Raw genomic sequence first — 44,446 nt, 5'->3', positions numbered from 1 at the left:
TCACCAGGACCAGTGAATCAGACAAGCCCGACCGCGTGAATCATCAATCCGACTCCGCGTTCATCGAAGACGCTCTAAGGCATTCGCGCCGCTAACATGCGGGGCAAGCTCCGGGTCGTCCCGCAGTTCGTCCAACACCCGCGGCAGTATCTCGAGGAAGCGGTCAACACCGACGCGGTCAGCCAGGGCGCAGATCTGTCGAGCCAGCGCCTTGCCCGTGCCGGAGATTCCACGGGTATTGACCGCCAGCGGCACGTCGGCGGCGGTGACCACCTTGTACCCGAGAGTGCGGACGACACCGTCGTCGTCGTAACCGGCGCCGTCGGTGAGCATGAATGCCGCGTCAGGGCCGGCAATTGAGATCACTGCGCTCAATGAGAAAACTCCTCGATTCTGAGAGAAAACGACCCGCCGATCAGAGCGTCGGCCAGTGCACGACCGAAGGATTTTCCCGAGATCAGCGCTTTCGTCGCGGATGAGAAAATGCCCGAAATTGACTCCTCCATCTCTTTCGCCGAATCCCGCGCCGCCTGCTGTTGTTCGGCCAACTTCTCCGCCGCCGACGTGGCGCGGGCGTATGCTTCCGCGGCGGCATCGATTTGCGCGGTGAGTTCAGGCGTCACAGCCTTCCCGTCACGTTGCGCTGCTGCGAGAAGCTCATGAGCGGTCGCGGCTTTGTCGACCGAGTACCCGTAGTCGTCGACGAGTGGGTTCAAGGCCGCCTGTGCCGCATAGGCCGCGTTCAGGGAGGCGGTTCGGTCCTTTAAGGACGCCAGTTCGCGGGCGAAGTCGTCGGGCGCCGCTGCCTTGGCCGGCTTCTCGCCCTTGGCCTCGGCGTCACCGGCAATGGGATAGTCGGCAATACTAACCGTCTTCACCGTCCGCGCCGGATCCAGCGGAGGCAACCTGCCGCCCTTTGTAACGTCCGCGGCCGGGAACGGCGTGCGGGCCGGGCCTTCGAATGCGCCGTCGATACGCCCTTGGATGCGGTCCGCTTCAAGCGAAGAGCCCAGGGGCCTGCCGTTAAATAGATCGCTGTTCAGTTTGGACATCTTCTCAAGGATACCGGGAATACCGCCCATCACCTTGCGGAATTCCGCGGCCTTGTCGACGCCCTCGGCGAGCCAGCCAACAAAGCGTCCGAGCTCGGAGTCCGATGCGGCGACGACTATTTCGCCAAACTGCTGAATCGTTGTTCCGAGATCCTCGATTGCCTCTCCGAACTTGCCGGAAGCGCCCGTCGCTGTGTCGATCTTGCCGGCAGTGTCGACAAGGACGTTGCTCAGCTGGACGAACCTTTGGGAGGTTGTCAGGGCCGCGCCGGCCACCTTGGATTCGAGCGTTTCCGAGCCCACGAGGAAGGCCCGGAAAAACGCCTCAGAGGACACCTTTCCGTCCACGACCAGCGTCCGGAGCTTGGCGACACTGCCACCCGCTTCCGCCAAGCCCGCGGCCGCCGCCTGGGCAATCGTCGGCGCACCCTCGAGGACAGAATTGAATTCTTCGGCTCTAACGACGCCGCCCCCTAGGGCCTGGCTCAACTGGAGGAGCGCACCGGATGCGGATTCCGCCGACGTCCCGCCGACCCGGAGTGCAAGCGCGATTTTGTCCGAGAATTGGAGCAGCTCGGCTTGGGTGACGCCGAGTTCCTTCGAGGTCAACGACAAGCGACCATACAGTGTCACCAGGGATTCGATCGGCGCCGCGTTCCGGTTGGCAGACTCGTACAGTGCGTCGTAAACCTCGGTGAGGGCGACGCCCTGGAGGCCGGCGACCTTCAACGAATTCGTGATCGCTGTCGCCGCATCGACCAACTTTCCGGCGGCCTGCAGCGAAATACCAGCCGCGAAGGCACCGGCCAACTGTGTGGCGGTACGGCCAGCGACGGCGCCAAGGCGGGATGTCAGGGCCTCGGTCCGCTTTAGGCTTTGCCCCATGGACCGCTCGATTCCGGCACCGAGACGGTCGAACTTCTTCTGGGCATTGCCGGTCGACTCGCCGATGGAAGCTTCCAGCTTCTTCAACCCGCGCAAGATGGCGCGGGTGTCTGTCGATACCGAGATAATCAGATCATCTGCATCTGCCATCGGCTACTCCTCGTCCGTGAAGGCTGCGACATCGGCCGGCAATCCCCAGAGCGCAGCCCCCAAGATGCCGGCGGCCAGGGGAGCATAGTGGCCGGCGCCGCGCGCATTGATCGCATCAATCGCCACGCCCGATGTCGGCGCTCGATATCGAAGCTGGAGAGCGATAGGGTCCGTACCTGCGGCCGGGGGATTGAGCGCGAAATCGATGACGGCGACGATCTCGGCCGACGTCCATTGTCCGGCGCGGATCCTGCCGAACATGGCGTTCGCGGAGCCGCTAAGGCCCTCGAATAGATGCAACCGGTCGCGCGGGATGCCGACTGTGTGGTCGGCCCCGTTGATCCTGGCGGCAATGGTGGTCTGAAGAACAGGCACGGCTTCGCCGGCCGCGGGGGCGGTTTTTTTAGGCATGGGGAGTCCTCGAGGTGGCAGGGATCGGGCGGCTCCAGCCGCCCCGATAATCGATCAGGCGGCCGTCCACGCCACCTTGTCGCCCGGTTGCACATAGACATCATAGTCCACTCCGGCGCGCGCCAGGGTGCGCGGCCCGGTCGACGCGTTCGGCGCGGCGCCGATCGCAACCCAGGAATCCGCCGCCGCCTGAATGCGGAAGATCGGCATTCCCTGCCCCTCGTGGACCGGCGGCGCCACGATCGTAGTGGAGCCTGCGGATGCCAGGGTTTCAGAGGAAATGATGCGGCCGAAGATGTTCGCGATCGTTTTGTCGCGACGTTCGGATGGGCCAGAATAACCGGCAGTAACATGAAGACCGGAAAAAGCCATGTGTTGGTTCCTTTGAATGTTGAAGAGGTTGCCGTTATGCGAGATTGCGCAACGCAGCTTTGAGTTTGTCGTAGGCGCCATCCAGCGCAGGCGCGGGCGCCGCCCGGCCAGCCTCGGCCAGAGCAGCCCTCAGGCGATCCGCGGCCGCATCGTAGGCAGATAGCGGCGCAACGCGGGCCGCGTCGTTCGATGGGTCATCCACGAGGGAAATCTCGGTCAACTCGACTTCGACCAGCCGGCGTTTTACGCGACCGCCTCCGGCCGCCGTGCGCTTCGTGCGATAACCGATCGAAAGCCCGTCAAAGACGTTCGCCGCCATCAGCGCATGAAGGCGCCGGCCGAGATCGGTATCGAGGGCGAGCAGGCGGCCCTCGACATGGAGGCCCCGCGCATCCTCGCGGATTACAGTCCATTTCCCGACTGGCAGATCATCATATTGGAAGGGGTTCCCCGATGTCCCATGCATCAAACGAAGTGGCGGCATCCGACCCTTGGCCTGCCAGGCCTGCAGACTCGCAGCAAACGCGCCGCGTTCGATCACGTCCCCGTGGCTGTCGACGTTGCCAAAGACAGCTGCATAACCGGTGAAACGGCCAGCAGCATCGATCAGCGTTGGCGAGAAATCAGTCCGAAGCTGGTCGGTCATAGACTGCCTTCCATTTCCTGATTGCCTTCGTCGCCTCGGCCACAATCGACGGCGCCGTGTCTGCAATCGGGATTTTCACCTCGACGTCGCCCGGTTTTTGGCGCGTGTTCTCAGTCGTCATCTGTAACCCTCCGGAATGTCCGCCTTTTTTACGAGGCCGGCGTCGGCCGCGCGCCGAAGTTCGATCCACGCGTCATTGTTGCGGTAAGCCGCGGCACCGAAAAACGCCTGGCCAGGATCGCCGAAGTTGCCGACATCGACGCCTGCGATACGGAGTGATTGCTGCAGCTCCCCGATCCGGTTCTGCGCCTTGGCGGCGGCAAGCAATGCGGCATAGAATTCAACGAGAATGGCGCGGTAGTCGCCTTCCAAGCCTTTCCGGATCGCCCGGCCAGCCCTCTCCCGTTCGTCACGGATGCGAACTGCCAGTTCGTGTTGGGCATCGCCGATGTCGCGGCGCTCATCGGCGAGGGCGGCAATCTGGCGCTGGTGATCTGGCGGCGCCTCGTATGTCAGGCCGTCGAGCATGGCGGCGACGCGGTCCTTGCGGCGGTCGATGGGCATTTTTGCGGTGAGTTCGGCGTGGAGCCGGGCCTTTTCGGCATCGATCGCCGCGAGCCGCGCGTTCAAATTGGCCTGCTGCGCCAGAAGGCGAACAAGTTCAGCGGACACGTCCTCGGGACGTTGGACATTGTAGCTGGTCATCACGCCTCCAGAAGCTGAACCGCAATGCGTCGGATAGTAGGAAGCGGAATTCGCGCGATGCGCTGAAGGCCATGGAACTCGCCAACCTTGTGGCGGTAGAGGCGCGTGAACGTCGCCCCATCGAGGCGCTTGGCGGCGACCATCAACCATCCAAAACCCTCGGCAGAGATAAGGACGTCGCCGTTCCGGAAATCGATGTCGCCGCTAACGAAGCCCGCCGCCTCTTCGAGAAGATCGACGATCTCCGTCTCAGCATTGACCGCACCGTCGCCGCTGGCCCGCGGAAGAGCGCCGACTTTCTCTTCGACCGTCGGGGCGTCGACCGGGAGCGTCGCGCATGCGCCGAGGATCATCTTCGCCAGGCCACGCGACGTGACCAGAGGCGCGACAGGCCGAGACGAAGCGATGCGTCCGGCCTCGCGGAGGCGCCTGACGGCGTTGTGTACGGTCGCAATAGTCAGTTTGAGTTCGCGGGCGATGATAGCCTCACGCTCTGCCATTCCAATGGGTTTTGGCATTGGGGATTTCCTGCATTTATAGTGAGAAAAAAAAGCCGAACCCGAAGGTTCGGCCAGGGTTCGCGTGCGCTCAGCCGGCGTCGCGAAGGCGCCAGGCGAGGATGCGCCGAGCGATGGCCTGAAAAAGGCCTTCAATTATATACGGTTTCGCAAACCGCTTTAGGGACGGCTAAGCCGCCACTTTTTGCAGTTTCGCGATCGCCGCATTGATCCTCGCGATGCCTTGGCGTTCGGCTGTCTTTCCTGTGTAGCCAAGGGCCTCACCGATCTCACGCGCCGTCGCATCAGTGATCGCGAGATCGAGCACGGCGACATCCGCGCCCAATGCGGTCCGAATCGCCTCGCGTCGGCGTGCCCGATGCATTTCATCTGCGGTGACGGAATCGATATCAGGCCGACTTGTGTTGCCTCGCGGTCGAGTCACTCCTCCGAGCCATCCGCTGCCGTCAGCGATGGGGGCATTGTCGTTGGCCGGCAAAAGGTATCGGATTGACGCCTCGGATCGCGGCCCCTGCTTTCGGCCTTTCGGCTGTCGCGTGCGCTCTGCCGGCGTTTTCGTGGCCCCTTTGGCTGTCGAGCCGTAGGACACAAGCCGCCCTTCTCGGAATAGCAGCCCGCCGAGGCGGAAGCCTTCTTCGGTCAAGCCGATGGCCGCGGTCCGCCGAGAGACGACCTGCCACCGCCCTTCGACCTTCGTCGACACGACCGCACAACGCGTGCCGTCCTCGGCTGCCCGCATCATCTCTTCGACGCCAGGCCGAGTCTCATGGACCATGTCGAGATCGCCCACTGGTGCGGCAACGTCCGGATCGTTGTCATTGGCGACCGGGAACCGCATCGGCTCCATCAGCGCAGCATATCGATAGAGAGCCTGCGCGGCGGTGGGACTATCGAGCCTGGCAAGGCGCTCTGCTGTCGGCCACGCCAGTACGGGCTTTGTCTTGGTGGGCAGGGTGGCCAGCCAGGCACGGCGCTCGGCAAGATCCGAGAAGTTATCGGCACGCAAAGGCACCGCATCAGAGATGCGTTCAACTGCAGACATGAAATGTTCCTGATTTGAGAGCCGGGCGGTTCGCTTCAGCGACGCATTGCTATTCTTGAATAGTAGACGCTTTTAACAAAAAAGTCAATATTGCTTGAAATCTGGAATTATTTTTGAGATATACTTGCGTTTTACGCCTGCGGTCCATACGCGCGCGTTGCGCACGCGTGAACCTCCTAGCAAAAACCTGTATTAGCGCGCTTTGTCTGTGGGGCCGGCGGTAGTCGGTCGGAAGACGCCAGACATTTTGGGTGGGGGTGGGGGCGCCACGCCGTCCGAACTCCGCTAAGACATGTGATCTGCCCGGAAGGACTGCGCAAGAACAGAGAATGTCCAATGAGGAGTGAGGCGATGGACGAAGATCACACGAAGCATATGATCCTTGAATTTCTGAGGAAGCACACATTAGCGGTCATTGCCACATGCCATCGCAACGGAACGCCCGCGGCCGCTGCGATTGACTTCTCTGTGCGCGATGATTTTGAGATCGTATTCGACACTTTCAAGGACACACGGAAATTTTCCAATCTTGCGGAGCGCTCGAGCGTCGCGTTCGTGGTAGGATGGGACGACAACATCACGGTTCAGTACGAGGGTGAGGCAACAAGAGTTCCTGCCGTAGATATTGCACAATATCAGGAAGCTCATCTCAATTGCGTTCCCGCCGAAAGGGAGTTCCTCGAGCGGGGAGCAGTGATGTTCAAAGCAACGCCGCGTTGGCTTCGATATTCCGATTTCAACAAGGAGCCCCCGGAACTGGTCGAGATCCACTTTTGAACCGCGATGCGGGACCAGCCGCACTCCTCTCCTCATGATGGAACAATGGTTGATGATGCACATTTATCAGTAGCTGTGCTGAAGATCGTTCGGCGGCACTGATTGTCAGCATCCCCTTCACCCGGCGCAGTCCTCCCGGCGCCGGGTTTTTCGTTGTCATTCCCCGCCACTGGCGCGGGCCGCCCTGTCAAGCGGGTGAACTCTTGCCAGGATAAGCGGCGGCCTTTGTAGGGGCGATTGGGGTCGATGGTGGACATAGGGTTCCCTAAGCTGCTGAAGGAAGATAGGCGCGCCGTGCTACTTCATGCGCGGGCAGATAAGTAAAATCGATGCCGTCGAGGACATCGAGCTTGAGACCTATGAGATCACTGGCGTCATCGATATCGTCGATGTCAGCAGCATGGCGCAGAGCCTCGAACCGCCGCTGCCCCTCGACCTGCCGCCGCTCGCTGGCGCTCTCAATTATGAAATTGTCCTCATGCTCGATGCCGTCGCTGACGTCACGCAATATGACGGTCAGTGTTGTATCGCCATCGGCAGTCGCGACCTCCGCAGCGACGATCACCATAGACAAGACTTTCTGAACACCGCACTGCGCCGGGCCGGCCGCAAGGCCGTGCCCGGGCGCGGGTGCGTGTGTTCCTTTTATTTCCCCTAAGGGGAATAAAAGGGTTTGGTCCCCCACCTGGGGGACGCTAGCAACCTTAGCGTCCCCCAGGGCGTCACCCTTCTGAGGTGACATTTTGGGGGACGCTAGAGGTGACGTTCTGGGGGACTCCGATGTTAGGTCTCGGCAGTCCAAAATCGGCTTTCCGCCATTGGCGGCACGCACCCATCCGGAGCCCCGAAACCACCAGAACACGTCCCAGAGCGTCGGCGCTGTGCCGGCACCTTTCTGCAGAATGGACACGCGGCCGCTGCGCACGATCGCGGGCAGATACTTGCTGACAACCTTCTTGGTGGTGCCCGTCGCGTTCGCCATGAACGTTAGCGAGCATGCCGAACTGCCTTTCTGGTTGTCGAAGTTCTTGGCGATCGTGCCGATCAGGCCCTTCTGGACACTGGACAGTGTTGGGTCGGATTCGAGATCCTGGGCGAAGGCCAGCTTCTCGTGAGCATAAGGACGTGGCCGCTTCGCCCCCTTCCGCTTAAACGATCGACGGGAACTCACGCCGCGCACCCTCCCGCCATTCGGTCTTCCAGGCGGTCCAGGCGGCATGATGACGCTCGCCAAGTTCGAGTGCGGGTTCGTACACGTTACCACCCTTCTCTCCGACACCGACAAGTCGGATCGCGCCAGCCGCCAAGAGCCGGCCGATGCAGCGAATGGCATTGCGCTTGGTGCAGGAGGCGCGGGCTGCAAGTTGCGCATATGTGAAGCAGGCGGCGCCCTTCTCGAAGTGGGCGCCTGCAATAGCTGCGGATATGGCGATCTGTGCCGATGACGGCTTGCCGGTCATAGCCGCCGCATACAGGTAGTTCAGATAAGGACGGACGCGTTCGTCCGGAGCGGCAGGAGCCGCTGCAGATGGATGCCTTTGTGGCAACGTCATTCTCCTAAGATGGGGGGGCTGCGCAGCCGCCGGCATGGCCGGCGACGTGGTTGATGTGGGATTGTGGGGGTTATGCGGTCCGCGTGGCGGCGGATTCTTGCTGCACGATCCAGGCGGACAGCGTGGACTTGCGGGCAAACACGCTTGTCCCGATGCGGAAAGTCGGCAGGCGTCCTTTGGAAACGGCGAAGTAGATGGCACGACGGTCCATGCCGAGGAAGCGCGCGATTTCCTCCGCTCCCTTAAGTATGTCGTCGGCCAGGGCATTGTCGTTCGCGTGGTTCAATCGATCCTCCAAAAGAAAATGAAAAATTGGCTTGACGGGTTTTCGGAATTTGTGTTAAATTCCATTTTGGAATATTATGCCTTTTTAACAAAAAAGTCAATATTATTGCGACACATTACGCGTGTTGCAAAATTTCCGTGTGTCGGATACCGTTTGGTATGGCCACGATCCGCAAGCGAACCCTTCCATCCGGCAAGTCAGTTTGGCAGTGCGACTATCGCGATGGTTCAGGTGCGCGGCGGTCCAAGCAATTTGGGCTCAAGAAGGATGCCGACGCGTTCCTGTCAAAGGCACGTCACGAAGTGGGGCAGGGCACCCATGTTGCGGACAGTCAGTCAGTGACTGTCAATGAGGCCTGCAAGCTCTGGATCGAGCGCGCTACGAATGAAGGGCTGGAGCGTTCGACGCTCGATCAGTACCGACAGCACTCGGACCTTCACATAAAACCGATGCTTGGCGCACAGAAGCTATCGCGGCTGAACGGGCCCGCAGTTCAAAAATTTGCCGACGACCTCGCCAAGACCCTGTCGAAGGCGATGGTTAAGAAGGTGCTCAGCTCGCTATCCAGCATCTTCGCGGAAGCGCAGCGGCATGGATATTCAGCAATAAATCCCGTCAAAACCGTCAAGATGCGGACAAATAAGCGGGATGTGAAGAAGATCGAGATGCCGACGAAGGCCGAACTCTCGGCGATCTTGAAGGCGACACCGGAGCAACATAAGCCGCTAATATGGACCGCCGCATTTACTGGAATGCGCGCATCGGAGTTGCGGGGTCTGTCATGGGATGACGTTGACCTTGATGCTGCGGTTATCCACGTGAAGCGGCGTGCCGACAAATACAACAATATCAGCTTTCCGAAGTCAGCGGCAGGGACGCGCGACATTCCGATTGCGCCTTCTGTCGTCGCTCTACTGAAAGCTTGGAAGCCGCAATGTCCAAAGGGAGAATTGAACCTCGTTTTCCCGACGGGCGCGGGAAATGTCGAGAACCATGGAAACCTTCTTTCTCGGATCTTCTGGCCAATCCAGATCGCAGCCGGCGTAAGCGTGAAAACGAAGGAGGTTGACCAGAACGGCGATCCCGTCATGGATGCCAAGTACAGCCTGCATGCTCTCAGACACGCGGCCGCCTCTCTGTTTATCGAACAAGGAATGAAGCCAAAGCGGATCCAGGTGCTAATGGGGCACAGCTCGATTCAGATGACCTTCGACACATACGGAAAACTTTTTCCTGACGAAGACGATGATGCATCAGCTGTGCTGGCGATCGAAAATCGACTGCTTTCAACAAGTTGACATAAGGTACTGTCAATTACATGCAACATTAATGTAACGTATTCTGCAATAATATAATAAAATCAATGTTTATTAGCGGAATCATAATCCGCGTGTCGGGGGTTCGAGTCCCTCTCCCGCTACCAAAAACCATTAATCTTCTCCTGTTTTGCCTCTCGCCGCAACAAATCTTGCCTCAGATTTTTCCTGTGCCGACAAGGCTGGCGGGGGCGGGCTCCGCTGTCCTAGCGTTCTTCCGGACAATCGGAGAGGGCGTCAGGATGGATCTGCTGGGATATTTCGAGGAATGGTCGGTGCGGCCGGGGGACACGGTGCGCATGGCGGTGAGCACGCGCAAGGCGCGCTATCGTGCCGTGCTGGAGCGGCTTGTGACGGGGCCGGGGGCGCAAGGCGAATCGACGGTCGGCAGTGTCGAGCGGGCGGACGTGCTCGACCGCGTGCTCGAGGGCCGCTGGCAGGAGACGGTCGTCGGTTCGTTTGCGGATCTGCCGCTGCCGGCGGCACCCGCGCCCTTGTCCGGCCTGAGCCTGCATGCCTGGATCTGGCCGACCGTGCCCGCCGGGAAGAGCAAGCAGGTGGTCTGGTCCCTTGCCGACGGGGCGCTCGCCCTCGTCCTTGACGGCGGCAGGTTCTCCATCGAGGCGGAGGGAAGGACGGTGGCGCACTGTCCGGCCGTCGTGATCGCGCGGCGGTGGTATTCAGTCGCGCTCACCGTCGACGGAACGCGCCTGACGCTCGATGTGGCGGAGGCCGGCGGCCTCGTTGCCGAAACGAGCGCGACGGCGGACGGCGCGGTCGCCGCCCTTGCCGCCCCGGAACGGCTGCTCCTCGCCGCCCGGTCGATGGACGCGATCGGCGCGCCGGTCGATCCCTACAACGGCAAGATCGAACGGCCGGTTCTCTACTGGCGGCCTCTCGACGCGGATAGCATCGCAGCCCTGCGCCGGGGCGAGGGCCCGGCTGCGGATGCATCGTGGGTGGCGGAGCAGGACTTTGCCAGCACGGTGCTGAAGAGCGCCGGCGGCTTTCCCGACGGCCGCCTCGTCAACGGCGTCGAGCGCGCCGTCACCGGCCATGGCTGGGACGGCCACAGCGATTCCTTCATCGAAACCCCCGGGGAGTACGGCGCGCTGCAGTTCCATGAGGACGACATGGTCGATGCCGGGTGGGACTACGATCTCGTCTTCGACCTGCCGGGCGACCTGCCGAGCGGCGTCTATGCCGTGCGGCTCGAAGCGGACGAAAGCGTCGAGCACTGGCCGCTCTTCGTCATGGGCCGCAGGGACGAGACGGTCGATACGCTGTTCCTGCTGCCGACCAACACCTATCTCGCCTATGCCAACGAGCAGCTTGCCAAGCTCGACTTCTCCACCGTCATGGAACACGAGCAGCGCCCCCATGCCGACGACATCTACCTGTCTCAGCATCCGGAGCTTGGCCGATCCTGCTACGACACGCATACGGACGGAAGCGTCTGCCGCTACTCCTCGCGCCGGAGGCCGATCATTCAGGTACGGCCCGGCTTTCCGAACTGGCTGACCGGCTCGTACCGCCATTTCCCGGTCGATCTCTACGCCATCGAATGGCTGGAGCGCCGGGGTGAACCCTATCATGTCGCGACCGACGAGGATCTCGAGCGGGAGGGGCGCGCGCTGCTCGACCGCTACAAGGTGGTGATCACCGGCTCCCATCCGGAATACTGGACGCGGCACGGGCGCGGCATCCTCGACGGCTATCTGCGCGACGGCGGCCATCTGATGTATCTCGGCGGCAACGGCTTCTACTGGGTCACCTCGCGCGATCCGGCACGCCCCTGGCTGATCGAGGTGCGCCGCGACAATTCCGGCACCCGCTGCTGGGATGCGCCGGCGGGCGAGCGCGGCCATGTCTACAGCAACGAGCAGGGCGGCATCTGGAAGAACCGCGGTCTCGGCCCGCATGGCTTCGTCGGCATCGGCTTCTGCGCCGAGGGCTGGTCGAAGGGCTGCGGCTACCGCCGGCGGCCGGAGAGCCGGGAAGGGATCGGCGCCACGCTCTTTGCCGGCATCGAGGACGAGATCGTCGGCGACTACGGCTATGTGCTCGGCGGCGCCGTCGGCGACGAGATCGACCGCTACGACATCGCGCTCGGCAGCCCGCCGCATGCGATCCACCTGGCGAGTTCCACCGGGGTCGGCCGCGAATACATCCATGTGGTCGAGGAGCAGAATGTCGGCCTGCCGGACCAGGGCGGCGATGCCCAGCCCGAGCTGGTGCGCAGCGACATCGTCTATTTCACCATCGGCAAGGGCGCCGTCTTCTCCGTCGGCTCGATGACGGTCGCAGGCGCGATCGCCTGGAACGGCTTCGACAATGCGATGGCAAGGCTCGTCGACAACGCACTCGATCACCTGCGCGGCCGCTGAGCCGGGGTGCGCCCTCGGAACCCGTGCCCAGCGCGACGAGAAGAGCCGGGAATGCTGAGCCATTCCCGGCTCTTCTCGTGTTCTCCCTTTCTTGTTTTTGCCGGATCGTGCGACGCCGAAGCGATCCCGCTTCGGTTGCAAATGCCCTCGCCGTATCGCGATCCGTGAGGTTCGCCGGTACGCTCGAGGTCGTTGTTTCCAGGCCCGAACCGCCGCGCGTTCCCGCCAAGGCATGCCTTCGCGAAACCCATCCCGGGTGATGGCGGGCACCATCCGGGATGCTCTTCCGTCGCATCGTCATGGCGAGGGCCGCCGAAGCGCTGCCGCCTCGGCGGCAGCGCCTCACAGGAAGAAGGACGAGCGTGCGAGATCGAGGGCATCGTCGAAGCGGATGGCGAAATCCGCCTTGCCGTCGCCGTTGACGTCGCCATAGACATAGGTGTCGCTGTCGAGCTTCTCGTAGCGCAGTTCGCCGGCCGTGTTGGTGAAGGCGTCGGTGCCGATGAAGGCGAAGGCCTGGTTGCCGGCGATCTTGGTGCTGGCGTCGATCGTCCTCAGGTCGACGCGGTCGCCGATGGCGAAGTCGTAGATGATGTCCTGCCCGACGGGATTGAGCGTCGATTCCCGCACCGACTTGTAGAGGAAGACATCCTTGTCGGCGCCACCGAAGAGCTGGTCCGCACCGAGCCCGCCATACAGCTTGTCGGCCCCGGCATCGCCATAGAGCTTGTCATTGCCCTTCTGGCCTTCGAGGATGTCCTTGCCGGCGCCGCCGCGCAGCAGGTCGTTGCCGTTGCCGCCATAGAGCTTGTCGTTGCCGGCCTCGCCATGGAGCTTGTCGTCGCCGGACAGGCCGTAAAGCCTGTCATTGCCGGCACCGCCCTTCAGCGTGTTCTTGCCGGCATTGCCGGTCAGGTCGTTCGCCGCCGCGTTGCCGGTGCCGTTGATGTTGCCGCGGCCGGTCAGGATCAGGTCCTCGACATTGGCGCCGAGCTTGTAGGTGACGCTCGCCCGGACCAGGTCGTTGCCGGCGCGCGCCGTCTCGATCACCTTGTCGGCGCGGCTGTCGACGATATAGGTGTCGTTGCCGGCACCGCCGATCATGCGGTCGGCGCCGGTGCCGCCGTCGAGCCGGTCGTTGCCGCCGAAGCCGTACAGCGTGTCGTTTCCAGCAAGGCCGGATAGGCGGTCGGCGCGGGCGGTGCCGAACAGGGTTTCGTTGACCGTGTCGTCGTTGACGATCCGCGTCTCGATCGGGCCGCTTCCGACGATGCCGTTCGTCACCGCGCCGAGCACGAGGCTGAAGCTCTCGTCGGGCTCGAGGCGGCCGTCGGCCATGACGTTGACGATGAAGGTCTGCTCGGTCTGGCCCGGCGCGAAGGTGACGGTCCCCGTCGGCAGGCGGCCGCCGGCGAAGTCGGTGCCGGTGGCGGGGGATGCTCCGCTGCCGACCACGGAGACGGCAAGCGTGGTTTCGAGCGTCGTGTCGCCCGTCCGCGTAAAGGTGTAGACGACCTGCGTCGTGCCGTTGAACGTCCCTTCGCTGACCGTCGCCGGGCCGCTGACGGCGACGCGCGGCGGCGGCACGCCGTCGTCGTTGACGATGGTGAGCTGCACCTGCGGCGCGGCGACGAGCGTGCCGGCCGGCGCATTGGTGATGCGGACGCGGAAGGCCTCGTTGTATTCGGCGATCGTGTCGCCCGCGACGTTGATCGTGACCGTCGCCTCCGTCTGCCCGGCGGTGAAGCTGACCGTCCCGCCCGGCATCACGCCGTTCTCGAAATCGGCCGCGTCCGTGTCGATGTTCTCGACGACATAGGTCACGTCGGCGGCGGCCGAGGCGTCCGAGCGGAAGAAGGTGACCGTGAAGGGCGTCGAGCCGCTGTCGCGTTCGCCGCGCTCGAAGACGGTGGCGCCGACACCGACGATCGCGACGACCGGCGCGTCGCTGGCCGTCGTCGTGGTGGTCGGCTCGGGCGCGATCGTCGGGCCGGTGAGATAGGCGGAATTGCCGGTCAGGAGGAAGTCGAGGGCGGCGGCGCGCTGCAGCGACGGATTGGTGATGCCGGCCGCCGCGGCCTCGGCGATCGCCGCCGCCACGAGCGCGGCCGGGAACTGGTCGAGCGTCACCTGCTGCGCCGGGAAGGCGGGATTGGTGAAGGTTCCGGTCGACTGTCCGGCGCCATAGGTGAAGAGCGACTCGGAGTCCGAGATCCGCCAGCTGTTGGCATAGTTGCCATACATGGTTTCGAAGGTCAGCGTGCCGCCGAGCACCGTTCCGTCGCGCAGCGCGAAATCATTGCCGGTGCTGCCGTTGAAATCGCCCACAAGGCCGCGGAACTGGCCGGCGCGGGCGGGATCGAGCGCCAGGTTCAGGTCGAGGAAATCGCCGCGGTCGACGAAGATCAGCGCGGTCTGCCGGTCCGGATATTCGACCTGATAGACGCCGTCGGCACTGAGGTAGATCCGTCCCTCGCCGACCTGGATCGAACCGACGGACGGATCGATCGTGGTGGCGGCGCCGTTGACCAGCAGCGTGTTCGTGTGCACGTCATAGCTGATGCGGTTCGCGCCGATCGCCGTTGCCAGCGCGGTCGTGGAACTGACGGCGGGGCCGGCGGCCTCGGTGCGGATCTGCACCATCAGCGGCGCGCCGGCGACGCTTTCGGCGAAGACGAACTCGCCGACCGCCTGGAAATCGTATTGCAGGCCGTCCAGCGTGACGAGGTGGGGGTCGCCGAAGGTCGTGGTGTTGCGCCAGGTCTCGGGGATGGTGGGCGCAAGGCCGTCATCGTTGAGGATCGTGGCGGTCGCCTGGCGCTGGCCGAAGCTGACGGCCGGGTTGCTGATGTTTGTCAGCGTCACGACGAAGCTCTCGTTGCTCTCGACGGCGCCGTCGCCGACCGCGAGCAGTTCGATCGTCGCCTCGCGCTGGCCCGCCTCGAAGGTGATGCGCCCGCCGCGGAAGCCGCCGGTCAGCGGCAGGCCGCCGACGAGGTCGTCCGGATCGGCGCCGTTCGGGCCGCCGGTGGAGTTGACCACGTAGTCGACCGTCAGCGCCTGCGTCGCATCGCCGGACCGGGTCACGGTGAAGATGAAGGGCTGGTTGACGCCGGTGCCCTCGCGTGCCGAGCCGGTGGTCGATTCGATCGAGACGACCGGGCGGACGCCGCCCGCCGAGACGTCGAAGCGCCAGAGGCCGTCGGTGCCGGTGTTGCCGGGCGTCGCCTCGAGCGTCAGGATCTGGTCCTGGTCGCCCGACTGCGGCAGTTCGAAGAAGCTGTCCGGCGTGCCGCGGCCGGCCGAGAAACCGGCACGCGCCACCGTGCCGCCGAGACCGCCGGAGCCGCTGCTGGCATCGCCCGTCGTCCAGTTGACATCCTCGTAGCGGAATTCGATGCGGAAGTCGCCGGCCGCACCCCCTTGTGTGGAAAGATCGGTCAGGACGAGTTGGAACGCGTTCAACCGGTTGATGTGGCTGCCAAAGTAGCCGACGTCGTCCCAGGTGATGATCACGGTGTTGTTGGCGGCGTCGAGGTCCCAGTAGACGAGGTTGCTGCCGGTGGACGTGCCGCCCGGCGAGGCCGTCGTCGGGCCGCCGCGCGTGTCGACGTCGGCGAAGAAGGGGGTGATCTCCGGATTGGCCGTTGCCGAAACGATCGACTGGGGCGTGAACGCGCCGCGCGGGCTGGCAAAGGTTATGCCGCCATTGTTGTTGATGTAAAAACCCGTATAGGTCTGGCCGAAATAGTTCATGCCGCTTTCGAATACGGAAGAAACGTCGATGAAGGACGTCGATCCGTCGTCGTTCCGCTCAAGAAAATTCTCGCCGAAGCCCGCGCTTCCGCCAAGACCATTGATGAGACTGACCATGATGAAGCTCCCTTTGTTTCCGACGATCGTTCTCGCGATTTCGACCCGTCAATGAATGAAATACGTATGTCTATACAATAGGTCGTTGACGCTTCTCTTTATGAGCATTTAACGCTCCCTTCGCCATGTTGACAAGTTCCGCCGACGGCCATTGCCGGGCGAAAATGGGGCGGATCCGGATGTCGCACGCGATCCGTGCCGCTGCAGACCTGGCGTGGCCGAGCCGCGACGCGCGTGAAGGCCTCGTTTGTTGACAGGAAAAGGCGATGGCGATATCCCGGCTGGACCTTCGGGCTCGCGCCTTCTCCGAGACCTGTCAATCGTGTGGTGATGAATGAGCGGTCGTTCGGTTCTGGCAGGTCTTGCGAATGTCGTCGAGGAGCGCTTGCCGCAGCTTCTCGATCTTCGCTTCAAGACCCGATGGAAACCCGACGGCAGCCCGGTGACGGAAGCGGACATCCTGCTCGAAGCGGAGATTCGCGGCTATCTCGAAGGCATGCTGCCCGGCATCGCCGTGATCGGCGAGGAAACCTTCACCCCCGAGACGAGGGCGCCCGCCTCCGGCTGGCTCGCCGTCGTCGATCCGGTCGACGGAACCGAGAATTTCTGCTCGGGCCTGAAGGAGTGGGGCGTTTCGGTCACGCTCTGGAAGGATGGCGGCCACGCGGCCAGCCTGCTGATGCTGCCGGAGCTCGGCGAGCGGCTGATGACCGGCGACGCGATCCCGCTGCTCGCCTCGCGCATCGTCGGCCTGTCCTCGACGCTGACGCCGGAAACGGCGGAGGCACTCAGCCAGCTCGACGAGGCCCGCATCATCGGCTGCTCGGTCTATAACCTCTTCAATGTCGTGCGCGGCAGTTTCTGCCGCTTCTTCAATCCCCGGGGCGCCCATTCCTGGGACCTTCTTGCCGGCGCGATGCTGGCGCTCGAACATCGTTGCGACGTGATCATTGATGGAGTTCCCTATGACGGAAGATTTCTCGAGGCTGGCCGAAGACATCGCGTCGATATACGCCACCGATACGATCTTCATCCTCGGTAAGGGACCGTCGGTCGATGAGATCCGGCCGGAGGTCTTCTCCGGCTCGCTGGTCATCGGGCTCAACGACGCCGAGCGGATCGCGCCCGCCGACGCGACGATCTTCCACGGCGCCTGGGTCAAGCGGGCACTACGGGAAAACGGCGAGAAATCGCGCGTCTACATCACCTCGACCGACTTTTCCTCCGACAAGGCGAAAGTGGTGCGCGCGCCCTTCATGCCGCTCAGCCAGGACACGAGCGACCTGATGATGCAGCGCTTCCTGTCGCCGGAGTTCACGATCGAGGAAATCCTCTTCATCTCGGCGCTGAAGCTCGCCCGTTATGTCGCCGAATATCGGGGGAGGCCGCAGACGGTCTACATGGTCGGCTTCGATTTTTCGCCCTCGACCGGCTATGCCCATGCGATCAGCGAGGATTTCGCCCCGGATTCCGCGGCGGAAAAGGCGGCGAAGATCAGCATCCAGGAATTCTTCCTGCTCAACACGCTCTATGTGCTGCGCAACTCCGATCTCGACGTCGTCCATGTCGGCAACCGGGCCTTCTCGCAGATCTCGACCAGCGAGCTCAACGACCGTTTCGTCCCGCATTCGCGTCGTGACGGCGATGCGGCCGGCGGGCGCCACCTCGTCGGCGTCACGGCGGAACTGACCACCAACCATTTCGGCGACCGCCATCGCCTGGAACGGATGATCCGCGCGGCGGCTGCCGCCGGCGCCGATTTCGTCAAGCTGCAGAAGCGCGACGTCGATACGTTCTATTCGCAGGACCAGTTGAAATCCGCCTATGTCTCGCCGTTCGGCAAGACCTTCGGCGACTATCGCCATGCGCTGGAACTCAGCCGCGACGACTTCGCCTTTGTCGATCAGCTGTGCAAGGAACTGGGCGTCACCTGGTTCGCCTCCATTCTCGACCAGCCCTCCTTCGAGTTCATGCTGCAGTTCGACCCGGAGCTGGTGAAGCTGCCGAGCACGATTTCCGAGCACACGGACTATCTCTCCTATGTCGCGTCGAGCTACCGCAAGGGCATCGTGCTCTCGACGGGCATGACCGATCTCGCCTTCGAGAAATGGGTGCTCGAAACCTTCACCAGGATGGAGACGCTCTATCTGATGCAGGCGAACTCGGCCTATCCGACGCCGCAGCAGGATTGCCAGGTCGCCGTGGTGCGGCACTACCACGATCTGTCGAAATCGGATCCGCGCATCGTTCCGGCCTATTCCAGCCATGACTTCGGCTGGCTCGGGTCGGCGCTCGCCGCTGCCGCGGGCGCCCGCATGATCGAGAAGCACGTCAAGCTCGGCAACACCGAATGGGCCCATTTCGACGCCGTCGCCGTCGATCTGACCACGCCCGCCTTCAAGGAATATATCGACAAGATCCGCGAGGCCGAGCTGATCATCGGCTCGGAGGAGAAGAAGGTGAACAGCAGCGAGCACCACAAGTATTTCCGGAAGAGCGGCTGAGGCATGGACTACCCGTTCGTCTGCGCGTTCGACGACAAGGTCCGGGACTTCTTCTCGAGGAACAAGATCTTCCTGCGGCATCCGTTCGGCGTCGACCGCGTGTATGGCCGCGGGGATTCGGTCCGCATTGCAGCACCCGTCAGGATCGAACGCTACGCGGCGATGCCGCCGAAGCAGTTCCTTCAGATGGGGGCCTTTTCCTACTGCATCTCCAACGGCTTGAACTCCACGACCACGATCGGCCGCTATTGCAGCATCGCGACCAGTGTCCGCATCATGGGCATCAACCATCCGACCGACTGGTTCAGCACCCATGTCACCGCATTCCAGGACTATGCGGCCCGATTTGCGGAAAAAGAGTTCGGCAAGACGGTCAATCTTCCGCGCTACGACGAAGTCTTTTCGCCTGTCTCGATCGGTGACGACGTCTGGATCGGCCAGGGCGCCCTGATCAAGAGCGGGGTCACCATCGGGACCGGGGCGGTCGTGGCCGCTGGCGCCGTCGTCACCCGCGACGTCGAGCCCTATGCGATCGTCGGCGGTGTTCCGGCGCGCAAGATCCGCAGCCGTTTTCCGGCCGAGATCGTCGAGCGCCTGCAGGCGACGCGCTGGTGGGACTACAACTACGCCGATTTCGGGCCGCTGCCCTTCGATGATGTTCCGCGTTTCCTCGACGGTCTCGAGGCGATGATCGGGCGCGGCGAGATCCGGAAATTCGAGCCGGGCGTCGTCGATCTCGCGCCGGCGCTGGATGCCTACCTGAAACAATGACGGCCATGCCCTTCGGGCGGCCGGGTTCGAACAGCCAAGATGAGGTCTGAGATGCAAGTCGCAACGCTGATGATCGGCCGGGGCGGAAGTTCCCTGAAGAACAAGAACGTGCTTCCGGTGCTCGGCGTGCCGCTGCTGCTCTGGGGCGCGGCCGCGGCGCATCGCAGCCGCTACGTCAACAGCTATTACTGCAGCAGCGACGATGAGACCATCCTCGACACCGCCGCCAGGGCCGGCTACACGCCGATCCGCCGGCCCGACGCGCTCTCCTCGGCGACGGCGCAGAGCTGCGACGCCGTCAAGCATGCGCTCGACATCATCGAGCAGACGCAGGGGCCGATCGACATCCTCGTGTTGCAGCACGCCAATGTCGGGACGATCAGCGAGACGATGATCGACGACTGCATCGAGATGCTGATCGCCGATCCGAGCGTCTCCTCCGTCGTGCCCTCGCACGACAAGTCCGAATATCACCCGATGCGGGCGAAGCGCGTCATGCCGGACGGTTCGCTGCAGTCCTTCTTCGGCGAGGGCAAGGTTTCCGCCAACCGGCAGGACCTGCCGCAGGCCGTCTTCTTCGACCATTCCTTCTGGGTGCTGCGCGGCCGTCAGGCCGTTTTCGACGAGAACGGCCAGGGTCCCTGGACCTGCATGGGATCGCGCATCCTGCCCTACATGACCACCGGCTGCCTCGATGTGCACGACCTCGAGGATCTCGATCGCACCGCCGCCTGGATTACGGAACACGGGATCCCGCATCCCTCCTTCTGAGCGTTTGCGGCTGTGTCAGACGGGGTCGTGGATGCGGCGCCCGTCCTCGCCGAAATAATAGAGCCGGCCGGTGTCGAAGCCGATGCCGATCGGCAGGTCGATGCCGGAGCGGAAGCCCCGGGCGGCCTTCACCTCGATATGCCGCCCGCCGGCCGCGACGGTGAGGTAGGTGACGTCCCCGGTCGGCTCGACGCCGTAAACCTGTCCCTGCACATGGTCGCCGCCGACATGGCAGTCCTCCGGCCGGACGCCGAGCGTGACGGCGCCGGAAAGGCCGGCCGGGCAGGGGGCGGCGATCCCTTGCGCGGTGAAGCGGCCCTTCTCCGCCCGTCCCTCGATCAGGTTCATCGGCGGCGAGCCGATGAAGCCGGCGACGAAGGTGTTTTCCGGATCGGAATAGATCTCGTCCGGCGTTCCGACCTGCTGGATGGCGCCGCGGTTCATGATGACGATGCGGTCGGCGAGCGTCATCGCCTCGATCTGGTCATGGGTGACATAGACGGTCGTGACCTTCAGATGCCGCTGCATGTGCTTGATCTGCACCCGCATGCTCGCCCTGAGCTTGGCGTCGAGGTTCGACAGCGGTTCGTCCATGAGGAAGACCTGCGGCTGGCGCACCACGGCGCGGGCGAGTGCTGCGCGCTGGCGCTGGCCGCCGGAGAGCGCCCCGGGCTTGCGGTCGAGGAAGGCGCCGAGCTCGACCATGTCGGCCGCCTGCCGGATCCGCCGGTCGTGCTCTTCCGCCGGGATCCTGCGCATGCGCAAGGGGAAGCGGATATTCTCGTAGATCGTCATGTTCGGATAGAGCGCATAGCCCTGGAACACCATGGCGACGTCGCGGTCGCGGGCATCGACGCCGTTGACCACCTCGCCGCCGATGACGATCTCCCCCTCGCTCGGCTCCTCGAGGCCGGCGATCATGCGCATCGTCGTGGTCTTGCCGCAACCGGAGGGCCCGAGCAGCACGAGGAATTCCTCGTCCTCGATGTCGAGCGACATGTGCTCGACGCCGACGAAGGCGCCGAAGCGCTTGACGATGTTCTTCAGGTGGATGGATGCCATGGGGATCAGCCTTTCACCGCGCCCATCGTCAGGCCGCGCGACAGGTGCTTCTGGATCAGGACCACGAGGACCAGGATCGGCACGAAGGCGAGGAAGGAGACGAGGGCGATCGCATTGTAGATGACGCCGTCCGAGCCCCCGGTGAAGTTCGCCAGCGCCACCGACATGGTGTAGGCGTTGGCGGTCGAGGCGATCAGCAGCGTGAAGAGGAATTCGTTGATGGCGAAGATCGCCGCGATGACCGCGGCGGTGATGATGCCGGGCAGGCAGGCCGGAATGATGATCTCCCGCAGGATCGTCAGGTCGCCGGCGCCGTCGGTGCGTGCCGCGTCCTCCAGTTCCTTGGGGATGTCGAGCATATAGCTGCGGATGATCCAGGTGACGAGGCTGAGGTTGATCGCGGCATAGACCAGCATCAGCGCCCAGACCGTGTCGAGCATGCCGAGGGAGCGGAACAGGAAGAAGATCGGCACGGCGACGATCGCCGGCGCCATCATCCGCGTCGAGAGGATGTAGAAACCGATGTCCTCGCGTCCGCGGAACTCGTAGCGCGACAGCGCGAAGGCGGCCGGGATCGCCAGGACGAGGTCGATGACGACCGAGCCGAAGACGGCGAGCACCGAATTCATCAGGTAGCGCGCGATCGGCCAGTCGCTGACGAGCAGCCGCCAGGCGTCGAGGCTGAAGCTGGGCCAGTAGACCGGCCGAGGCAGGATGATCTCGGTGCGCGGCCGGAAGCCGATCGTCAGGAACCAGAGGATCGGCGCGAGGCAGACCACCGCCCAGCTGCCGAGGATCAGATAGCGCAGCAGGCGGCTCTCGCCGCGGCAGCGTCGAACCGAGGCCATCTCACGATCTCCCCGAGCGGAAGGCCCGTTTCACCACGGTCTGGGCGACGAGAACGGTCATCGCCAGCATCAGCACGGAGGCAGCCGAGGCGTAGCCGAAGTTGAACATGCGGAACCCCTGGCGGTAGATGAAGTAGCTCATCGTCTCGGTGGCGCCCCCGGGCGACCCTTGCGTCATGATGTAGACATTGGTGAACATCGTCGTGATGTCGATGCCGCGTAGCGTCACCGCGACGACGATGATCGGCCGCATCATCGGCAGCGAGACGTTCCAGAAGATCGCTGGCCAGCTCGCGCCGTCGAGGCGGGCGGCCTCCTCGATTTCCTGGTCCTGGCCCTGCAGCGCCGCGACGAAGATGATGAAGAGGAACGGCGTCCACTGCCAGACATCGGCGACGATGAGGATCAGGCGCGACAGCCAGATCGAGGCGAGCCAGTCGACATTGCCGTCGACGAGGCCGAGCCGCATCAGCAGGTCGGAGATGACGCGGCCGTCGTTGAAGGCGAGCTTCCACAGGAAGGCCACCGCCGAGGGCATGAACAGCATCGGCAGGGTGAAGACGATGCGCCAGCCGCGGATGAAGGGATCGCGATAGGCGAAATAGGCGATCGCCAGCGCGACCGTCGTCTGGATTGCCAGCGACAGGCCGCCGATGATCGCCGTGTTGCCGAGCGCCGCCCAGAATTCGCGGTCCTGCAGGATGCGGCTGTAATTGCCGAGCCCGGTGAAGGTCCAGTTGACGAACTTGACGACGAACAGGCTCTGATAGATGGCGAAAAGGCCCGGATAGAGCGTGATCGCCAGCAGATAGAGCATCGCCGGAGCGACGAGGAGGTACGGGAAGGCAGCCTTCAGCGCCGGGGACCGGCGGCGAGGCGGCTGCGGCCGGCCAGCGGGAGCGGCGATCGCCGCTCCCGCGCCTGCCCCATGGGTGCGGGGGAGGGCCATCCGCTCAGAACGGCAGCGCCTTGCCGGCGCCGACATGCATGCCCGGCGCGACGTCGGCATAGGCGATCGGACCGTTGCCGCCGGCAAAGCCGTTCTTCTCCATGATCGACTTCCACGCGGTCTGACCGTTCTCCAGCGCCTCCTTGGCCGAGATCTGGCCGGTGACGGCGCGGTTGATCTCGTTGCCGAGCGCCTGCTCCATCTCGAACATGCCGGGAAGGCGCGGCGCGCACCAGGCATGTTCCAGGCTGTCGGCCCAGACCTTGGCCGGCTGGCTGATCGCGCGCAGCTTCTCGTTGCCGAGCACCGAGCGGTAGCCGGGGGCGACGCCGTTGGCGTTCGCCTCGTTCATCGCCATGATCGACGAGGTGGTCAGGAAGGCGAGCATCAGGAAGGCGCCTTCCGGATTCTGCGAGGTGGCCGCGACGCAGGAGGTCGAGCCGGCGATGTTCGGCGGTGCGAAGACGCCGCCGGCAATGCGCGGCTCGTAGATCGTCACGACGTCGTCGACGATCTTCGACTGGTCGGGCCGCGTCGCCTGGGTGCCGCTGTCCTGCCAGGAGATATTGGTGGCGACCTGGCCGCCGAGCCAGGCGGCGCGGTTCTCGCCCCAGCCGGCGCCGGCGATGCCTTCGATGGCGTTCGCCTTCAGCGCCATGATGATGTCCATCGCCTTCAGGCCGGCATCGCTGGTGAGAAGCGGATTCCACTGCTCGTCGAAGAGTTTCAGCCCGGCCTGGGCGGCGATGTGCTCCCAGGTGTAGGTCGCCCAGAAGCCGCGCGCAGCCATCATGCCGACACCGGCGACGCCGCCGCCGAGCTTGTTCGCCTCGCCCGAGATGCGGATCAGTTCGTCATAGGTCGGCACGGAGGTGGCGCGGTCGATCGGCCCGCCGAGGATCTTCTCGACAATCGACTTGCGCAGATGCACCATCTGGATGTCGCAGTCGAAGGGGATGCCGACCAGCTTGCCGCCGAAATAGCCGTAGTTGAGGCGGTAGGTGTCGTAGAAATCGTCGAGCGGCAGCGCCCATTTTGCCGCATAGTCGTCGAGTTCGGCGAGGAAGCCGGGGGCGGCGAAATCGCCGAGCCAGGGCGAGAAGAATTGCAGCGCGTCGAAGGAGGCGTTGCCGGAGATGAACTCGGCGACCGCCTTGTCGTAGAAACTGTCGTCCGGGATCGGCACCAGCTCGACCTTGATGCCGGAGAGCTGCTCGAAGGGTTTCAGGCCCTCGGCGGCGGATTCCTGGTCGGCGGCGCCGATGGCGAAGCGCACCGACTTACCCGACTGCTCCGAACGCACCTTCTCCCAGTCGACGGTGCGGATCCAGTCCTTGGCCGGGTCCCAGAGCGGGTCGCTCGTCATGTTGAAGAGTTTGCGGTAGTCCTCGCGCACATAGCCGTCGACCGAGATGCGGTCGAGCACGGACGCGATGTCCGGCAGGCTGCCCTGCGCATAGGCCGGCAGCTTCAGCCCGGTGAACCCGGCCGCGAGCCCGAGGCCCGCGCCGGCACGCAGCACGGAACGGCGGGTCGTGCCCGCTGACAGAATCGGCATGTTGTCTCCTCCCAGGATCGATGGCGGCGACGGCGCCCCACGCCGCATGTCCGCCGCGACCTCCACATCGCGCCGGACCGCCTCCAGATGAACTTTCAATTCACAAATTTATAATGTGTTCACATCCATGGCGGTGTCAACTGGATTTGTGTCGCCGACTGCGCGCTCAGGTTTGCTCATTTTGAAATTCACTGATACAAATGTTCTGAAAACTGCTGCATGTGCGAAAGGGCGGCCATGGTGCGCCGCCGCATCGGCAGGGGACATGCGGGAAGGGGATCGGATGCCGGTCGAAGTGATTCTGCCCAAGGTGGACATGGATATGACCCATGGCACGCTCGCGGCCTGGCATGTTCGCGAGGGCGAGGCCGTCGCCAAGGGGGCGGCGCTCTTCGACATCGAGACGGACAAGGCGGCGATGGAGGTGGAGGCGCCGGCGTCGGGACGGTTGCAGCATGTGGCCGCGCGGGCGGGAGACCGGATCCCCGTCGGTGCCGTCATCGCCTGGATCTATGCCGAAGGCGAGGCGGTCGGCCCTCGGCCTTCCTCAGGAGAGAGGCCGGCGGAGATCCCGGCGCCGTCGCAAACGGCGGTCGACCCCCAGCCCGTTTTCGCGCAGGCGGCGCCAGAGGATTCGGTCGAGCGCGGCCCGAGGGCGACGCCGGCGGCGCGCTCCGCCGCGCGGGCGGCGCATATCCCGTTGTCGGATATTGTTGGAACCGGTCCGAAGGGCCGGATCCAGCGCGGCGACGTCGAATCCCTGCTGAAGGCCGCCGCCGCTCCCGGCCCGGCCGGCGCGGTCGTTTTCACCCGCGAGGCCGGCCCGCTCCGCGTGACGCGGCGGGACGGGCACGGCATCCCGCTGGTGCTCGTCCATGGCTTCACCGCCGACAGCACCAGCTGGGCGCCGCTGGAGAAGGCGCTCGGCCCCGGGCGCGCGCTGATCCGGATCGACCTGCCGGGCCATGGCGGCTCGCCGAAGCGGGATGTGCGCGACTTCGCCCATCTCGCGCGCATGCTGGTCGAGGCCTTTGATGCGGCGACGGCCGGCCATGACGTCGTCCATCTCCTCGGCCATTCGCTCGGCGGGGCGCTCGCCGTGGCGATCGCGGATGTGCGCGCGACACGCGTCCGCAGCCTGACGCTGATCGCGCCGGCAGGCCTCGGGCCGGAGATCGACGCGGATGCGCTTGCCGGCATCGTTCGCGCCGGGCGGGCGGAAAGCCTCGCGCCCTGGCTGCGCCGGCTGACGGCCGTGCCGGAGGCGATCGGCGACGACTATGCGCGCGCCGCGATGCGGGGGCGGGCGGAGCCGGCGCTGCGGGCCTGCCAGGCAGCGATGCTGGGGGCGCTCTTCCCGGACGGGGTGCAGGCCTTCGACCTGCGCGCGGCGATGGCGCGCCTCGCTCTGCCGGCCGCGATCGTCTGGGGGCGGCGCGACCGCATTCTTCCCTGGCGGCAAGCCCTTGCCGTCGATGGAGATTTTGCTATTCATGTGCTCAAGGCTGCGGGCCACGTGCCGCAGATCGAATGCCCGGAACGGGTCGCCGCCATCGTGGCGCGCCACCTTGCCGCGGGCGACATCCACGTCTGAGACGGATCGCCCGGAGGTTCCCCGTTCATGCAGCCAGCACCGCAGGCCCTCGGGCTCCAGAGCGAAATGGACCGGCTGCGCGCGCGCGTCGCCTGGCTCTACCATGTCGAGGGGTTTACCCAGAACCAGATCGCCGAGCAGATCGGCATCAACCGCGTGATGGTCGTCCGCCTGCTCGCGGATGCGCGGCGGCGCAACGAGGTGCGCATCACCCTGTCGGCACCGCTCGCCGAATTCGTCGCCCTCGAGCGCGATCTCGAGCAGCGCTACGGCATCCGGCAGGTCATCGTCGCGCCCTTCGCCGAGGGTGAGGGGGACCCTGTGAAGGTGATCGCGGCTGCCGCCGGCACCTATATTTCCGGCATCATGAAGTCCGGCATGTCCGTCGGCGTCGGCTGGGGCCGCACGCTCTACAACACGCTGCCCTTCATCACCGGCGCGACGCTGGACGAATTCCAGGTGGTCTCGCTGCTCGGCGGCATCTCGGCGGCGCGGCGTTTCAATCCGGCCGAATTCGCCTGGCAGTTCGCCGAACTGTTCAAGGGCGAGGGTTTTCTCGTGCCGGCCCCGGCCGTGGTCGACAGTCCCGAGACCAAGCATGCGCTGCTCGAGCGCTGCGGCCTGGCGGCGATCTTCGAGATGGCGGAGAAGCTCGACGTCGCACTTCTCTCCGTCGGCGGCATCTCGACGCTGACGACGAGCTACCGCACCGGCTATATCAGCGAGGCGGACCGTCGTTCGCTGGTCGAGGCGGGCGCCGTCGGCGACATCCTCTACAATTTCATCGACGAGAAGGGCAGTCTCGTCGACCACGAGGTCAATTCCCGCGTGATTTCCTGCAATCTCGCCAAGCTGCGCCGCACGCCCGAGCGCGTGCTGATCTCCGGCGGCCGCGAGAAACTTGCCTCGATGAAGGGGGCGATCGCCATCCTGAACCCGACGACCCTGATCACGGACGAGCAGACCGCAGCCGCGCTCGTCGCCGGCTGACGCGCGTCGCGCCTTCGGACGTCCCCCTGTTCGGCTCCGGCCGGAGCCGTCGCGGACCGGCCGGTCCTGTCACGTGAACTTTTGTCACGCATACGCGCGGATCGCCGGAAATGGTCCTTCGCTAAATTACATTTTGCATTTTTCCTGAACGTTTGTACTATCCGCGTCGGCCCTGTCGGGGCGGAGGCGGGTGTCCTTCCACCGTCCGTCGCCTGTCCGTGGTGCGGCCACCGACCCATTCCGCGTGATTTTGCAGTGCAAACCGGACGTTCGTTCGGTGGGTCCGGTCCTTCGCGTCCGCAGGACTGTCAGCAACGCCCGCGCCGGATATTCCGCAATGCCACATCGAAGAATGTGAACATTAGTATTGACAATAGAACAAATGTGCTGATAGGTTTGCCCCATAAAGTTCAGCCACATCGGGAGGAGTTCCTATGGCCATCAATGTCGCGCCCACGGGTCTGGCGCGGGATCTCATCGCGCGCGCCGATCAGGGCCGTCCGGTCCGCATCGGGCTGATCGGCTCGGGCGAGATGGGGACGGACATCGTCACCCGCGTCGCCCACATGCCGGGCGTCGACATCGGCGCGATCTGCGATCTCAACCTGCCTTCGGCGAAGAAGGCGGTCGACATCGCCTTTCAGGAGGACGGTCACCACAAGGAGACCAACGGCGTCGACGGCCTCAATTCCGCGATCGAAGGCGGCAAGATCGCGGTGACCAGCGACTACAAGCTGATCCTCGAAAGCGGCCTGATCGACGTCGTCATCGACGCGACCGGCGTACCGGCGGTCGGCGCCGAGATCGGCCTCTCGGCGATGGAGCACGGCAAGCATCTCGTCATGATGAATGTCGAGGCCGACGTCACCATCGGCGCCTATCTCAAGAGCGAGGCCGACCGGCTCGGCGTCACCTATTCGCTCGGTGCCGGCGACGAGCCGTCCTCCTGCATGGAACTGATCGAGTTCGTCACCGCGATGGGCCATCCGATCGTCGCGGCCGGCAAGGGCAAGAACAATCCGTTGAACGTCGATGCCGTTCCGGACGACTATGCGGAGGAAGCCGCCCGCCGCCACATGAACGTGCGCATGCTGGTCGAATTCGTCGACGGCTCGAAGACCATGGTCGAGATGGCGGCGATCGCCAACGCCACCGGTCTCGTGCCCGACAGGCCGGGCATGCATGGCCCCGCCGCCACGCTGGAGCAGCTGTCGAAGACGCTGGTGCCGGAAAAGGACGGCGGCGTGCTGTCGCGCGTCGGCGTCGTCGACTATTCGATCGGCAAGGGGGTCGCGCCCGGCGTGTTCGTCGTCGCCGACATGTCCCATCCGCGCGTCTCCGAGCGCATGGAAGACCTGAAGATGGGCAAGGGCCCGTACTTCACCTTCCACCGGCCCTATCACCTGACCTCGCTCGAAGTGCCGCTCACCTGCGCCCGTGTCGTGCTTTACGGCAAGGCCGACATGGTGCCGCTGGCAAAGCCGGTCGCGGAGGTTTGCGCGGTGGCCAAGAAGGACCTGAAGCCCGGCGACAGGCTCGATGCCATCGGCGAATATTGCTACCGCGCCTGGATCATGACCACGCCGGAGGCGCGCAGCGCCAATGCCATTCCCTGCGGGCTCCTGCAGGGCGGTTCGGTGACTGAGCCGATCAAAAAGGGCGAGCTGATCACCTATGCCAATGCCGCCGTCGCGCCCGGATCGCGCATCGCCGCGCTGCGCGCCCGCCAGGACGCCCTCGTCTACGGAAAGGATGCGTGAGCCATGGGTGAACCCGCGACTGCCGAAAAGACCACGCCCGAGGCGAGCAACCTGCCGTTCCTCTTCCAGAATTACGATCGCGCAGCGCTTCTCGAGGCGTTGCGCAAGATGCACCTGATCCGCCAGTTCGAGGAAGGGGCCGAGGAAAGCTACATGCGCGGCCTGATCCACGGCACGATGCACCTGTCGATCGGGCAGGAGGCGAGCGCCATGGGCATCTGCCTGCCGCTGACCAATGACGACCAGATCACCTCGACCCATCGCGGCCATGGCCATTGCATCGCCAAGGGCGCCGACGTGAGCCGCATGTTCGCCGAATTCTTCGGCAAGACCACGGGCTACTGCGCCGGGCGCGGCGGTTCGATGCACATCGCCGACGTCACCACCGGCAATCTCGGCGCCAACGGCATCGTCGGCGGCGGCCTGCCGATCGCCGTCGGCGCGGCGCTGACGGCCAAGCGGCTGAAGACCGGCAAGGTCGTCGTCTCCTTCTTCGGCGACGGCGCCAACAACGAGGGCGCCTTCCACGAGGCGCTGAACATGGCGGCCGTCTGGAAGCTACCGGTGATCTTCGTCTGCGAGAACAACGGCTACGGCATGTCGACCTCGACGGCGCGTTCCACCGCCGTCGCCAACATCGCCGATCGCGCCTCCGCCTATGCCATGCCCGGCACCATCGTCGACGGCAACGTGCTCTCCGACGTGGCGGAGGCGTCCCACGCGGCGGTGGAGCGCGCCCGGCGCGGCGAGGGGCCGAGCCTGATCGAATGCAAAACCTACCGCCATCGCGGCCATTCGAAAAGCGACCGCAACCGCTACCGCACCAAGGACGAGATCGACGACTGGATGACCAATCGCGATCCGATCATCCGCTACGAGGCGCAGCTCGCCGAGTTCGGCATCGCCACCCGCGCGGAGCTCGATGCCGTGCGCGCCTCCGTCGCGAAGGAGATCGCCGAGGCGATCGAGTTCGCCAAGGCGAGCCCGGCGCCGGAAACCGCCGACCTTACCAACTTTGTCTATACGGAGCAGGCGTGATGAATGCCGCTGTCAGGGAATTGAGCTATTCGCAGGCCATCCAGGAAGCGATGGCGCTGGCGATGGAGGCCGACGAGCGCGTCGTGCTGATGGGAGAGGATATCGGCGTCTATGGCGGCGCCTTCCAGGTGACCGGCGACCTGATCGAACGCTTCGGTCCCGACCGGGTGATGGACACGCCGATCTCCGAGCTCGGCGGCGCCGGCGTCGCCGTCGGCGCGGCGGTGACGGGGCTCCGGCCGATCTTCGAGTTCCAGTTCTCCGATTTCGCCACGCTAGCGATGGAGCAGATCGTCAACCAGGCGGCGAAGATGCGCTACATGCTCGGCGGCGAGGTCTCCGTGCCCGTCGTCATGCGCTTTCCGGCCGGCTCCGGCACGGGGGCCGCGGCCCAGCACAGCCAAAGCCTCGAAGCCTGGTTCGGCCATGTGCCGGGCCTCAAGGTGATCCAGCCGGCGACGCCCCATGACGTCAAGGGCATGCTGCTCGCCGCGATCGCCGATCCCGACCCGGTGATGATCTTCGAGCACAAGCTGCTCTACAAGATGAAGGGCCCGGTGCCGGAGGGCCATTACACCGTGCCGATCGGCAAGGCCGAGATCCGCCGCGCCGGCACGGACCTGACGATCGTCGCCACCGCCATCATGGTGCACAAGGCGCTCGAGGCGGCGGAAACGCTCGCCGCAGAGGGCATCGACGTCGAGGTCATCGACCTGCGCACCATCCGGCCGATCGACCGCGAGACGGTGATCGAGAGCGTCAAGAAGACGTCGCGGCTCCTCTGCGTCTATGAAGGCGTCAAGACGCTCGGCGTCGGCGCCGAGATCAGCGCCATGATCGCCGAGAGCGAGGCCTTCGACTATCTCGACGCGCCGATCGTGCGCCTCGGCGGCGCCGAGACGCCGATCCCCTACAATCCGGATCTGGAAAAGGCGGCCGTGCCGCAGGTGCCGGGGATCATTGCCGCCGCCCGCGACCTTGCGAAGGGAGTGCGCTGACCATGCCCGTCGAAGTCATCCTGCCGAAGGTCGACATGGACATGGCGACGGGGCGGATCTCGAAATGGTTCTTCGAGGCGAATGCGCCGGTGAAGAAGGGCGAGGTGCTCTTCGAGATCGAGACGGACAAGGCGGCGATGGAGGTCGACGCGCCGGCAAGCGGCGTGCTTCGCGACGTCGTCGGTGCCGAGGGCGTCGACATCGCGGTCGGCTCCGCCGTCGCCTGGATCTACGAGGAGGGCGAGGCCTATGCGAAGCGGCCTGCCGCGACCGGCACCGCCACCGTCTTTCCGAAGGCGGCGGAGGGCGGCGGAGCGTCGGCCGGGCCGATCCTCGTGCCGGCAGCGGCGAAGGGGGAGACCGTGCGCGCCACGCCGCTTGCCCGCCGGCTCGCCCGGCAGGCGGGGCTCGACCTCGCTTCGGTCGCAGGCTCCGGGCCGCATGGCCGTGTCACCCGCGCCGATGTCGAGGCCCGGACGGCGGCGGATGCGGCGCAGGTCGTCGTTCCTGCGCCAGCCGTGGCGGCGGAAATCGCGCGTCCGGCCGATGTGCCCCGGCCGGCCGAGACGGTACGCCGCCTCTTCGCCGAGGGCAGCTACGAGGTCGTGCCGCACACCAGCATGCGCCGCACCATCGCCCGCCGTCTCGTCGAGGCGAAAAGCACGGTGCCGCATTTCTACCTGTCGGCGGATTGCAGCATCGACGCGCTGCTGACGCTGCGCACCGAACTGAACGCCTCGGCGCCCCAGGTTGACGGCAAGCCGGATTACAAGATCTCGGTCAACGACATGGTGATCAAGGCCTATGCCATGGCGCTGCGCGCCGTGCCCGGCGCCAATGTCTCCTGGGAGGAGGATCATCTCCTCAAGCATCGCCACGCCGATATCGGCGTCGCCGTCTCGGTGCCGGGCGGGCTCATCACCCCGATCGTGCGCCGGGCGGAGATCAAGACGCTGTCCTCGATTTCCAACGAGATGAAGGATCTTGCGGCGCGGGCGAGGGAGGGCAAGCTGAAGGGCGAGGAGTACCAGGGCGGCACCGGCGCCATCTCCAATCTCGGCATGTTCGGCGTGCGCGACTTCGCCGCAATCGTCAATCCGCCGCATGCGACGATCCTCGCGGTCGGCGCGGGCGAGCGCCGCCCGGTGATCGTCGGCGACGCGGTGAAGGCGGCGACGCTGATGACCGTCACGCTCTCGACTGATCATCGCGCCGTCGATGGCGCGCTCGGCGCGGAGCTTCTGGCGGCGTTCCGCTCCTATATCGAGCGGCCGATGGCGATGATCGTCTGACACGGTTTCCCGCATGCCGGCAAGGCCCCGACCACCGTCGTGGCGGGGCTTTGCCGTGTCCGGTTCAATGAGACGGGAGGGCGTCCTGCGGCGGCAGGCGCATCGCCCGCCGGAATTCCGGCAGATCCGGCACCGCCCAGTTCGGCTCGGCGTCGAAGAAGCGGTCGAGGAAGGCGATCGCATAGGCCGGCATGTCGCGGGTATTGTCGCGGAACGACCACCAGGTGCGCAGGTCGTCGACGCTCTTCGACAGCGGCAGCGGCTTGCCGAATTCCTGCTGGTGCACGGCGCAGACGGCGCTGATGCAGAAATGCGTGTAGACGAACCCCTCGGGCCAGAAGGCGACGATCTCCGGCACCGGCGTCCCCGCGGTCACGGGCTTCAGCTCGACGCGGACCGGTCTCGCCCGGATCAGCTCGCGAAGCACGAGGCCGCCGGCGAACATGATGAAATCGGCGCGGTTGACGGCGGCAAGCGGCTTCTTCCGTTCGAGCACGTCGACCCAGTCGAGGAAGACGCGGGCCAGCACCTCCTCGTCCACCGTCGCCGAAAGCCCGTAGCGCCGCGACAGCACGCGCGTGCCGAGCGCGAAGGAGCGCCGGAACCACCGCAACTGGCGCAGCCGGTGGGCAAGGTCCGGAACGCTGGCGATTTCCTGCTGGACCGACAGATCCATCGTTTCAAAACTCCACCGAGGCGGGCGTCCGGTTCTTCGACCGGATGCCCGTTGTCTTGCAAGGACGGAGCGTACATCCGCGCCCCGAGCCGGTCAATTGTGCAAAAACGAGGGTCCGCCGTCCTACCCCAGATGGGCGAGCAGGCTGCGCAACACCGCGTCAAGTGCGTCCGTTTCGGTATCGGTCGTGGCGGCATCCCGGAAGATCTCGATCCGGGCGCCCGCGGCAAGGAGGGCGTCGGTGACGATCTCCGGCACCTCGGCGCGCGGCAGGCGGCCGCTGGCGGTGAGGCCGAAGATCAGCGCGGTCGCAGCATGGATCCGGATCTCGGCGTCGCCTTCCGGCGGGTTCGGGCCGGCGAGCGGATGGCGGCGCGAGAGCGCGAGGAAGAGGGCGGCCGCGAGGCCCGCGCCGTCGCCCGGATCGGCAAGCGTCCCGGCGCGGGTCGCCAGTTCCCGATGGATGCCGGCAAGGCGGGCGCTGAGGATGAGCGGGTTCGGATCGCGCGTTCCGGCGGCGAGCTTCAGCACGCGGTAGAGATCGCCCGAAAAGGCGGCGGCGGCGTCCTCTCCCGGGTCCGCATAGGCCTCGATCGTGCCGAAACCGGGTGGGGGCGCGGCCTGCGAGCGGAAGGGCGCCGCGGCCGCCTCGACGAGGCTCATCACGCCGTCGACGGCGCGGAAGGTGCGCCCGACCAGGCGATCGACCTCCTCGGGCACCTCCGGCAGCCCGTGCCTGGCGAGCCGTTTGCGTTCTTCGTCCGAGCCGAGCAGGCGCACCAGATGGCGCATGCCGCGCAACTGGTCCTTGGCCGTGTCCCGGATCTCTCTCCCGACCGTGCTACGCATCACCGTGATCCCCAGCCGCAAGGCCGCACCCGTCCGGCGGCCGTTTTTCCGTCGGGTCCGAGTATGGCATGGCGCGCGCGCGCCGTCGATCCGGACCGGCGCCGTTTGCCACGGTCTGGATGCCTGTCGGGCAGCCGTCGCAGCACTCCCGCTCAGCCGTTGACGACGGCGACCTTGACGGCGGCGCCGCGCTCGGCGGTCGCCAGCGCCTCGCCGATGTCCTTCAGCTCGAAACGGTGCGTCAGCATCGAATCGACCTCGATCAGGCCGGAGGCGATGAGGTTCAGCGACGTCTCGAACTGGCGGCGGTCGAGGCCGAAGGAGCCGGTGACGACGAGTTCGTTGTAGTGGATCAGGTTGACGTCCATCACCGCCGTGTCGGTGGCGGAGAAGCCGGCGAAGAGGCTGACCTTGCCGCGATGGCGCACCAGCGACAGTGCGTCGTTGGCAAGCTTGGTCACGCCGATTGCGACGATCAGCTTGTCGGCGCCGAGCCCCTTGGTGACCCCGCGGACGATCGCCTGCAGGTCCTCGTTGACCGGATCGACGACGATGTCGGCGCCCGCGGCGATCGCCGCCTCGCGGCGCGAGGCGCTCGGCTCGCTGACGATGATCCTCAGCGCGCCGGAGAGCCGTGCCAGCTTGACATGCAGCAGCCCGATCGGGCCGGAGCCGAGGATCACCACCGTGTCGCCGACGCCCACCCCGATCTTTTCCTGGCCGTTCAGCACGCAGGAGAGCGGCTCGACCAGCGCGGCCTTCTCCCAGCCGACCGAATCGGGGATCTTGAAGATATTCTGCTTCTCGGCCGCGATCGCCGGGATGCGGATATATTCGGCGAACGCGCCGTCGACCTCGTAGCCGATGGCGATCAGGTTGCGGCAGATGTTCTCGTAGCCGCGCTTGCAGTAGTCGCAATTGCCGCAGGGGATCGCCGGACAGACGCAGACAGCCTCGCCGCATTGAAAGCCGGAGCGGCCGGGCTCGACGATCTCGCCGGCGAATTCATGGCCGAGGATCGACGGGTAACGGATGCCGGCGGTCTTGCGGCCGCGAAAGATGCGGATGTCCGTGCCGCAGATCGTCGCGGCGCGCACGCGGATCAGCACGTCGCCTTCCGCGATTTCGGGGTCGGCCACGGTCTCGAATGCGAGATCGTTCGGTGCCTTCAGCAATCCAGCTTTCATGATGCTCTCCGCTCAATTTGCACATATGTGCGATAAAAATTACAAATATGCAAGATGTCCCTGAGAGGTCTTTTCCGGGCTTGTCCGATGATCGGCCGATTTTTTCCGGGGACCGCCCCGCATCCGGCGCTCAGAGTGACAAATTGAGAAACGAGAACAAAGCCATGTTCGCCGTTTCCCTAGCGCACGTCAAAACCGGTTGACAAAAATCATCAATCGTGAACATTTATTTTTGTCTGTAAATAAATGTTTCGGTTTCGCAGGCGGGAGGACAGGATGTGTGACGATCGTGGGGCTGCCGGACACTGCGCCGTCACCGGTCGGATCGCCGCATGCGTTGCCGCCGTCGCCGGGCATCTCATGAAGGTGGCACGGGCGTGCTCCGGCACGGCCACGGAGGGGCATCGCTTCGACTGAGGCGAAGCCAGGGTTTTGCGGGCGGGGGGATCCCGGCCGCGTTCTTGCCGCCCGAGGGACGGGCGGCCATCATCCAAACGGGAGGTTAACCATGAAACTCACGACACTTCTGGCCGCGGCCGGACTGGCCTCGCTTGTCGCCGCCACCGGCGCGTCGGCCGCGGGCCAGCAGGACCTGATCAAGCCGATCGACAAGGAACTGACCTTCGTCTTCATTCCGAAGGTCATCCATCCCTGGTACGACGTCGTTGCCGAGGGCAGCAAGTTCGCCGCCGAGGAACTGAAGAAGTCCGGCATCACCGTCAACGTGATCTGGGACCAGCCGCCGCAGGCCGACGTCGCCGACCAGAACCAGCGCATCGAGGCCAATATCGGCCGCAAGCCGGACGGCCTCGCCGTCGCCTGCCTCGACCGCGCCACCAATGTCCAGCTCCTCGGCGAGGCGAAGACCGCCGGCGTCAACGTCGTCACCTTCAACTCCTTCTGCGACGAGGGCTTTCCCTTCATCGGCCCGAAGAGCAGCTACCAGGACGGCTTCGACCTCGGCGAATTCCTCGCAAAGCATCTCGGCGGCAAGGGCAAGGTCGGCATCCTCGCCGGCAGCCTGACCGCTTCCGACCATGTGGAGCGCATCCAGGGCTTCAAGAAGGCGCTGGAAGCCCATCCGGACATGCAGATCGTCTTCGAGCAGCCCGACAACGACATCCTCGAGGAAGCCGTGACGCTGACCGAGAACGCGCTGCAGGCAAACCCCGACATCGCCGGCATCTTCGGCTCGAACGCCTCGAACCCGATCGGCGCGGCCCGTGCCGTGAAGAATGCCGGGCTCGCCGGCAAGGTGGCGATCGTCGGCATGGACGACCTGCCGGAGGCCGTCGACGCGGTCTGCGACGGCACGATCACGGCCCTCAAGGCCCAGCGCCAGTGGGACATGGGCTACTGGGCGGTCAAGTACCTGGTGGCGATGAACGAGAACCACACCTATCCGATGTTCCACGACACCGGCTCGTTCTTCATCACCAAGGACCAGTGCAACTGAGGAAACCGCTTCTGCGGGCGCGCATCGTCCGATGCGCGCCTGCCGGGAGGAGGCAGGCCATGACGCAATTCATCTTCGAGGCGGTCGACATCGCCAAGTCCTACGGGGTCGTCCATGCGCTGAAAGGTGTGTCGATCGGCATCGGCAAGGGCGAGGTGCACGCCATCATCGGCGAGAACGGCGCCGGCAAGTCGACGCTGATGAACATCTTCTGCGGCAAGATGCGCCCGACCTCCGGCACATTGCGCCGCAACGGCGTCGAGACGGTCTTCCACCGGCCGCTCGACGCGCAGAAGGCCGGCATCTCGATCGCGCCGCAGGAAATCAATCTTGTCCCGAACCTGACGGTCGCCGAAAACATAATGCTCGGCGCGCAGCTGACCCGCGCCGGCATGATCGACTGGAAGGCGACGCGCGAGAGCGCCGTGCGCCACCTGCTCGAGATCGACAATTCCATCGACCCGGCGCTGCCGGTGTTCCGGCTGAGCAAGGCGCAGCAGCAGCTCGTCCAGATCGCCCGCGCCGCCGCCACGTCGGCCGAGATCATCATGCTCGACGAGCCGACGGCGACGCTGACCTCGCGCGAGACGGACAAGCTCTTCGCCTATATCCGCGCTTTCCGCGCGAGTGGCGGCTCGATCTTCTACATCTCCCACCGTCTCGACGAGATCCTCGAACTCTCCGACCGCATCACGGTGCTGCGCGACGGCGCCTATGTCGGCGCCCTCGATCCGAAGACGACCGACAAGGAGGAGATGATCCGCAGCATGGCGGGCCGCGTCGTCGGCCGCGGCAACCCGGCGCCCCATCTGGGTATCGAGAAGGGCGAGGTGGTGCTGAAGGTCACCGGCCTCACCCGCCAGGGGGAATTCGAGAATGTCAGCTTCGAGCTGCACAAGGGCGAGATCCTCGGCATGTCCGGCCTCGTCGGCGCCGGTCGCACCGAGGTCGCGAAATGCATCTTCGGCCTGACGCGCGCCGACAGCGGCACGGTCGAGCTGTTCGGCAAGCCGCTGGAGAGCCGCACGCCGCTCGGCTGCATCCAGAGCGGGCTCGTCTACCTGCCGGAGGAACGCAAGCAGGAGGGCATCTTCCCGCTGCTCTCGATCAGCGAGAATATGTGCATGCCCTCGCTCGGCCGCTTCACCGGCGGGCTGACTATGCGCAACCGCGACATGATGCGCGAGGTCGACGGCTTCATCGAGCGGTTGCGCATCAAGCTCGGCTCGCCGCGCGACCTGATCACCAGCTTGAGCGGCGGCAACCAGCAAAAGGTCATCATCGGCCGCTGGCTGATGCAGAACGCCCGCGTGCTGATCATGGACGAGCCGACACGCGGCATCGACGTCGCGGCGAAATTCGAGATCCAGAACGAGCTGCGCCGCTTCACCGACCGGGAAGGCCTGTCGATCCTCTTCATCTCCTCCGAACTCGAGGAGGTGCTCGACGTCTCCGACCGCATCGTCGTCATGCACGAGGGCAGGGTCAAGGGCATCCCGACCGCCGCGAGCGCGACGCAGGAATCGCTGCTGCAGCTCGCCATGAGCTAGAGCATTTCCCGCCGAAGCGTGATCGCTTCGGCGCCGGAGAATGCGACAGAAAGAAAGACTGAGAGCATTGAAGGCGATCCCGTGGTCACCGGAAATGCTCCAGGCCAGTCCGGCCGGCGCGCCGCTTCGACACGAGACATCAACACGAAGGAGCGCGAGACGCCGGATACGCGGCGCGGCGGTCCGGACAGTGAAGGTTTGACACGATGACACACGATATCGCCGCATCCTCCCCGGTCAGGAAGGCGCAACGCCCCGGCCTCGTCACTCGCTTCTGGCAGTGGGAGGCGAGCGGCATCCTCGTGGCCCTGATCGCGCTGATGCTGGTCCTGTCGCTCGCCACCGACAACTTCCTCTCGACCTACAACATGTCGGTCGTCGCCCGCCAGGCGGCCTTCGTCGGCCTCGTCGCGCTCGGCCAGACGCTGGTGCTGCTCGTCGGCGGCATCGATCTTTCGGTGGGCGCGGCGGCGGGGCTTTCCGCCATCGTCGGCTCGCTGATGCTGACGGTGCTCGGCATTCACCCCTACATGGTCCTTCCGCTGACCATGGCCTTCGGCATGTGCCTCGGCTTCGTCAACGGCTTCTTCGTCGCGGGCCTGAGGCTCAATCCCTTCATCGTCACGCTCGCCACCTGGGAGATCTTCGCGGGGCTGACCATGGTCATCACCAAGGGCTATCCGATCCGGCCCCTGGGAGAGACCTTCGGCTTCTTCGGCAAGGGCGAGATCCTCTCGGTGCCGGTGCCCGTCGTCCTCTTCCTTCTCTCCGGCGTGGTGCTGATCTGGCTGCTGACCCAGACGAAGTTCGGCCGCAACATCTTCGCCATCGGCGGCAACCGCGACGCGGCCGTGCTCGTCGGCATCCGGGCGAAATATGTCGAGTTCCTCGTCTTCGGCCTTGCCGGCATGTTCGCCGCGCTCGCCGGCATCCTGTTTGCCAGCCGCATGGACGCCGGCCAGCCCTCGGTCGGCGAGGGCTGGCTGATGGGCGCGATCACCGCGGCGATCCTTGGCGGCACCAGCCTGCGTGGGGGCCAGGGCTCGATCGTCGGCACCATGCTCGGCGCGATGCTGCTGACGGTTCTCGCCAACGGCACGGTGCTGCTCAACGTGTCCGGCTTCTGGCAGCGCGTCATCGTCGGCTGCGTTGTGCTGATCGCCGTCCTCGTCGATCTCTTCCGCCGCCGGGGCTGAAACCCTTGTTTCCCACCGGTCCCCGCGCGCAGTGGTCATCGACCGGAAGCTCGACTATAGGCATGGTGAGGCCAACCGTAACGGAAAGCGAAGCATCGGTGTCCGACCTTACCCATGATCTGAGAACCCGCGCGGCGTGGATGTACTACAAGGAGGGACTGACGCAGGACCAGATCGCCCAAGAACTGGGCCTGACGCGGACGAAGGTGCTGCGGATGCTGGCGACGGCGCGCACCGACGGCACGGTGCAGATCCGCGTGCTCACCCGCCACAGCCACTGCGTCGAGCTGGAGCGGCAGATCGAGAAGCGCTACCGGCTGGAGCGGGCGATCGTCGTGCCGATGCCGCAGAGGGCGGACATGGTGCCGGAGATCATCGGCACCGTGCTCGGCGAGTATCTCACCGACGTGCTGAAACCGAACATGACGATCGGGCTCGGCTGGGGCAAGACGCTGAGCTCCTGCCTGCCGTCGATCCCGCAGCAGTCGCAGGCCGGCATCTCCGTCGTGTCGCTGCTCGGCGGGCTGACGCGGGTCAGCACCTTCAACCCGTCCGAACTCGCCTGGCGGCTCGGCGACCGGCTGTCGGCGGAAAGCTACCTGATCGCCGCACCCGTCTACGCGCCGGACGAGCGGACGCGCACGGCGCTGCTCACCCATCCCGGCATCCGCGAGGTGTTCCGCCGTTCGGAGAACCTCGACCTCGCCGTCGTCAGCGTCGGCGACCTGTCGCCGTCCTCCACCTTCGGCCGGTACGGTCTGCTCGAAAAGGAGGAAATGGCGTCGCTCGAGCGCGCCGGGGCCGTCGGCGACGTGCTCTGCCGCTTCATGAATGCGGACGGCGCGGTGCTCGACCATGATATCAACCATCGGGTCGTCGCCGTCGATCCGCAGACGCTGCGCTCGGCGCGCAAGATCGTGCTGGCGTCCGGCGGCTGGCACAAGCTGCCGGTGATCCGGGCATCGATGCGGCTCTTGTCGCCCCATGTGCTGATCACCGACGAGCAGGTGGCCGAGCGGCTGCTCGACACCTGACCGGGCAGAGGGGCGCGGGCGGAGGAGACGAGGCGCCCGGAGGCCTCGAAAAGGAAAGATGCGGGTGCCGCAGGCGGCGCCCTTCGTGATCGCGTCAGCGATTGAGATAGCGAGGAGGAAATCGCAATGTCCTATGATTACACGTCGATCGGTTTCTACACGTTCGATTGCCTGGCGCGGCCGGTGACGGCGATCCCGCCCGGCGGCGACACCTATTTCGTCGAGGATTTCGCCCTCGCCGTGTCGGGCGCGGCGGGTGCCGCGGCAGTGGTCGCGGCGAAATACGGCCTGCGGGTCCAGGCGGTCGGCGGTGTCGGCGACGACCTGATGGGCGAGTGGGTGCTGAAGCGCATGGGCGATTTCGGCATCGACACCGGGATGATGCAGCTCTGCCGCGGCGTCTCCACCTCCTCCACCATCGTGACGACACGGCCGGACGGGCAGCGCCCGGCGCTGCACAAGCGCGGCGCCACCGGCGCCTTCGAGATCACCGAAGCCGACTACGACCGGGTTCTCGACGCGAAGATCGTCCATGTCGGCGGCACGGGGCTGATGGACCGGATGGACGGGCCGCCCTCCTTCGCGCTGATGGCGGAAGCCAAGCGGCGCGGACGCATCACCACGCTCGACGTCTTCGCCGCCAGCAAGAAGGACATGGCGAGCGTTGCCGGCCTGCTGCCGCACACCGACTATTTCATCCCCTCGATCGAGGAGGCGCGCGCCCTGTCCGGCCTCGAGGCGAAGGAGGACATCGGCCGCTACTTCAACGATCTCGGCGTCGCCTGCACGGTGATGACCATGGGGGCGGACGGGGCCTATTATCACCATGTCGACGGCACGCGCTTCCATATGCCCGCCTTCGAGATCGACGTCGTCTGCACCTGCGGCTGCGGCGACGCCTTCAATGCCGGATTCGCCACCGGCCTGATCAACGGCTACGACCCGGAAGAGACGACCCGTCTCGGCCAGGCCTCCTCGGCGCTGAACGCGACCGGCCTCGGCAGCCAGGCGGGCGTGGTCGATCTCGAAAGCACGCTCGCCTTCCTGCGGCGCACCCCGGTGAAGCGCGCGGCCTGACGCCCGCGGTCCGGGCCGGGAGGTCGCGGCGCCAGCGCCGCGGCTGCACCCTTCCGGGACGCGTGACCGTGGTGCACGAACCGGACATTTGATTGAAGCGGGTCGCCGTCGGGCCGCTCCCCGATACCGGCCTCCTTGCCATGGTCGGCACACACGGGACGTCGCGTCCGAGGACGCTCCGCCAGGGCTTTCCCATGGGCCGCTCTGCGTCATCGAGGGTTTCACCCGCGGGATCGACGGCTGGACGGCCGCCAGCGGCGTGAATACCCGGGCGTGATTCACCGTCTGCGTCCGTCGCGGCGCGATCCCGTGCACCCGTCACCGGCCTCGGACGGCGAAGTGCAAGGCGCAATCTCGCTGCGCCCGCCGTGCGTCGCCGTCCGATCCGTGAAGATCGCGGTTTCGGCGGGGGTGGACGCACGTTGTCGCTCTCTGCGCGAGCCTCGACGGAAGGCAGTTTCCGGCCTTATGCCCGACCGTACCCTGTTCAAACCGGTCGCGCCGCCGTAGAGCGGCGACGGCGAGATCGGCCGGATACGTCCAGGCGGCGTGAGGTGTGCCCGGCCGCCGGGGTCCGAGGCCGCCCTGCCGGAGCATTCCCGGCCGCAGCAAGATCGCTTTGTGCCGGACGATCCGGTAGGCGGTCCCCTCTTCACCAGCCATGTGCCGGCGCGTTCGGCGGCGCTTTTCCACTCGGGCGCCCACCTCTTCCCAGAACGAGGACGCGCTTCCCGGCCTGTGCGGACGGCAGGCGCGAAATATTCAACCGAATGGTTGACTATTAAGGCGGCATCGTTATATTCAACCACATGGTTGAATTATTGCCCCTTCCCCTCGACACGGTCTTCCATGCCCTCGGCGACCCGACGCGGCGGCGCATGCTGGAACGGCTGGCCGGGGGGGCGCGCACCGTCGGCGAGCTTGCCGAGCCGTTCTCGATGTCGCTCGCGGCGGCGTCCAAGCATATCAAGGTGCTGGAGGGGGCGGGACTGATCCGCCGCGACGTGCGCGGACGCACCCATCTGTGTCATCTCGAAGCAGGGCCGCTCGCCGAGGCCCATCGCTGGCTTGCCGTTTATGAGCGCTTCTGGTCCGCCCGTCTCGACACGCTCGAGCGGCTGCTTCGCGAGGACGACGCGCTCCGATCCGTTCCACCCCCCGTCGCTGATGAAGGAGACGAGACATGACCGATGCCATGACGCTTGCAAGACCGGCCGCCTATGGCGTGCTGACCGAACCGGCAACGCTCCGGATCGAACGGCGCCTGCCCGGGCCGGTCGAGCGGGTCTGGGCCTATCTCACTGACGGCGAGCTGCGTCGCCGGTGGCTCGCCTCGGGCGACATGCCGCTCGAGCCGGGTGCATCCTTCGTCCTGACCTGGCGCAACGACGACCTGACGGATCCGCCGGGAGCGCGCCCGCCGGGTTTCGGCGAGTCGCACGGCATGACGTGCCGGGTGCTGGCGGTCGAGGCGCCGGTGCGCCTCGTCATCACCTGGGGCAGTGCCAGCGAGGTCGCCTTCGATCTCGCCGCCTCGGACGGCGAGGTGGTGCTGACCATCACCCACCGCCGCGTTCCCGACCGTGGCGTGCTCCTGAATGTCAGTTCCGGCTGGCATGCCCCTCTCGACGTGCTTGCCGCCCGGCTGTCGGAGACGGAGCCAGTGCCCTTCTGGGACAGATGGACGGGCCTTCGCGCCGAGTACGAGCAGCGCTTTCCGGCCTGACGCGGATGACGGCAGGACGCGCTTGACACGGCGCGTCCCCTGCCCGAAGCTCCCGCAAGAGTTGTTCTTGAGGAGAGAAACATGCGGTGTGGTGTCGTTGCAGTCGTGATGGCCGGCCTCGTCCTGGCCGCGCCGGCCTTCGCCTTCGATGCGGGCTTGTCCAAAAGCGTCAAAAGCCGCGCGACGGCCGAGATCCGGGCCTGCGGCGACGGGAAATGTACCGCTGCGGCCCTGAAGAAGGCGGCGGGCCGCTTCTCCGACAGGCCGGACTACCGGTCGGTGGCCGTCGCCCTCAACGGCGTCGCCCGGGCGGTCGGCGCCTGCGCGAAGACCTGCGAGGGCAAGAAGGCGGAAGAGGTGAAGAGCCTCGTTTCAGGCTACCGGGCCGAGATCGCCGGCGCCGGGCGTTCCGAGATCAAGACGCTGGCCTCGATTTTCGATCCGTCTATCTACAAGGTGCTGCGCTGAGGGCAGATCGGACGCCCGGATCCCGCAGGCGGTGATCGCTCAGCCCGCCTCGCCCGGCCCGGCATTGCCGGTCCGTGCGGCGGTCGCGGCGGAACGGCTCACCGGGACCAGCGTGATGCGACGGTCGGCCGCGCGCAAGGGGGCGAGTTCTTCCTCGGTCGCCCCCGTGTCGGTGATCACCTCGTCGATTTCGGACACGTCGCAAAGCGTGCAGAAGCCGGGCGCGGTGAACTTCGTGCTGTCGACGAGCAGGATCGTCCGGCGCGCGGCGCGGATCATCGCACGCTTCAGCGAGGCGACCTCCAGCGCGATTTCGGTTAGGAGCGCGCCGGTGACCGCCGACACGCCGCTCAGGCAGACGTCGGCATGCAGCGTGCGGATGAAGCTCTCGCCCGGCTCTCCGGCGAGATGGCGGTAGCCGGGGCGGATGGTGCCGCCCGGCATGATCACGCGCCACGATTTCACGTCGGCGGCGAAATCGGCGATTTCGAGACTGTTGGTGACGACGGTCAGCGGCAGGTCGCGCTCGGCGGCCGCGCGCACCGCCTCCATCACGGTCGAGGACGAATCGAAGATGACGCTGTCGCGGGCGCTGAGGCGCAGCGCCGCCTCGCGGCCGATCGCCACCTTCTCGGCATGGTGGAGTTGCGCGTTGACCGAGGTCTCGCGCTCGAAGGTGGCGCGTGCCGGCTGCAACAGGTGGGCGCCGCCATGGGTGCGCTCGAGATAGCCCTTTTCGACGAGATGTTCGAGGTCGCGGCGCACCGTCGACTGCGAGCCGCCGATCGTGTCGGCGAGCTCCTGGATGCTGGCCGCGCCATTGACGCGCAGGTGCTCGAGAATGAGCGCGCGCCGCTTGGCCGGAACCATGTCGACCCGCTTCGTCGGAGTTTCCATGCGTCGTCCTCCTTGAAAGCCTGCCGCATTCCCGCAGATCCGCTTTCCCGTCGTCGCCCCTGCTTCATCCCGTGTCTCAGTCGAAAGCCGCTGCATCCCGGGAATGCGCCATGCCGGTGAAGGCGCGGCGCATCTCCGGACAGCGCGCTACCAGATCGTATATCCGCAATCCACCGTGACGACGGAGCCCGTCATGGCGCTTGCGGCGTCGGAGGCGAGGAA

The 44,446-nt window shown here is 65.4% G+C and carries 42 protein-coding genes; 21 read left to right on the top strand and 21 right to left on the bottom strand.

The window, feature by feature from the left end; genetic code table 11:
- Positions 1-60: 60 nt before the first annotated feature.
- From ACEVQ6_RS21740 to ACEVQ6_RS21700, 9 genes are all read right to left on the bottom strand, one after another.
- Positions 61-375, bottom strand: coding sequence for a hypothetical protein (locus ACEVQ6_RS21740; RefSeq protein WP_374891143.1), 315 nt, complete (start codon positions 373-375; stop codon positions 61-63).
- Positions 372-2,087, bottom strand: coding sequence for a tape measure protein (locus ACEVQ6_RS21735; RefSeq protein WP_374891142.1), 1,716 nt, complete (start codon positions 2,085-2,087; stop codon positions 372-374). The genes ACEVQ6_RS21740 and ACEVQ6_RS21735 overlap by 4 nt, the downstream gene beginning before the upstream one ends.
- A 3-nt stretch (positions 2,088-2,090) precedes the next feature.
- On the bottom strand, positions 2,091-2,498 hold the full coding sequence (locus tag ACEVQ6_RS21730; RefSeq protein WP_374891141.1) for a hypothetical protein: 408 nt from the start codon (positions 2,496-2,498) through the stop codon (positions 2,091-2,093).
- A 54-nt stretch (positions 2,499-2,552) separates the two neighbouring features.
- Complete coding sequence (locus ACEVQ6_RS21725; RefSeq protein ID WP_374891140.1) at positions 2,553-2,870, bottom strand: hypothetical protein; 318 nt, start codon at positions 2,868-2,870, stop codon at positions 2,553-2,555.
- A gap of 34 nt (positions 2,871-2,904) precedes the next feature.
- Positions 2,905-3,516, bottom strand: a complete 612-nt coding sequence (locus ACEVQ6_RS21720; protein WP_374891139.1) for an HK97 family phage prohead protease — start codon at positions 3,514-3,516, stop codon at positions 2,905-2,907.
- Positions 3,494-3,637: a hypothetical protein gene (locus tag ACEVQ6_RS21715; protein WP_374891138.1), complete on the bottom strand. Its 144-nt coding sequence runs from the start codon at positions 3,635-3,637 to the stop codon at positions 3,494-3,496. The genes ACEVQ6_RS21720 and ACEVQ6_RS21715 overlap by 23 nt, the downstream gene beginning before the upstream one ends.
- Positions 3,634-4,221, bottom strand: a complete 588-nt coding sequence (locus tag ACEVQ6_RS21710) for a hypothetical protein (RefSeq protein WP_374891137.1) — start codon at positions 4,219-4,221, stop codon at positions 3,634-3,636. Before ACEVQ6_RS21710 ends, ACEVQ6_RS21715 begins: the two co-directional genes overlap by 4 nt.
- A complete protein-coding gene (locus ACEVQ6_RS21705) occupies positions 4,221-4,739 on the bottom strand; it encodes a hypothetical protein (protein WP_374891136.1) in 519 nt (172 codons plus the stop codon). The genes ACEVQ6_RS21710 and ACEVQ6_RS21705 overlap by 1 nt, the downstream gene beginning before the upstream one ends.
- 169 nt (positions 4,740-4,908) lie before the next feature.
- Positions 4,909-5,781, bottom strand: coding sequence for a hypothetical protein (locus ACEVQ6_RS21700; RefSeq protein ID WP_374891135.1), 873 nt, complete (start codon positions 5,779-5,781; stop codon positions 4,909-4,911).
- A gap of 351 nt (positions 5,782-6,132) precedes the next feature.
- On the opposite strand from ACEVQ6_RS21700, the gene ACEVQ6_RS21695 reads away from it, so the two are divergent.
- A complete protein-coding gene (locus ACEVQ6_RS21695) occupies positions 6,133-6,558 on the top strand; it encodes a pyridoxamine 5'-phosphate oxidase family protein (protein WP_374891134.1) in 426 nt (141 codons plus the stop codon).
- Between the two features lie 265 nt (positions 6,559-6,823).
- Here ACEVQ6_RS21695 and ACEVQ6_RS21690 read toward each other — a convergent pair whose 3' ends face one another.
- The 3 genes from ACEVQ6_RS21690 to ACEVQ6_RS21680 form a co-directional block, all read right to left on the bottom strand.
- Positions 6,824-7,729 carry a hypothetical protein gene (locus ACEVQ6_RS21690; protein WP_374891133.1) on the bottom strand — a complete coding sequence of 302 codons (906 nt, stop codon included), beginning with the start codon at positions 7,727-7,729 and terminating at the stop codon, positions 6,824-6,826.
- Positions 7,707-8,105, bottom strand: coding sequence for a hypothetical protein (locus tag ACEVQ6_RS21685; RefSeq protein ID WP_374891132.1), 399 nt, complete (start codon positions 8,103-8,105; stop codon positions 7,707-7,709). The genes ACEVQ6_RS21690 and ACEVQ6_RS21685 overlap by 23 nt, the downstream gene beginning before the upstream one ends.
- Positions 8,106-8,181: 76 nt before the next feature.
- Positions 8,182-8,397, bottom strand: a complete 216-nt coding sequence (locus tag ACEVQ6_RS21680) for a helix-turn-helix domain-containing protein (protein WP_374891131.1) — start codon at positions 8,395-8,397, stop codon at positions 8,182-8,184.
- Between the two features lie 158 nt (positions 8,398-8,555).
- On the opposite strand from ACEVQ6_RS21680, the gene ACEVQ6_RS21675 reads away from it, so the two are divergent.
- On the top strand, positions 8,556-9,695 hold the full coding sequence (locus tag ACEVQ6_RS21675; protein ID WP_374891130.1) for a tyrosine-type recombinase/integrase: 1,140 nt from the start codon (positions 8,556-8,558) through the stop codon (positions 9,693-9,695).
- Between the two features lie 260 nt (positions 9,696-9,955).
- A complete protein-coding gene (locus ACEVQ6_RS21670) occupies positions 9,956-12,100 on the top strand; it encodes a N,N-dimethylformamidase beta subunit family domain-containing protein (protein ID WP_374891129.1) in 2,145 nt (714 codons plus the stop codon).
- A 342-nt stretch (positions 12,101-12,442) separates the two neighbouring features.
- On the opposite strand, the gene ACEVQ6_RS21665 is transcribed toward ACEVQ6_RS21670, so the two are convergent.
- The gene (locus ACEVQ6_RS21665; RefSeq protein ID WP_374891128.1) at positions 12,443-15,973 is read right to left on the bottom strand and encodes a nidogen-like domain-containing protein; all 3,531 of its coding nucleotides are present in this window, start codon (positions 15,971-15,973) and stop codon (positions 12,443-12,445) included.
- Positions 15,974-16,307: 334 nt separating this feature from the next.
- On the opposite strand from ACEVQ6_RS21665, the gene ACEVQ6_RS21660 reads away from it, so the two are divergent.
- The 4 genes from ACEVQ6_RS21660 to ACEVQ6_RS21645 are packed head-to-tail and all read left to right on the top strand — an operon-like array spanning position 16,308 to position 20,019.
- Positions 16,308-17,015 carry an inositol monophosphatase family protein gene (locus tag ACEVQ6_RS21660; protein ID WP_374891127.1) on the top strand — a complete coding sequence of 236 codons (708 nt, stop codon included), beginning with the start codon at positions 16,308-16,310 and terminating at the stop codon, positions 17,013-17,015.
- Positions 16,939-18,477 carry an N-acetylneuraminate synthase family protein gene (locus tag ACEVQ6_RS21655; RefSeq protein ID WP_374891126.1) on the top strand — a complete coding sequence of 513 codons (1,539 nt, stop codon included), beginning with the start codon at positions 16,939-16,941 and terminating at the stop codon, positions 18,475-18,477. Before ACEVQ6_RS21660 ends, ACEVQ6_RS21655 begins: the two co-directional genes overlap by 77 nt.
- A gap of 3 nt (positions 18,478-18,480) precedes the next feature.
- Entirely contained in the window at positions 18,481-19,248 is a 768-nt protein-coding gene (locus ACEVQ6_RS21650; protein ID WP_374891125.1) for a CatB-related O-acetyltransferase, read from the top strand.
- Positions 19,249-19,299: 51 nt separating this feature from the next.
- Positions 19,300-20,019 carry a cytidylyltransferase domain-containing protein gene (locus ACEVQ6_RS21645; RefSeq protein WP_374891124.1) on the top strand — a complete coding sequence of 240 codons (720 nt, stop codon included), beginning with the start codon at positions 19,300-19,302 and terminating at the stop codon, positions 20,017-20,019.
- 15 nt (positions 20,020-20,034) lie between these two features.
- Here ACEVQ6_RS21645 and ACEVQ6_RS21640 read toward each other — a convergent pair whose 3' ends face one another.
- From ACEVQ6_RS21640 to ACEVQ6_RS21625, 4 genes are read right to left on the bottom strand one after another with little or no spacing between them, the layout of a single operon-like run.
- A complete protein-coding gene (locus tag ACEVQ6_RS21640; protein WP_374891123.1) occupies positions 20,035-21,081 on the bottom strand; it encodes an ABC transporter ATP-binding protein in 1,047 nt (348 codons plus the stop codon).
- 5 nt (positions 21,082-21,086) lie between these two features.
- Positions 21,087-21,929: a carbohydrate ABC transporter permease gene (locus ACEVQ6_RS21635; RefSeq protein WP_374891122.1), complete on the bottom strand. Its 843-nt coding sequence runs from the start codon at positions 21,927-21,929 to the stop codon at positions 21,087-21,089.
- 1 nt (position 21,930) lies between these two features.
- Positions 21,931-22,878, bottom strand: coding sequence for a carbohydrate ABC transporter permease (locus tag ACEVQ6_RS21630; protein ID WP_374891121.1), 948 nt, complete (start codon positions 22,876-22,878; stop codon positions 21,931-21,933).
- Positions 22,879-22,882: 4 nt separating this feature from the next.
- Positions 22,883-24,436, bottom strand: a complete 1,554-nt coding sequence (locus ACEVQ6_RS21625) for an ABC transporter substrate-binding protein (RefSeq protein WP_374891120.1) — start codon at positions 24,434-24,436, stop codon at positions 22,883-22,885.
- 283 nt (positions 24,437-24,719) lie between these two features.
- Here ACEVQ6_RS21625 and ACEVQ6_RS21620 point away from each other — a divergent pair, with 283 nt between their 5' ends.
- From ACEVQ6_RS21620 to ACEVQ6_RS21595, 6 genes are all read left to right on the top strand, one after another.
- Entirely contained in the window at positions 24,720-26,030 is a 1,311-nt protein-coding gene (locus ACEVQ6_RS21620; RefSeq protein WP_374891119.1) for an acetoin dehydrogenase dihydrolipoyllysine-residue acetyltransferase subunit, read from the top strand.
- Between the two features lie 27 nt (positions 26,031-26,057).
- Positions 26,058-27,020: a sugar-binding transcriptional regulator gene (locus ACEVQ6_RS21615; protein ID WP_374891118.1), complete on the top strand. Its 963-nt coding sequence runs from the start codon at positions 26,058-26,060 to the stop codon at positions 27,018-27,020.
- Positions 27,021-27,454: 434 nt separating this feature from the next.
- Positions 27,455-28,780, top strand: a complete 1,326-nt coding sequence (locus ACEVQ6_RS21610) for an NAD(P)H-dependent oxidoreductase (RefSeq protein ID WP_374891117.1) — start codon at positions 27,455-27,457, stop codon at positions 28,778-28,780.
- A 3-nt stretch (positions 28,781-28,783) separates the two neighbouring features.
- Positions 28,784-29,818 carry a thiamine pyrophosphate-dependent dehydrogenase E1 component subunit alpha gene (locus ACEVQ6_RS21605; protein ID WP_374891116.1) on the top strand — a complete coding sequence of 345 codons (1,035 nt, stop codon included), beginning with the start codon at positions 28,784-28,786 and terminating at the stop codon, positions 29,816-29,818.
- Positions 29,818-30,816: an alpha-ketoacid dehydrogenase subunit beta gene (locus ACEVQ6_RS21600; protein WP_374891115.1), complete on the top strand. Its 999-nt coding sequence runs from the start codon at positions 29,818-29,820 to the stop codon at positions 30,814-30,816. The genes ACEVQ6_RS21605 and ACEVQ6_RS21600 overlap by 1 nt, the downstream gene beginning before the upstream one ends.
- Before the next feature lie 2 nt (positions 30,817-30,818).
- Entirely contained in the window at positions 30,819-32,108 is a 1,290-nt protein-coding gene (locus tag ACEVQ6_RS21595; protein WP_374891114.1) for a dihydrolipoamide acetyltransferase family protein, read from the top strand.
- Between the two features lie 64 nt (positions 32,109-32,172).
- On the opposite strand, the gene ACEVQ6_RS21590 is transcribed toward ACEVQ6_RS21595, so the two are convergent.
- From ACEVQ6_RS21590 to ACEVQ6_RS21580, 3 genes are all read right to left on the bottom strand, one after another.
- Positions 32,173-32,784, bottom strand: coding sequence for a hypothetical protein (locus ACEVQ6_RS21590; protein WP_374891113.1), 612 nt, complete (start codon positions 32,782-32,784; stop codon positions 32,173-32,175).
- A gap of 123 nt (positions 32,785-32,907) precedes the next feature.
- Positions 32,908-33,633 (bottom strand): hypothetical protein, encoded by a 726-nt coding sequence (locus ACEVQ6_RS21585; RefSeq protein WP_374891112.1) that lies wholly within the window; start codon positions 33,631-33,633, stop codon positions 32,908-32,910.
- A 152-nt stretch (positions 33,634-33,785) separates the two neighbouring features.
- Positions 33,786-34,820: an alcohol dehydrogenase catalytic domain-containing protein gene (locus tag ACEVQ6_RS21580; RefSeq protein WP_374891111.1), complete on the bottom strand. Its 1,035-nt coding sequence runs from the start codon at positions 34,818-34,820 to the stop codon at positions 33,786-33,788.
- Positions 34,821-35,328: 508 nt separating this feature from the next.
- On the opposite strand from ACEVQ6_RS21580, the gene ACEVQ6_RS21575 reads away from it, so the two are divergent.
- The 8 genes from ACEVQ6_RS21575 (at position 35,329) to ACEVQ6_RS21540 (ending at position 43,327) form a co-directional block, all read left to right on the top strand.
- A complete protein-coding gene (locus tag ACEVQ6_RS21575; RefSeq protein ID WP_374891110.1) occupies positions 35,329-36,276 on the top strand; it encodes a substrate-binding domain-containing protein in 948 nt (315 codons plus the stop codon).
- Positions 36,277-36,335: 59 nt separating this feature from the next.
- Positions 36,336-37,826 (top strand): sugar ABC transporter ATP-binding protein, encoded by a 1,491-nt coding sequence (locus ACEVQ6_RS21570; RefSeq protein ID WP_374891109.1) that lies wholly within the window; start codon positions 36,336-36,338, stop codon positions 37,824-37,826.
- Positions 37,827-38,032: 206 nt separating this feature from the next.
- Positions 38,033-39,022: an ABC transporter permease gene (locus ACEVQ6_RS21565; protein WP_374891108.1), complete on the top strand. Its 990-nt coding sequence runs from the start codon at positions 38,033-38,035 to the stop codon at positions 39,020-39,022.
- Between the two features lie 98 nt (positions 39,023-39,120).
- Positions 39,121-40,056: a sugar-binding transcriptional regulator gene (locus ACEVQ6_RS21560; protein WP_374891107.1), complete on the top strand. Its 936-nt coding sequence runs from the start codon at positions 39,121-39,123 to the stop codon at positions 40,054-40,056.
- Between the two features lie 126 nt (positions 40,057-40,182).
- Positions 40,183-41,133, top strand: coding sequence for a carbohydrate kinase family protein (locus ACEVQ6_RS21555; protein ID WP_374891106.1), 951 nt, complete (start codon positions 40,183-40,185; stop codon positions 41,131-41,133).
- Between the two features lie 809 nt (positions 41,134-41,942).
- A complete protein-coding gene (locus ACEVQ6_RS21550) occupies positions 41,943-42,320 on the top strand; it encodes an ArsR/SmtB family transcription factor (protein ID WP_374891105.1) in 378 nt (125 codons plus the stop codon).
- On the top strand, positions 42,317-42,859 hold the full coding sequence (locus tag ACEVQ6_RS21545; RefSeq protein ID WP_374891104.1) for an SRPBCC family protein: 543 nt from the start codon (positions 42,317-42,319) through the stop codon (positions 42,857-42,859). The genes ACEVQ6_RS21550 and ACEVQ6_RS21545 overlap by 4 nt, the downstream gene beginning before the upstream one ends.
- A gap of 81 nt (positions 42,860-42,940) precedes the next feature.
- Complete coding sequence (locus ACEVQ6_RS21540) at positions 42,941-43,327, top strand: hypothetical protein (RefSeq protein ID WP_374891103.1); 387 nt, start codon at positions 42,941-42,943, stop codon at positions 43,325-43,327.
- Positions 43,328-43,366: 39 nt separating this feature from the next.
- On the opposite strand, the gene ACEVQ6_RS21535 is transcribed toward ACEVQ6_RS21540, so the two are convergent.
- A complete protein-coding gene (locus ACEVQ6_RS21535; protein WP_374891102.1) occupies positions 43,367-44,224 on the bottom strand; it encodes a DeoR/GlpR family DNA-binding transcription regulator in 858 nt (285 codons plus the stop codon).
- Positions 44,225-44,446: the final 222 nt, after the last annotated feature.

It is taken from the genome of Ensifer soli (assembly GCF_041928815.1).
Taxonomy (GTDB): Bacteria; Pseudomonadota; Alphaproteobacteria; order Rhizobiales; family Rhizobiaceae; genus JBHFEI01.
This window is presented reverse-complemented; position numbering and strand designations above follow the sequence as displayed.

Coding starts and splice junctions, on each gene's coding strand:
- ACEVQ6_RS21550 (WP_374891105.1), top strand. CDS start 41,943: ATGGTTGAATTATTGCCCCTTCCCCTCGACACGGTCTTCCATGCCCTC.
- ACEVQ6_RS21545 (WP_374891104.1), top strand. CDS start 42,317: ATGACCGATGCCATGACGCTTGCAAGACCGGCCGCCTATGGCGTGCTG.
- ACEVQ6_RS21665 (WP_374891128.1), bottom strand. CDS start 15,973: ATGGTCAGTCTCATCAATGGTCTTGGCGGAAGCGCGGGCTTCGGCGAG.
- ACEVQ6_RS21675 (WP_374891130.1), top strand. CDS start 8,556: ATGGCCACGATCCGCAAGCGAACCCTTCCATCCGGCAAGTCAGTTTGG.
- ACEVQ6_RS21555 (WP_374891106.1), top strand. CDS start 40,183: ATGTCCTATGATTACACGTCGATCGGTTTCTACACGTTCGATTGCCTG.
- ACEVQ6_RS21570 (WP_374891109.1), top strand. CDS start 36,336: ATGACGCAATTCATCTTCGAGGCGGTCGACATCGCCAAGTCCTACGGG.
- ACEVQ6_RS21540 (WP_374891103.1), top strand. CDS start 42,941: ATGCGGTGTGGTGTCGTTGCAGTCGTGATGGCCGGCCTCGTCCTGGCC.
- ACEVQ6_RS21655 (WP_374891126.1), top strand. CDS start 16,939: ATGACGGAAGATTTCTCGAGGCTGGCCGAAGACATCGCGTCGATATAC.
- ACEVQ6_RS21715 (WP_374891138.1), bottom strand. CDS start 3,637: ATGACGACTGAGAACACGCGCCAAAAACCGGGCGACGTCGAGGTGAAA.
- ACEVQ6_RS21580 (WP_374891111.1), bottom strand. CDS start 34,820: ATGAAAGCTGGATTGCTGAAGGCACCGAACGATCTCGCATTCGAGACC.
- ACEVQ6_RS21600 (WP_374891115.1), top strand. CDS start 29,818: ATGAATGCCGCTGTCAGGGAATTGAGCTATTCGCAGGCCATCCAGGAA.
- ACEVQ6_RS21700 (WP_374891135.1), bottom strand. CDS start 5,781: ATGTCTGCAGTTGAACGCATCTCTGATGCGGTGCCTTTGCGTGCCGAT.
- ACEVQ6_RS21535 (WP_374891102.1), bottom strand. CDS start 44,224: ATGGAAACTCCGACGAAGCGGGTCGACATGGTTCCGGCCAAGCGGCGC.
- ACEVQ6_RS21630 (WP_374891121.1), bottom strand. CDS start 22,878: ATGGCCCTCCCCCGCACCCATGGGGCAGGCGCGGGAGCGGCGATCGCC.
- ACEVQ6_RS21565 (WP_374891108.1), top strand. CDS start 38,033: ATGACACACGATATCGCCGCATCCTCCCCGGTCAGGAAGGCGCAACGC.
- ACEVQ6_RS21720 (WP_374891139.1), bottom strand. CDS start 3,516: ATGACCGACCAGCTTCGGACTGATTTCTCGCCAACGCTGATCGATGCT.
- ACEVQ6_RS21735 (WP_374891142.1), bottom strand. CDS start 2,087: ATGGCAGATGCAGATGATCTGATTATCTCGGTATCGACAGACACCCGC.
- ACEVQ6_RS21595 (WP_374891114.1), top strand. CDS start 30,819: ATGCCCGTCGAAGTCATCCTGCCGAAGGTCGACATGGACATGGCGACG.
- ACEVQ6_RS21575 (WP_374891110.1), top strand. CDS start 35,329: ATGAAACTCACGACACTTCTGGCCGCGGCCGGACTGGCCTCGCTTGTC.
- ACEVQ6_RS21705 (WP_374891136.1), bottom strand. CDS start 4,739: ATGCCAAAACCCATTGGAATGGCAGAGCGTGAGGCTATCATCGCCCGC.
- ACEVQ6_RS21615 (WP_374891118.1), top strand. CDS start 26,058: ATGCAGCCAGCACCGCAGGCCCTCGGGCTCCAGAGCGAAATGGACCGG.
- ACEVQ6_RS21660 (WP_374891127.1), top strand. CDS start 16,308: ATGAGCGGTCGTTCGGTTCTGGCAGGTCTTGCGAATGTCGTCGAGGAG.
- ACEVQ6_RS21640 (WP_374891123.1), bottom strand. CDS start 21,081: ATGGCATCCATCCACCTGAAGAACATCGTCAAGCGCTTCGGCGCCTTC.
- ACEVQ6_RS21695 (WP_374891134.1), top strand. CDS start 6,133: ATGGACGAAGATCACACGAAGCATATGATCCTTGAATTTCTGAGGAAG.
- ACEVQ6_RS21710 (WP_374891137.1), bottom strand. CDS start 4,221: ATGACCAGCTACAATGTCCAACGTCCCGAGGACGTGTCCGCTGAACTT.
- ACEVQ6_RS21645 (WP_374891124.1), top strand. CDS start 19,300: ATGCAAGTCGCAACGCTGATGATCGGCCGGGGCGGAAGTTCCCTGAAG.
- ACEVQ6_RS21590 (WP_374891113.1), bottom strand. CDS start 32,784: ATGGATCTGTCGGTCCAGCAGGAAATCGCCAGCGTTCCGGACCTTGCC.
- ACEVQ6_RS21585 (WP_374891112.1), bottom strand. CDS start 33,633: ATGCGTAGCACGGTCGGGAGAGAGATCCGGGACACGGCCAAGGACCAG.
- ACEVQ6_RS21725 (WP_374891140.1), bottom strand. CDS start 2,870: ATGGCTTTTTCCGGTCTTCATGTTACTGCCGGTTATTCTGGCCCATCC.
- ACEVQ6_RS21730 (WP_374891141.1), bottom strand. CDS start 2,498: ATGCCTAAAAAAACCGCCCCCGCGGCCGGCGAAGCCGTGCCTGTTCTT.
- ACEVQ6_RS21610 (WP_374891117.1), top strand. CDS start 27,455: ATGGCCATCAATGTCGCGCCCACGGGTCTGGCGCGGGATCTCATCGCG.
- ACEVQ6_RS21620 (WP_374891119.1), top strand. CDS start 24,720: ATGCCGGTCGAAGTGATTCTGCCCAAGGTGGACATGGATATGACCCAT.
- ACEVQ6_RS21605 (WP_374891116.1), top strand. CDS start 28,784: ATGGGTGAACCCGCGACTGCCGAAAAGACCACGCCCGAGGCGAGCAAC.
- ACEVQ6_RS21635 (WP_374891122.1), bottom strand. CDS start 21,929: ATGGCCTCGGTTCGACGCTGCCGCGGCGAGAGCCGCCTGCTGCGCTAT.
- ACEVQ6_RS21650 (WP_374891125.1), top strand. CDS start 18,481: ATGGACTACCCGTTCGTCTGCGCGTTCGACGACAAGGTCCGGGACTTC.
- ACEVQ6_RS21625 (WP_374891120.1), bottom strand. CDS start 24,436: ATGCCGATTCTGTCAGCGGGCACGACCCGCCGTTCCGTGCTGCGTGCC.
- ACEVQ6_RS21670 (WP_374891129.1), top strand. CDS start 9,956: ATGGATCTGCTGGGATATTTCGAGGAATGGTCGGTGCGGCCGGGGGAC.